The sequence below is a fragment of the Paenibacillus hemerocallicola genome, assembly GCF_006265175.1.
Lineage (GTDB): Bacteria > Bacillota > Bacilli > Paenibacillales > NBRC-103111 > Paenibacillus_AB > Paenibacillus_AB hemerocallicola.
The window spans coordinates 1-57,671 of sequence record NZ_VDCQ01000056.1 but is presented as its reverse complement, the minus strand read 5'-3'; the positions used below and the strand labels follow the sequence as shown (position 1 = coordinate 57,671).

Below are 57,671 nucleotides of genomic sequence, written 5' to 3'. Positions count from 1 at the left end.
ACTCAGGATGAAATCGGACAATTCATCGGCCTTCGGCGCGAGACGGTCAATCGGCTGCTGCGGGCGCAATCCGCCTCGGAATGAAACGGCCGTTACGGCCTTTGCCCGGATAGTACTTCCGGTTTTTGTTCCGATACGGGCTCCAGACTTCCGGCCGGACCGAAAAATTCATAATGGATATCGGCGTCCGGGATTTCCATGGCTTTAAGCGCACCGTTGATTGCCCTCATAAAAGGAACGGGGCCGCAGAAATAATAACCGGCGTCTTTGTCCGACACGATCGATTCCAGCCAAGCATGATCGACGTAGCCGTGTTTATGGAAAGCATTGTCCACGTTATCCTCTTCCTCCGGCTCGTTATAGCACCAGTACACTTGTACATGCTCATGCTTGCGGACAATCTCCTCGACATGATCCTTCATCGCATGCAGCCTGCCGTTCCGGGCGGCATGAATGAACGTTACCCGGCGCGCGGGCTGCGTCTCTACGAGCGTATTCAGCATGCTGACCATCGGCGTCAGTCCGACTCCTCCGCTGATCAAGACGACAGGCCGCTCATCGTTCCGTTCCAAAACAAACTCCCCTGCGGGCGCCGATAGCAGCAGCGTGTCGCCCTCCCGGACACGTTCGTGCAAATAGACGGATACTTTGCCTGCCGCCCGATCCTCCGTTCCGTCCTCCCGCTTGACGGATATCCGGTAATACGGCTTGCCGGGGGCATCGGAAAGACTGTATTGGCGAATATGGGTGTTGCCCTCTCCCGGAATGTCCATTTTCAAGCTGACATATTGCCCCGGCTCGAACGCCGCAATCGCCTCTCCGTCCTCCGCCTCCAGGTAGAAGGAAGTAATCGCGTCGCTCTCCTTCACCTTCCGATCGACCCGGAATTTCCTGAATCCGGCCCAGCCGCCCGCTTGACGTTCGGCTTGCTCGTACAGCCCGCGCTCTACGCCGATGAAGGCATCCGCAATGAGTCCATACGCCTCCGCCCAGGCTTCCAGGATCTCGTCCGTAGCCGCGCTGCCGAGCACGTCCTGGATCGCGCCAAGCAGATGGTGCCCGACGATCGGATAATGCTCCGCTTGGACCCCGAGACTGCGATGCTTATGAGCGATCTGCTTCACAACGGGCAAAATGGCTTCCAGCTTGTCTATATATTTCGCCGCGGCGTATACGGCATTGGCCAGCGCGGCCTGCTGTCTCCCTTGCTTTTGATTGGCGTGATTGAACACGTTCAGCAGCTCCGGATGGTTGGCGAACAGCATTTGGTAGAAGCGCGTCGTAATTTCCGTTCCGTGCTTTTCCAGCACGGGCACCGTCGACTTGATGATCCGGATCGTTTTTTCGCTTAGCATAATCGTTTCCCCGCTTTCGCAATAGTTGGCATGAACCAAGTATACGCAAGACGAAGCCATCGCCCTTGTGATTGCGATCACACCAAAATGCAACGATTTGTGACTCGCGGCCGTCAAGGTTTTCGTATGGGATTTGTAAGGCGCATCGCGACGCGGGCGATCGCCCGCCTCCTCGGGTGTTTTATCACTTCATGATGGAAATTCGTGATAAAATAGAGGGAATCCGTCCGTCAACCGGACTATCTGCCGCAGGAGGACTCCATGCTTTCCTTCGTTCGCTCGGTCATGAATTCGTTTGTGCAATACAAGCTGCGAACCGCACTGCTGTTGGCCGCCCTTCTTGTCGAACTGGCTTATGAGACCTTCATGCCGCTCAGCTTCAAATTTATTGTCGATTTCGCCATCGTCCCGCACCGGTACGGACTACTCCTGCTTATTCTCGGCCTGATGGTGACGGGCGCCCTCGCTTCGGTCGTGATCGGCATATACCGCGACCGCATGTTCGCCGGACTCGGCTCCCGCATCGTTACGGACTACTACCGGCGAATGTTCGGAAAGCTGCAAAGCCTGTCCGCCGATTATTACCACCGGGTGAACGGCGGAGACATCGTGTCGCGGTTCAATAACGATCTCATTTCCATCGATGCCTTTATTATGCTGATCCCTTACGCGATTTTGTCCGTGCTCGGACTTCTGTTGAACGTGGCTGTGCTCTTCGTTCTCCAGTGGCAGTTGGCTCTGCTCGCCGTAATCGGGCTGCCGCTTTGCCTCATCGGCCCGAAGCTGTTCGGGCAAAAGGCGTACGATGCGAGCTACAAGCTGAAGGAGGAGCAGGCGGACATCGCCGTCGCCGTCCAGGAAAACGTCAGCGCCCAGCCGGTCATTAAGGCGTTCGGGCTGCAGCCCTTGTTCATCCGGCGGTTCGACGACCGCATGGACCGTTACAGAAGCTTGTCCACCCGCTCCAGCTTTACGAACTTCCTGATCGACCGCACGACCAACATGGGTACGATGATCCTCAACCTGACGACTATATGCACCGGATCCATACTGGCATTCTTCGGGTTTCTCTCGATCGGCTCGCTGCTCGCCTTCAGCGCCATTCTGATCAGCCTGAGCTATCTGGTAGCGGCGATCACCTGGCTTGCGCCCCAGTTCATTCAAGCGACCACGGGGATGCAGCGGATTCGCGAGCTTTTGGATGAACGGCCGTCCGTTGCGGATGATGCGCAGGCCGCCCCACTGCCGCCCTTCGAACGTACGATTGAATTCCGCGACGTGTCGTTCGGCTACAGTGTCGGGCAGCGCAGTCTGAACGCGATTAGCCTTACGATTCCGAAGGGAACGTATGCCGCTTTCGTCGGAGCCAGCGGTTCCGGCAAAAGCACGATTATCAATTTGCTTATGCGGTTCTATGATCCGCAGCACGGCGCCGTTCTGTACGACGGAACCGACATCCGCCAAACGACGCTGCAGTCGCTCCGTTCCCGGATCGGGATCGTTTTCCAGGAAAGCTTTCTGTTCCGCTCCTCCATTCGGGAGAACATCCGTCTCGGCAAGCCTGAAGCCACCGACGACGAAGTGATGGAAGCGGCTCGCTCGGCGGAAATTCACGACTTCATTATGAGCTTGCCGGACGGCTATGACACCGATGTCGGCGAACGGGGCGGACGCCTGTCCGGCGGACAACGGCAGCGTGTGGCGATCGCCCGGGCGATCGTACGCAATCCGGCCATCCTGATTCTGGATGAAGCGACGTCGGCGCTCGATCCTGCCACGGAAGCGGCCATCAACAAGACGCTGCAGCGATTAACCGCCACGAGGACCGTTATATCGGTGACTCACCGTCTCGCTTCGGCCGAACACGCCGACTGTATCTATGTGCTGCACCAAGGGGAAATTGCTGAGCAAGGCTCGCACCGACAATTATTGCAGCGCCCGGATGGACGCTACAAACAGTCGTGGCAGAAGCAGACCGGGTTCGATTTCAGCGATGACGGGTACCACGTGGAGGTTCGGGCGGAGCGGCTTAAGCTGTTTCCGATTTTCTCGGACATGGACGATGCCTTCTTGCATAACATTTCCCGTTTTTTTGCGACGGAATCGTATGCCAACGATCGGACGATTATTCACGAAGGAGATCCGGGGGACAAGTTTTACGTCATTGTACGGGGAAAGGTCGAGGTGATGAAGAAGGACGGGCTCGGCGATAGCAAGCGGGTCGCCGTATTATCCGACGGAGACTTCTTCGGGGAAGTCGCGTTGCTCCGCAACATTCCCCGTACGGCTACGATCCACACGTTGACGCCGGTCGTATTTATTACGCTGCAGCGCGAGTTTTTCCGGGACTTGATCGAGCAAGCCCCTCATCTGGCCGCGCTTCTCGAGTCCCGTTCCAAATAAATGACACGAATGGAATCGATCAGCTTGCCCAGCGTCGCCGCGATCTCCACCTTATCCTTGAACTCCTCGCGGATCAGGTGGGCGAGCGGCTGCTCTACTTCGTTGTAGTGCCGGAAAGCTTCCAGCGCCTGAGCATCCCATACATCCGCATAGTGAAGCAAATCGCCCGGCATGACCCGGGTCCGGTCGGTTCCTTCCTCCGGAAAGCATTCGAACGGCTCATCCACATTCAATGATCCGTAGTCGTCAGTCAACTGCTCCCCGGGGTATATATCGCGAACGGCGATTTCCACCTCGTAGGCGGTCCCGATGCAGTTGGCGTGGAAGCTGTGGTTGACGAACCGCCCGTTGTCCCAGCACAGAATGAACATCCCGTACTGATTGCGGTAAGAATACTTTTTCACCAGCTTCTTCCGGTCCTCATCCAGCCCCTCCACGACCTCCGGCTCCAGAATTTGATCCAGGTCGTCCAATGCCCATGTTAAAGTCCCTTTGGGGATGAACCGCGTAGCAAATACGCCGAAACCGATTTGCTCGTTAATGAAGCGCAGCTCCGTGTGCGGATGCATCATCGTCGTTATACTCCTCGTCATCCAAGATGACATTCAGTTTCCCTATATATTATCGATCCGACGATCAATTCCTTCCTGTTTTTTCTGTGCTAACGCAAAAAAAACGCGACAAGCCCCGCCTTCGCATACTAGTCCCCAAATCTGATCCGGATCGAAGCCAGAGAAGCCCTTCGCGCCCGCCTTTTCAAGCGGCAGCGAAAGGCTTCCCTTATCCCGGCTTCATTGTTTGCCGATGATGCTCATGATGACGCGCTCCAAATCCTGCGGCTCATTGGCATGGTTGTATATGCCGAGGAAAGCGCCGGTCGCTTCCGGGACGCTGGCGATCAAGTGATTGGCGGCGGATTGCTCCGGTCCGGTCGGCCTATTTTTCGTAAATTGACACGCCATATGGTAGCGGGAGAGCAGCTTCCGCTCCAGCTCGCCTGCATATTCGCTCGCCATCGACTCCCAATGCGAATCCCAGGAGGGGCGCCCGGCCAATACTTTCGTCAGCACGCGGGCGCCGTACAGCGCATCATGCTGACCTTGCCCCACCGCCGGGTCCTTGAAGGCAAGCGCGTCTCCCGTCAGAGCCCAGCCGCGCCCCATCTCTTCATGCCAATCGTTGTCATACCCTTGCAGCCCTCTGATCGGGCCAACTAGCTTCGCCTCCTCCAGCCGTTCCGGGAAAGACGTTGCGGCGAAGCCTTTGCCGATAAGCTCCCGAAAGCTGGCTTCGGCGTCCCGGTTGAACCGGCTGATCCAATCGTTCCATTCGAGCGGGAACATGAGGCCGACCACATGCAAATTGTCGCTGGTCGGAAATACGATGGCCAAATATTCGCCGATTTTGTAAAATTCCGTGCAGCTCTCGCCCTCCTGCCGGAAGCCTTCGAAATATCCGACATAGGAGGCGAAATCGGTCGGCACCGCCATCTTGCGCGCGCTTCCCGCCCATTCGCGGACCTTGGAGCGTCTGCCGTCCGCGCCGACGACTAGCTTGGCGCGGTAAGCCGCCGCTTCGTCGTTGCTTCCGACGCCCCCGATACCGACCACCGTATCTCCCTCCCGCAGCAAGCCCGTTGCACGAAAGCCTTCCCGCGCGGTTACGTTGGGGTGAGCGGCGGCATGCTCGAACAAAGCTTGATCTAAATACGTGCGGCGAATGCACAGGCAATCGGTCTCGCCGGCCGTCTCCGGAAACCGGCCGTCGATCACGGCGTCCTCCATCCGGATGAACGCCCTCCTGTACGTCGGAGTGCCCGTGGCTAGCAGCCGGTCCAGCACCCCCATCTCCCTCAGCATCGCTACCGAATTGTTAAAGAAATTGTGGGTAGACAGCACATCGCTCGGAAAATGAGCCCGGTCGACCAGCAGCACGCTATACCCCGCCTTGCCCAGCTCGTACGCGAGCGACGATCCGGCAATGCGCGCCCCGACTACAATGACGTCAAATTCGTTCTTCATTCCTTCCCCTCCTGCACCGAATGCACTGATTATACCCGCTATCGGTCGGATACACGTCTATCGAACGATATAGGAGAGGATATATATTTGTCGTTCGCCTCGGCATTTAACTGCTTGTAGAATCGTCCAGCAGCCCCAGCTGTTCCGCTGCCCGGATCGCTTGGACCCGTCCGCTCGCATGAAGCTTGCCGTAGATGCGGTGCAGATGCAGCTTCGCGGTCCCCTCGGTCACAACCAGAGCGGCTGCGATGGCTTTATTGGTCAGCCCTTGGGCCATCAGCCGCAACACCTCCCGTTCTCTCGGGGTAAGGGCATCGGGCCCGAACGCTTCGCCGGGCGAGGCGGCAGACTTCTTCGGGATAACCGCCGCCACGTCGGCAGCGGAACAAATCGAACGGACGTAGTCGGGCGTGACTCCGGCGTACAAGGGCTCATTGGCTCCCGCGTTACGGTTCATGCCGACAATCCGTTCGACTATGAACGGGCTCTCGTCCAGAAACGAACGCAGATAACCTTCCCGTTCCCCCAGCAGCAAGGCGGCGTGCAGCCTAGCGTGGCTCTCGCCGGATTGGCGCTGCATCGAATAAATCTCCGCGCCGAGCAGCAGACCATGCAGCTCGCTCATGAGATTGCCGGATTGGCGTGATGCCCGGAGCAGCTTGTCCGTATACTCGCCGGCTGCTTCCAGCTCGCCCAGTGCAAGGAGCGTCCGAATATAAGTGAGCCACTCGTAGTCGGATGCGGCACCGATTTCGGAACGCGTCGCCGGCTCGCAATCGGACAAGGCCCCGTATCCGTTCATCGACTTCGCCTGCCAGTAGGCCGACCAGGAACGCGCCTCCTCGGCATTTCCGAGCGACATCTGTTGGCGGGCCCATTTCGCCGTCAGCTTGTCGAACCAACGGGTCGTATGCAGATGCCGACCCTCCAGACGCCATATCCCTTGCTCGACGAGCTCCGTTGCTTCCTCCTTGCGGCTATCCGCCCACAGCACGTCGGCCAGGCAAATGGTGGCCGGTACGTAAGCTCCAAGCACGCCGAAGGTCCAGCCGAGACGAACGGCTTGTTGTGCCGCGTCATGGGCGGCTTCCAGCTCATTCCGTTCATACAGCACCTCGCTCAAAGCGACCTGCTGAAAGGCTGTGAACGGAAATTCATGCAATCCGTTTTTCTCCAGAAAGTACCCGTACGAACGATGATACGCTTCCGCTTGTCCGATCCGGCCCTTGAACCCGAATTTCCCGCGTATAAAAGGAACCGTTCCCTCGTTCAGCTCGATGCCGTGACTGATCAAGACCGACACGTGCTCGGCCGGCAATTCGTCCCGTTCGCCCAGCTGCCTGATCAGTCGCAAGGCGTGTTCGAAGTCTCCCGACCATACGGCGCAGACATTGTCCACGATCTGTACCTCCTCGCGGAATCGGGTCAACAGGCCGTATTCGTCCGCGGCCTCCCAGCGATTGAGCGCCTCTTTCAGCCCGCTGATGCGGGGAAATGCCCGTTCGCCCAGACCGGCCATCAGCTCGGTCCATATGCGCAGCAAAATGAGCAGAGGACTGCCCGCCGTTTCTTCCGGCAGCCGGTCCAGCCAGTTTAGCAGCGTGGTTGTCTCCCTCCGTCTCAGCCAATTCGCCGCATGCGCTTCCAGCCAGTCTGCCGCTTGACCGAACGCCCCCGCCTCCAGCGCATGATGGATCGCTTCCGACATGTAGCCGTGGGCTTCGAACCATGCCGCCGCCCGCCCATGCAGCAGGGACACATCCGGAGCCCCGTCGTACGGGAGACGGCTTTGCAGAAAATCGGCGAACAAATGATGGTACCGATACCAGCACCGCTCTTGGTCAAGGGCGATCAGAAACAATCCGCTTCGCTCCAGCTCTGGCAAAATGGCCGGGGAGTCCGGCCCGTCTGTTACAGCGAGGCACAAGGAATCGTTCATCCGCTCCAATATCGAGGTACAGACCAGGAATCGTTTGACCTCGTCCGCCAGCTTGCCGAACGCTTCCTCCATCAAATAATCGACGACATGCCGGTGCCGCCCGGACAACGGTCGGCGAGTCCCCGTCCGGCTTCCCGATCGGGACAGGACGGACAGCTGCAGCATGGCCGCCCACCCTTCCGTACTGCGGGCGAGATCTTGAAGCAGCGAATCGTCGGGCTCCTTCCCGGTCCGTCTCATCCAGTACGACACGATTTCTTCTTCCGTAAACCGCAGCTCCGACATGTCCAGCTCATGCAAGCTTCCCTTGGCCCGCATCGCGCCTAACGGGAACGGAATGTCTTTCCGGCTCAGCACACATACGTGCACATGGGCGGGCAGCCCGTCGATCCACATGGACAGATCGGAATGGATCTCTTCCGATTCGATCACGTGATAATCATCCAATACGAGCACGATCGGTTCCCCGGAATCGCCCGTTCGAGCAATGAGCCAAGCCGCCGCCCGTTCGGCGGTAAACGGATAAGGGGATATCCGCCTACCATTCTCCACTACCTCATCCGACACGGGAAGAGACGATTGAAGCGCTTCCGCCACATAGGTCCAGAACCGGAGCCGGTCATTCTCTCCTTTATCGAGCGATACCCAGCCGAAGCGGACTTGCGCACTCCTCAGCCAGCTGCCCACCAGCGTTGTTTTGCCGTATCCGGCAGGGGCTATGACCGAGGTCAGCTTGCAGCACAGCGCTTGTGACATACTCTCGTACAGCCGCTCCCGCGCGACAAGGTAGAAAGGATTCTCGGGTACGTGCAGCTTCGTTGCGAGCAGAACCGGCTGTTCCGACGGCCTGCCCGGCACACCTTCCCCTTCCTTTTCCTGCCCTTTCATGATTCGCCCCCTCTTTTCTTAAATCCGGATCATAAAAACACTATGTATCCTTATTCTACGGAATTATCGCTTCTTCCTTGTGTGGAGACTGGGGAATCCGTCGCATGGTAAACTACCCCGACCCCCATTTTTTTGTATAATGGGGTAAAACCGATAACAACCTGTTCGCGGACAGCACACAATGACAGGATAATCCGATTAGTCGAGGATACGATGATGAACAAAGGGATGTGATGAGGTTGGACGGGCTGTTGCGGATGAAGGATGCTCTCGATCTTATGGAGCAGAAAATGGAGGAACGGACAAATAGTGCCTTCTTGTAACACTAAGAGTGTCAGCAGTTGTTGAGAACGGGACGAGGAGAGGAGCATGAGCATGGGAAACGCATTTAAGGATAAAGTAGTATTGGTCACAGGCGCATCCAGAGGCATCGGACGCGCTATAGCGGAGCAATTTGCCCGCAGCGGGGCCAAAGTCGCAGTCAATTACAACAGCAACGAAAACGCCGCGCAGCAAGTCGTAACCGGCATCCGGCAGGAAGGCGGGGAGGCTGTAGTCGTACGGGCCGACATCAGCCGCGTCGGAGAAATCCGCAGCATGTTCGACATCACCCTTCAAACTTACGGCCGTCTGGATATTTTAGTGAACAACGCCGGAGTGATGATCACGAAACCGGTCGAAAGCTTTACCGAGGAAGACTATGACCGGCTCTTCGACAGCAACGTGAAAGGCACCTTCTTCGCCTGCCAGCAAGCGGCCATTCGCATGTCGCCGGGCGGCCGCATCATCAACTTCTCCACCTCCGTCGCAGGCGCCATGTTTCCCCAGTACAGCTTGTACGCGGGCACCAAAGGCGCGGTCGAGCAATTTACGCGGCAGCTTGCCAAGGAATTGGGCCCGAAGGGCATTACCATTAATGCCGTAGCACCCGGCCCGGTCAATACGGAATTGTTTACACAGGGGAAAAGCGAAGCCCAGATCGAGACGATCAAGCGCATGAACGCCTTCGACCGTTTGGGCGAAACGGAAGATATAACGGGCACCGTCCTGTTCTTGGCCGGCGAGGAAGCGAAGTGGATTACCGGACAGACGGTCCGGGTAAACGGCGGGTTCGTGTAATCACCGTTCATCCAGCAAATACAACTTCGCCGCGTAGGCTACCGCTTTCACCCGGTTATTCACTTGAAGCTTGTCGAATATATTTTTCACATGCACCTTCACCGTCTCCGGAGACGTGACCAGCCGGCCGGCGATTTCCTTGTTGGTAAGCCCGGACGCCATAAGCCGAAGCACTTCCTTTTCCCGTTCCGTCAACGGGGTCCGCGGTTCGGGAAGCTCCGGTGGCCGGATCCTGCCTCCCGCCGCTCCGGACGGGTCCGGAAAGTAGGCGGATAGCTGGTAGACGGTATACAGCTGAGCCCCGAGCATTTGCAGCACCCGCAGCCGGCCTTCGTCAAAAGCGCCGGTCGTATGGCGGTTCTCCATGTACAGCGCCCCGACGTATTGGTCTTGAATAAGCAGAGGCATACAAAGCGCGGATTCGACGCCATTCGCCGGGAAGTACGGATCTTGGGCGAACAAGCCGTCCCGCGAAGCGTCGTATACGATATACGGAGAACGCCTAAGCATCGAGTACGTTACCAGATGGATGCATAGGGTATCGCAATCGGCAAGAGGAATGGCCCGATGGTTCGCAATCTGCCCGGCATCCGCCTCGACAATAAGCTCGACGGACAACCCGGAGCCAAGTGCCGAAATATAGCAGCCGCGGTCCGCACCCGCCGATTCGAGTATGATGCTCATTAATTTGAGAACGAGCCGGTCTATGCCCGCCTCTGTAGAGAACGCCTGGGAAGCGCGCATCACCGCAGCCAAATCGAGCATTTGCGAATAGTCATAGCCCCATTCGCCGCTCGCCGTGTCGCGAGATTCAGCAGTATCGATTATAGCCGTAGTGTCATCAAGCGGTTCTGTCCGAACAGCCGGGTCCGCCAAGCCAAGCTCGAACGATTCTACGGAGCCATCTTCCTCCCATGCAGCCAGACAGCGCTCCAAGTCCGATCTTAAGCCGCGAGCGGATTGATACCGTTTGTCCACCTGCTTCTGAAGCAGCTTCATCACGATATCGGCGACAATCGCCGGCACATCCGGACGTGTATCCGTTACATCCGCCGGCGCTTTGGCGACATGGGCATGTGCCCAGCCGAGCGGGTCATTCGCTTCGAAAGGAAGCCTCCCGGCCAATATTTCGAAAAATGTCACGCCAAGCGAATACAAGTCCGTCCGACCGTCCAACAGCTTGTTCGTGCGCCCGTTTCGCTCGGGCGCCATATAGGGCGGGCTTCCTTCGATCAGCGGCATATTGCGCGCCTGCAGCCCGCTCTCCTCGGACAAAATCGCGTGTCCCATACCGGTAATGTAGATTTGGAGCGTACCCGGCACGACGACGACGGTATCCGGGCGCAGGTTCATATGGAGCACCTGCCTCTCGTGCAGCTGCTCCAATACGCTCGCGATATGTATGCCCAGTTGCAGAAATTCTTTCACGGGCAACGGCCCCGATGCGCAATAATGCCTGAGCGTTAGCCCGTTCACCCACTCGCTGGCCAGAATCAATCCGTTGCCGCGTCTAAGAAGCGCCAACGGCGCGAGTATTCCCTCTATTTGCAAATGGCTGGCGATCTCGAATTCGTTGATCAGCTTGGCATTCTCGATCATGGCACGATGCCCTTCCTTGACGATTTTCAGGAGGACATCGGTGTTGCGATCTTCAGAGGAAGCGAAGCATATGACCATATTGGGGTCTTCAAAAATGACCTGATGAATTTGATGCCCGGGTACCGTGTACATATTCGGCCTCCCTCCCATTCCCATTATACTAGAAATACCCCGATTCGTCCGGGTATAGCGCAGCCGCCTATTCATAAGCGCCACCGTATTGAAAAATGACGCAGCAGCAGCGGGCGTAAGCGGGAAAGGAGCATTGCATTTCCTGCTATAACGCAAAAAAAGCCGTTCGACTCCGAGAGTCAAAAGGCTTTTCCATTTCGTACCGGTAGACTTCACAGCCCGTTCGATCCGCGTCTGCGTAGCACGCCGAGCCGATCCCGTCGGTCGCGTTCCGGTGCAGACGGACGCCACCGGTCCTCTTCTTCGTCGCAGTCGTCAACATCATCGAGATAGGCGTCCGTCGCCACATCGCGTTCCACTCCGGCTTGTATCGCCATTTCCGTTCCCTCGCTCTCCTATCGATATATAAGATCATTCTGTCCAGCCCGGGTGACATTCAACCTCGCCGTCCCTTCAGGGACTTTTTTGCAGCCCCGTCACACGCCGGACTGATCGGGCTTCGGCCTGCCTGCCGCAATCAGCACTTTGTTGCCTACCAAGAAAAATCCTTGGATAAACAGCAGCACGCCGGTCCCTATCAGCAGCCACTCGATTCGGATTATATCCGATATCGGTCCGAATACAAGCATGCCGAGCGGCATCATCGAGCTCGATATCATGCCCAACACCCCGAACACTCTGCCCAAGTAATCGGGCTCCACCTTCTCTTGCAGCAGTACGGTAGAAGGAGTATTGAAGACCGGCATGGCGACGCCCACCAGTCCCATAAAGACGAGGTAAATCCAGAACACGGGAATGACGCCGAGCGCGAATGTACAAGCCCCGATCATCAGGCAGGATAGCGTCATCGTATGAATCTTGTTGGCAAAGCCGCCCCAAGAGGCCATGAAAATTCCGCCGGCCATCATTCCTATCGAGAACGTGATCTCGATCGCCGTCAGGCGCCATACCTCGTCACCGAAGCTTCTGGCGACCTGCAGCGGCGTAAGAAAGGCGACGGGAGCGGCCAGGACGAAGAAAAAGGCGCAGAATAGAAAAAACTGCTTCACATAATCATGATTTTTGATATAAACGAAGCCTTGGCGCATGTCGCTGAAATAACTGGTCGTTTGCTTCTCCAATGCTTTCGCATGAACGGGAACCCGCAAAAATAGAAGCAAGGTCACGACCGCTATCGCCGCCGTAATCACGTCGATAAAGAAGATCGTTTCGATCGTGGCAACCGTAAGCAGGGCTCCGCTGGCCATAGGGGACACCAGCATGATGAACGCCTGAATGCTTCCGTTGGTGCCGTTCACCTTCGTCAGCTTGTCCTCCGGCACCAGCTGAGGAATAAAAGCCCCCACAGCCGGAGTTTGAATGCCGGTCCCGAGAGCGCGGATCGCCGACATCAAGAAAAGCAGCCATAGGGCATCGTACCCGGCCATAAACAGAATGGCCATAATTAAGGTGGATATCGCGATCAAGCTATCCGATAACACGATGAGCAGTTTCCGGTTATACCGATCGGCCCATACTCCGGCAAACGGAGACAGGAAAAAGGTAGGAAGAAAACCGCAAACGATGGAGATCGTCATCATGACGCCCGATTGGGTCGTCAGCGTAATGTACCACATGATCGCATACTGGACCAGCGACGATCCGAACAGCGATATCGTCTGGCCGACCAAGAAGAGCGTTATGTTTTTTTTCCAATTAGCATTCATGGTTGGAGCATTCTCCATTCGGTATTAGGATTCCCAGCCGACGACATTACGAAGCCATCCCCTTGCGCCGGCGTCATCCGATAAGTGCGCTTCGGAAGGCCGGCAGCCTCCGGCTCTCATCAGTTCTTCCACTTTGCGTCGTTTTTATTCGCGGGAATTCGTAATGACGCGATTGCGAGAAGGTAGCGGACTTTCCCTTATTCCACATTTTGAACAACGGACTTATCCGGCAGGATGTGCTCTTCTCCCCAATCGCTCATCCTATCGAGGAAGGCGATCATGGACCTTCCCCGGGCTGTCAGCGAGTATTCTACCTTCGGCGGGGTCTCCGGATACACATTCCTATCGACGATGCCGTCAGCCTCGAGCTCCCGAAGCTGCTCGGTCAGCATTTTTTTCGTAATGGACGGAATGTGGCGCTGCAGCTCGCCATACCGCACGGGCTCCGTACTGATGTACAGTTTCCGGTAGATCGGAATTTTCCATTTGCCGCTCAGGAGCGCAAATACGAGCTCCACGGGGCAGTCGTTCGGCTGGACGGGCATCCGCAACGCCTCCATTTTCTACCTGTATTATACACTATCTCCCTTCTCGATGCCGGACACTTAAAAGTGCCTAATTGTTTGCGGGATCGATAGCGCCTATACTCACCAGTAAAGGGAGGGATTGCATTGAATATCGGAATCATCGGAGCCGGCAATGTCGGAACCGTTCTGGGAAAAGGGCTGGCTATGGCAGGTCATCGCGTTTTAATGAGCAGCCGCGATCCGCAAAATGCGAAGCATCGGTTTTGGAAGCAAGAGGTCGGCGGAAATGGGGACATGGCTTCATTTGACGAAGCCGCCCGGTTCGGCGAAATTGTCATTTTGGCACTTCCTTGGTCTTGCTTGAAGGACGTGCTCGATACAATCGGCCCTGTTCGCCTGAGTAACAAAACGGTCATCGATGTAAGCAATGCCGTGCGGTTTGACAACGGTCCCCGTTTACAATACGACCATACTTCGGCAGGAGAATGGGTCCAGAGCTGGTTGCCGGAGAGTCATATCGTCAAAGCACTCAATACGGTCAGCGACAAGCGCATGGTTCAACCGTATTTCAAGGAAGGCATACCCGCCATGTTTATTTCCGGTAACGCCGATCATGCCAAGCAGCAGGTCAAAACGATCCTTGGAGATTTGGGCTGGTCGGACATTATCGACTTGGGGGACATTCGACAAAGCCGTCTGCAGGAAGCCGTCATGCTTGCATGCGTCATAAGCGAAATCCGGCTGCAATTGCCCGGCGCGGCATTTGCATTGCTAAAGCAGTAACGATCGACAAGCGGAGGAATGCTTAAGGTCGAACCCGGATCACAACAAAAAAATCCCCTTTATCGGAAGGGGGTAGGTACTGCATATTCGGGAATCGTCACGGTGTCTTTCCTTCTTCCCTGTAGTCCTCGACAATGACCTCGATCTCCCCTGTCTCGGGATTCATCACAAAGCCATGAACGGGAATCGCCTTTGGAAACAGCGGATGCCGGCGAATCATTTTCACGCTGTGCATCACACCGTCCTCCGCGCGGTCGAATCCCCGCAAAAACTTTTCCATCCGAATCCCGGCATTCTCCAGCGTCTCGATGGCCAGCGGGTCGATGCCATGCTCGGCGAATTTATTGACCATGCCCTTCACATCGATCTCCGTCATGCCGCAGCCCAAGTGGCCGATCACGAGCACTTCGCGCGCCCCCAGCTCGTACACCGCCACCAAAATGCTGCGCATGGCGCTGCCGAACGGCTGGGTCAAAATAGCTCCGGCATTTTTAATGAACTTCGCATCCCCGTTTTTAAAGCCTAACGCCTTCGGGAGCAGTTCACTGAGTCGCGTATCCATGCAGGTCAATATCGCTATTTTTTTGTCGGGGTACTTGTCCGTCAAATAATCTTCATAGCGCTTCTCTTCCACAAATTTCTTATTGAACTGTACCAAGTTCGGGACGATTGACATCCAGTGTCCTCCTCGCGTGTTGTATACACTCTAATCTAACATTAAGTCGCAATTCAAATCCATATTTGTTTTCAAGAGTACGGAAAACACTTACTAAATTTGAGAAACCATAAAAAAATGAGTAAACTAGAAGTATCGAATGGAGGCGAATCCACATGGCCGATACGGCAATGAATATGGAAATAGGAATCAGTACCTTTTTGGAGGCTACGCCGGACCCGGTTACCGGACAGGTCATCAGCCATGCCGAGCGGCTGCGCCATGCGGTCGAGGAGATCGTGCTGGCCGATCAAGTCGGTCTGGATGTGTATGGAATCGGGGAGCATCATCGGGCCGATTATGCAGGAACTGCGCCCGCCGTCGTACTGGCGGCAGCGGCGGCTATGACGAAGAACATACGGCTTACGAGTGCCGTTACCGTGCTGTCCTCGGACGACCCGGTTCGCGTGTATCAAGCGTTCTCCACCCTTGACGGTATCTCTAACGGTCGGGCGGAAATTATGGCGGGCCGGGGTTCGTTCATTGAATCGTTCCCGCTGTTCGGATACAGTCTGGACGATTATGACGCGTTGTTCGAGGAAAAGCTGGAGCTGCTGCTCGCGATCAGAGCCTCGGAGAAGGTCACTTGGCGCGGCGGCCATCGTCCCGCCATCGACAACCTTGGCGTCTATCCCCGGTCCGTTCAGAGCCCGTTGCCGGTATGGATCGCAAGCGGCGGAAATCCGGAGTCGGCGGTTCGGGCAGGAACGCTGGGTCTTCCGATCGCCTTCGCCATCATCGGCGGCATGCCGGAGAGATTTGCTCCGTTAGTCGACCTTTACAAAGAAGCTGCCTCACGCGCCGGACATAACCCCGACCAATTGCAGATTGCCACGCATTCGCACGGATTCGTCGGAGACACAGCCGATCAGGCCGCCGATTTATTTTTCCCGTCCACGCAAGCCCAGATGAATGTCATCGGGCGTGAGCGGGGATGGCCTCCGTACACCCGCGCGGCTTTTGACGCCGCCCGCAGTCTGCGGGGCGCTCTCTATGTCGGCGATCCCGAGTTTGTCGCGGAGAAGATCGTTCTACTGCGCCGGAACTTGGGTGTCACCCGTTTCTTCCTGCACATCAATGTCGGTACGATGCCGCACCGGGAAGTCTTGCATGCCATAGAGCTGCTCGGCACCAAGGTTGCCCCGATCGTGCGCAAGGAGCTGGCTAGGCAGTAGTATTTACCACCCCCTTTCTTGCGGGGGTGGTTTTTTTCTGGCCGAAATCGTCACATGACCAGAGTAGCGATATCGGATGTCATCCGTTCAATAGGTTTAACGGCTTGTGCAGACAACTCGTACACAAACGACGGTCGAGACTGCTCGGAGAAATGCTTGAGAATTAATTCCTCGCCGTGCAGCTCGTCAAGACGCGTCGAAAGCATGCGAGGCGTGACCGAATGCAGGACGCGACGGATTTCCTGAAATCGCTCATAATGAAAATGAAGCGCAACGAGCACAGGCATATTCCACGCCTTGGCGGACAAGGCTCCATGCCCAATCTTCGCTTCGGAGCTCCGAATCGCTTTAGCCGCTTCCCGGTAAAGCTTCCCTTTCTCCGTTAACGTGTACTCCGGCAAGAGAGGATGGCGACGCTCGTACGGGGTTAGATGACGAACGAGATCGACCTCGCTTAGCTGCTTCAGATTATCGCTGAGCCGGGCAGGCGTAATCTCCAACTGCTTCTGCAACGGAGTGAATCTCCCCCCGCTGCTTTCCAGCTCAAGCAAAATCGGAATCGTCCATCGCCCGGACAGCTGCTGTGAAATTTCAAGCACCGTCCGCTTCTTGTTCAAAGCTCGGTCAACTGCTGGGAAAGCATGAGAGAATGCCCATCCGGATCCGAGAAAGTCGCCAATTTAACGAAATCCGTAATCGTTTCGATTTCACCGGCAAAGGCTACGCCTTGCTGTTGAAGCTTATGTACGGTAGTATCGATATTCTCCACATCGAAGACCGTAGAAGACGTGGAAGGAACAACCGTTTCCGCCTCCGAAAACCCGATCACACAGTTCTCCGTATTCGTCTTGACCATAGCCATCCCCCACTCGGGATTATGATAAAGCAATTCAAAGCCAAGCTTTTCGGTATAAAACGCCAGCGAACGATCGAGATTTTGGACGCTATACCACACAGTGAAACCGGGAATAAACATGCAGCCACCTCCTCTTGATACCGAAATTATACTAAGTATATTTTCGATAGTCAAATTGGGTGTTGTTTGTCTGTTATCTTATGTTGGCCTCATTAATCAAATCTCTTTCTTTAAAGCTGACATAGTCATGATCCGCCCCAAGAATCAAATGATCCAGCAGATGGATGCCGACGATCTTCCCCGTTTTCATCAACTGCTGAGTGACTTCAACGTCTTCGGGGCTCGGTTCCGGATCGCCACTCGGATGGCTATGAGCACATATGATAGATGCCGAGTTTGCCCATATAGCGGTTTTAAAAACTTCCCTCGGATGAACAAGCAAGCTGCTCAGCGTTCCTATAGCTAGAATTTGTATAGCCGTAGGTTTATTCTTAACATCCAGACATAGTAGTACAAGCATCTCGCGATCCGTCTCTGATTCAATAAATTGACGAAATAGTCGATGAGCATCGTCCGGAGATTCTATTTTCGGATAGGAAAAGAAACTTCTTTCCCGCACCAATTTCAAATGAACTACATCTATCCGATTCATCTTACGATCTCTTTTCCTCCCCACGCTACCTCCTGAATTACTTCGTCCTCTGACTATAGTCATCATAATATCACAAATCAACCACACGTGACTATAGTCCGTAGACCATTTGTCACAATCGTGGAAATAATAAAGCTCAAGGAGTGATGACCTTGAGCATAGAGATCGTTTTTGGGCAACAATTACGCAAAATCCGCGAAGAGCGAAAGCTTAGCCAAGAGGAGCTTGCTTTTCTGGCCAAGCTCGACCGAACTTATATCAGCTTACTCGAACGCGGCAAGCGGCGCCCTACGCTGAATACGATTTTTGCGTTGGCTGGGCAGTTGAATATTTCTCCGTCTGAATTGGTGCGGTTGGTTGAGGAAAAGGTCGAAAAATGATCCGTTTTCCCGTTTCCATTCCCCCTTTTCCGCGATGTAACCATTGACCGACAGTCGTCAAAGTTGCCCTCTGTCGACTAAACCACCTCGCATGATCGTTGAACGCTTGCCGCCTTTTCCGGAGCTCGCGAGACCCCGTATCGATCAAATAGCGGAACTGGCGTGTGCTATTGCCCCGAAAAGCAGTGCCGACAGCCAATTAACGGAAAACGATTCCTCTATTCCGCTGTTTACTACCCTTTTTCACCCCGAGTGATCGAAATAGCGGAAGCCTGCGTCGTTATTTTCAGGAGTGTAATGAAAGTCGAGACCATAACGGACTCCAGTGCCGTTATACACAGACAATGTCTTGTCACGCCCACCAACGTCCAACTTGTATGCGGGTTATGCTTACATAGAAAAAAAGAAAGCAATAAATTGCCAAATCGGCAATTTACGCTTCCTTTACCATCCGGTTTTTTGGTTCCGGATTTGCTTGTTTTTTACCCGCTAAGCCAAGCGCCCGCTCTGTTGAAGTATGAATTTCTTGGATAAGTTCCGGGTTTTTCAATAATGACACGCCATAAGAAGGTATCATTTCTTTTAATTTCGGCTCCCACGCCTTTATATGTTGCGGGAAGCATTTTTTTATGACTTCGAGCATGACGGATACGGCGGTAGAAGCACCCGGGGAAGCGCCGAGCAATGCAGCTATCGAGCCATCGGCGGCACTAATAACTTCCGTACCGAATTGAAGCGTTCCTTTGCCGGCAGCAGTATCTTTAATAATTTGTACACGCTGACCCGCTACCAGCAACTCCCAATCATCGCTTTTGGCATTCGGGACAAATTCCCGTAAAGCTTCCATGCGCTTTTCTTTCGATAACATAACTTGCTTGATCAGGTATGTTGTCAATGGAACGTTTTTTACGCCTGCGGCCATCATCGTTACGAGATTATGCGATTTGACGGAAGTCAACAAATCAAGCATCGAACCGAATTTTAAAAACTTTGGCGAGAAGCCGGCAAACGGTCCGAAGAACAATGATTCTTTCTTGTCGATAACCCTGGTGTCAAGATGCGGAACGGACATTGGAGGAGCGCCGATCGCAGCTTTGCCGTATACTTTTGCACGATGCTGCGCTACAACATCCGGTTTCCGACACACCATAAATAGTCCGCTTACCGGAAATCCTCCGATACCTTTTCCTTCAGGAATACCGGATTTTTGCAGCAAATGGAGACTTCCTCCCCCGCCTCCGATAAAGACGAATTTTGCAGTATGGCGTTCTACGGTACCGCTGTCGACATTCCGCACTTTCAATTCCCACGAGCCGTCGCTAGTACGTGTAATATCATCAACATTATGTTTGAATTTGATATCGACGTTTTTACTCTTTAAATGATCAAACAATAAACGCGTTAAAGCGCCAAAGTTAACATCCGTACCGGATTCGATTCTTGTTGCCGCTATAGGTTTATCCACTGTCCGGTCTTTCATCATGAGGGGAATCCATTCCTTCAGTTTTCCCGGGTCATCGGAAAATTCCATCCCTTGGAACAAGGGATTGCCGGACAACGCTTCAAAACGCTTCTTTAAAAACGTTACGTCTTGTTCCCCTTGCACAAAGCTCATATGAGGCACCGGCATGATAAAGTCCTGCGGATTGCGTATCAGACTGCTGTTTACGAGATAAGACCAAAACTGCTTGGAATCTTGGAACTCTTCATTAACTTTTACAGCTTTGCTAATATCTATGGATCGGTCCGGTTTTTCGACGGTGTAGTTAAGCTCGCACAGCGATGAATGCCCCGTTCCCGCATTATTCCATTCGTTAGAGCTTTCCTCTCCTGCGATTGCGCGCCTTTCCAACACTGTAATTTCCCAGTCCGGCACTAATTCCTTCAGCAGTGACCCCAAAGTAGCGCTCATGATTCCAGCACCAATCAGGATAACGTCTGTTTTAGTTTGTCTGTTACTCATGTTTACCGTCCTTATACCCTAAGTTTGCAGAAAGGATGTAGGAGATTCTGCTCAGGCGCCATTGCAAATCAGGGCGCGACCTAGTCATACATCTTTTCTGGATCAATATAACCTATTCATAGTGTATCACTATTGTATATAGATTAAAATATTAATTTACTGTTATAGGATAGGCTTTCGACGTCATATTCACCAAATATCCCCGTTCTAATCGTATATATGAACCCGGAAGCATGACCATTTACCAGGAGGCGATCACCGGTACTGTTCATATAGCCCTTGAATGAGCGGCGAGGGCTGCAGGCCGAGTTCTCGAAGCAGCAATTGCGTATAGCGCTCATAATAGTGATGAAGGGACTGACGGTCCCCCATGGCCCCTACGATATTCAGGAGCAGGAGATTGGACTCTTCTTCAAATTCATTGCGGGATACCATTTTTCTCGCGATGTGCGCTGCTTCTCGATATTGCTGCTGAGCCAGCAGCCAGCTTGCGAGACGCTTGGCCAAGGCATCGTACAATATCGCCAATCGTTCACGCTCCACATCAGCCCACACAAACGATTTATCATCGAACAGCTCGCCTGCAAACTGTTTCTCCAAAGTAATTGCCGCTGCTTCATTTGCCGTATTGATTTCGGTTAATTCCTCCACGCCTTGCTCAAATTGTATGAAATCGACTTCTGCTTGATCCAAGTCTACACGATACTGTTCCTGCGCCGATATGACCATCTCTTTGAACCCATGCAGGGACAAAGCTTTTCTAAGCTGATAAACCGCCGTATTGAGGTATGCCTCCGCATTTTTAAGGGGCATGTCCGGGAAAATATCTTCCAATACTCGGATTTTGGCTACACTTCGGCCTCGATTAACAAGCAAATAGGCGAATAACTCCATACTTTTTTTTGAAATCCATTTCACTGCGCCCATTTGCTTGCTGCTGGCCTCGAAGCAACCGAGTCCCCGAACCGTCAGCCGATCAGGCGTGTGGTCGCCAACATCAGAAGAAGAGGGGCTGCGTCTGCCTGCCGCTCTATTGATAGTTTGGGCCAGGCGCTTTCTGGAAATCGGCTTGACCATATAGTCCAATGGATAAACATCGTAAGCGTGAATCGCATATTCTGCATGGGAGGTTGTAAACACGATGTCGAGATCAGCACGAACCGAACGCAAGCCGCGGGCCAGCTCTAAACCATCGTCCGCAGCAATCTTGATGTCCAGGAATGCGAGATCCACGTCGCTGACCCGAACGAAGTCCAGCACCTCCGCCGCATTCCGGAAGCTTCCGACAAGATCCACGTCTTCCATATTCGACAGCATTCGCTTCATAGCCACCAGCATGGCAGGCTCATCGTCAACGATGAGTACTTTCATCATTCTGTTCCGCCTCTCATGGTGAAGTGAAATACGCTTCCATGCCCTGCTTTGCTTTCCACCCACATACGCCCGCCGCTTAGTTGTACGAACTGCCGGCTTACGAGCAGCCCCAGTCCCATCCCCTTCTCTCCCAAGGTGCCGACCAGCGAGTTGAGCTGCTTCTCGGCAAATAGCTGACGAACCTGCTCCTCTTCCATGCCCACCCCGTCATCGCGGACGGAAACGATCACCATGTCTCCTAGTAACTCAGCATCCACCTGGACTGCTCCGCCCAGTCCGGTAAATTTGATGGCGTTGGATAACAAATTACGGATAATTAAACCGAGCGCTTCCCGGTCGGCATACACATAAGTGCCTGAGGCAATCGTATTTGTCACGCTTATCCGTTTGGCCTCGCTTTTAATATGCAGCACATGACAACATTCCTCCACAACCTCGGACAACTCCACTGACTGTGGACGAAGAGCCAGGTCTTTCCGCTGGCTGCGAAACCACTCCAACAAATTATTAGCCATTCCGAGTGTATTTCGAATCTGGTCACCCAGCGTCTCAATGATTTCCCGATGATCGGGATCGAAGCTGTCTCTGTCTTCTTCCAGCAATTCAACTAGTTGAAACTGCAACGCCAGTGGACTGCGAATATCGTGCGACACGATCGTAAACAGCTGATCCTTCAACTGGTTGAGCTGTGCAATCTGCTCCAGATGCCGCTGCTTCTCCGTAATATCGACGATAAGAGAAATGCTCCCCTGTCCCTGCTTACGCAGGATATGTAACGGATATACGTTCACACTGTAAATTTTTCTTTCTCCATCCAGCCAAGTGTCGATCTCTACACGGCCTTGTTGCATAGACTTGCACAACTTATGCCATTCCGGCCAAGGCACCAATAGTTCCGCCATATTCCGACCGTATATAGCTGCATACCCCATCTCTGAAAACCATTGGGAAGCCCGTTTATTGCTGTCGATGATCTTACCCGAAGCATTCGCAATCACAATACTTTCCTGAAGCGTATCGAGCACAATATTCCTGGCAATCGGAACGGTAGAGAAAAACTTTATCCGCAGTGTAATTACCAGCATCAATGTACCTGTAAATCCACAGTAAACCGACAATGGAAGCAGCCAGGACGACCATTCGGGATTCATGAGTTTGACAATCTCCAGAACAAGCGGAAATGAACTCAGAAACAGAACCCACATCCCTGGCTTACGAAAATCGTTACGGATGCTCCGTATATACTGAAATAGAAAATAAAGACATACAGCCAAAATGCTGTAACAAGCGACCGAGAAAGCGACTGAATAGATGGTCCTCGTCGTAATTAAATGTCCGTTATAGAGCTCTATCACGCGATAGATCACATGGAGCACGGGATCGAACCACGACAGTAGCGACCAGAGCGCAAATATCGCGAACAGCATGATCTTCCATCGAGGCTTTAATAATTTATCGCGACCGATCAACTGATAAACAAATAGGAGAAAGAAAGGTACGATTAAATTAAGTGCGGTACTCTGAATATTGCGAAAAATCAGCTTCTCCGTCAATAAAGAGCTGCTTTTCTCCAAAATGATACTGCTCGAGTAAATAATCCGGCATACGATCAAGCCGATGAGATAACTTACTCCGCGTTCTTTTCTAAACCCGTATACAAAGAATAAAATGGTGCCCATCATGATCAATGAAGCAATCATAAGGATAAGTTCCACAGAGGAATTCATGAGGCAGATCCCTTTAGATTTGGCGTAGGAAGATGACTGGCTTTATTATCGTTTCTCTCAATATAGTATACGAATCCATGGGGGGCAAGGCGAGGCATCTCAGCTTCGACAAAAAAAGACTGACCCGTAATGCCATTGAGAATGACATACCGGGCCAGCCTGAATCGATATTCTATGGTGCTACTGAAGCACTTTCCAAAGCCGCAAAAGTGCGACGGCAGCTTCGGCTCTTGTTGCAAGTCCATCCGGCACAAATTGATTGCCTTCCCGGCCCTCTAGAAGCCCAAGTCCGAGAGCGGTATGAGTCTTTCCGTACCGGGTTCTGCCAGGGTCCCCCAAATATTTCCTGTCGCAAGGTATTATGGTGAAGCTCCCTCGATATGAATAGTAACAGAGCGGACCGCTTTATCTGCTCCGTACTACAACTTTCCTCTATTCAGGATGCGGTCTTATGTACAGTTTTTGTAAATGTATCTCGTTTATAATCAGATTGATTTTTATTTATTGGGAGGTAGATGATGAACGCGTCAATCAAAAAGTATGCTGCCGAATTCATTGGAACATTGGTGCTTGTTCTGTTCGGCTGCGGCAGTGCCGCTACGGCGGGAGGAGAACTCGGATATTTGGGAATCGCCTTGGCATTCGGACTGTCTATTGTGGCGATGGCTTATGTCATCGGTCCGATTTCGGGGTGTCATATCAACCCGGCGGTTTCACTCGCCATGCTCATTAGCCGTAAGCTAACGGTTACCGACTTCGTCGGGTACGTTGCTTCGCAAATCGCCGGTGCTATTGCGGGCTCGGCCATTCTGTATGCCATCGTCGTCTCCGCGGGCATGCCCATGACGGGTCTCGGTCAGAATGGTTTCGGCCCCGGTTATGGGATCGGGATCCCATTGCTGATGGCGGTCATTGTCGAAATCATTTTAACCTTCGTTTTTATTTATACGATCCTGGGCGTGACCTCTACTGCAAGCAATGGAAACGTAACCGGCCTGGTCATCGGACTGACTCTCGCTTTCGTACATATTCTTGGCATCGCCTTAACGGGAACGTCCGTCAATCCTGCAAGGAGCCTGGGACCGGCACTACTGCTTGGCGGGCAAGCCTTATCCCAAGTATGGGTGTTTCTTATCGCCCCTCTTGCCGGCTCGGCGCTGGCCGTTGCTGTATACCGGTGGCTGAACAGCCATAAGGGAGAGAAAGCGTAGAACTGTAAAATTATTAACAATAAACGGGCGCCTTTTGACGCTTCAATTAAAGACGACTTTGTGCTTGCTTATCGTTTCTTAAAGCAATTCATTAGAGCACTTGAATCCGCCAAAGAAGCGATCGTCGTATGGATTGACAACCGCTTCTTCGATGTTACTTACTTATAGTTGTATTCATAGCTTGATGACCCCAAAGATCCGTGCTACGATAAATATGAACATGTTTTTTTCTAAAGACCGCTTCTTCGCCAAGGAGCGGTCTAATTTTTCATCAAGCTTCCGACATACATAAGTTGGTCAGGCTCTAAATCATCAACAGCCCCATCCATGATACGCCTAACGCTATCCAATGTCCCCTGAAGCGTCAACCATTCTCCGGGCTTTTTCGTATAGGGCTCGGCGGTATAAAACGGTTGAGTAAGAAATGCCTCCAGACGTTCTCCGCGATAGTAGGTTTGCACATCCGTTTCCGGTATTTTTTCTACTCCTTGCTTATCGACCAGAAAGCGCAGTTCCCGATAACGACGAAGCAGCTTTTTGGCCCGCTGCTGAATCATAAGATGCGTTGCCTCCAATTGGGCTCCCTCCAAAACCGTCGATGTGGACGCCAGTGGATCCACTGCAGGAAAAAATTTGCGAGAAGCCAAATCCACATCAAAGCGAAGAAGCGTATCGAGCGGACCATAGGGAACTTCTTCATCCGGCGCGTTGAAGCGGGTGTCAACAAGGGCAACGGTCAAGGGACGGACTCCAGCTTCTTGAAGCCGCTCGCGAAGCGCCAATAATTCGCCGGAAATGACAATTTCCCGATCGGCGCCCAAGATAACATCACATTCCGTGCCCAGCAAAGATATTTGTTCGGATACCTCGTCAAGAGATTTGCATATAAAATCGGCTTGAGGCAACACATCTTCCATGCCTTTCTTAATGTTGTACTTGTCCCCGGCATCATATTGGGGTTCCCAGAGAATGGTCTTGTACCCGCGCTGTTTTACCCGATGAAAGAGCTCTGCCAGCATAACAAGCTGCCCCACCCCATGCCGGGCCACCAGACCAACGGTACCTCCCCGGACGACAGGCGCCAACAAGTCTAAAACTTTTATTCCCGTTTCAATCATGCTTGCCCCACTCCCTCGAATAATCAATTCGTCGATACTGCAATTCGCCAGAGACGCAAGAATCGCGAGCGTTCGGACTTCAGCCCTACCTACAGGAATTTTTCCTGTGCACAGATTTGAAACTGTAGCCGGCCTTAAACCTGCGGCGCGTGCTGCCGTTGTAAGATTCGGGACACGACGTCGCAAAAGCGAGACATTGAGATGTAATTCATCATTCATCTTTCTCACCTCCCTTACTTTATATAGTAATTAAAATTACTCCGCGATGCAATACACAAAGTGGAAAATTTTGAATTTTTCTAAATCTAACTGCTTGTAAACAATGCAGCGGAACGGTTCGGTCCCGAAGCATCTTTCGACGTTGTCGCCAACAAGGCGGCTGCCATCGAGATCGGAATGACGCTTATTGCGGCCACGACCGGGGCGAACGGCAACATGAACAGTACATAGATCAACCAACATACGGGCGCATACAAAAACCCTATTCCTGCGCCGACAACGGCCGTTGCGATCCATCTTCCGATCCGGTACCGATCCAGCAGGGCGACAACCAGAATCCCCAGCGTGGCAAAGGAAAACAAATAGCTTATATCTTGGAACAGAGCGGCGCTACCGACAATCAGCAGCAAAAGAAGCGGCACGAGACCGGCAATCGCTTGGCGCAGCGACAGCTTGCGGACCAGGAGGCTTCCTGCGGCGAGAACGCAGGCGCCCAAAGCCAAGATGACGCTCAGAAACACCGTGTCATTATTCGTGGACTCATCCAATTGCATCAATCGCGTTAACCCGAATACGATTCCCCAGCTGAACAAGGCTGCTCCGACCACCCCGCCGAGCAACCAGCCCGCTTCTACGAAAATCATGCGAAGCCGAACCTTGTCCGTTCGAATCTGCACGATCATCCACCAGACAGCGAACAAAGCGGCCGCTGCCGACAGGGCATAAGACGCGGCGCGGCTCATCACGGCCAAATGGCCTGGGAACAACGGGAAATAAAGGCTATCCTGTCGTCTGCTGTCCTGAAAGGGCTCGCTCGCGGCATGATTCGCCATTTCCATGACCGTCTGCAGAAAATGGTACGCCGTGCCGCGATCCAAATTTTCAAAACTGTCCGATAGTCTGTGGTAATGCTCGACCCCCTCCGCCGCCGCGAAATTCAGTCCGGTATAACCCGCCTTCAAATAATGGGTCAAGTCCGTCCCGTTCGGCATTCTGCGGTACAGCGCGGTCGTGAACGAGTACGCCAGCGGACGCGAGCTTGCCGACTGGAAGTAGCGTACCGCATCCAGGTTGTCGTCGGAAGTCTCGAACATCAGCAGCCCGCCGCGATTGCCGCGCGCTTCGAAGTTAACGACCAGATCGATGGTATCCAGCAGCTCAGGATGCGATTGAACGAAAGCCTTCGCTCCCAGCGCCCCTAGCTCCTCGCCATCCGTGAACAGAAAATAAAGGTCCGATCGTAAATTCGCTTTGTCCGCTTGCTCGCGCATGGCTTCCAGCATGGCGCTTACGGAGATCATGTCGTCGGCCGCGCCCGGGGTCGTCGGTTTGGTGTCATAATGGGCCGACAACAGGATGCCTCGATCGGTTCCTGGAGCATCCAGCTTTACCAGTATGTTTTGCAGGACCACTTCATCGTTCTCGTCAAAATGAGCCCTGCGGCGAATGGTATCCTTGAAGGCGTCCGCGGGTGGCGGTTCGCCAACATGATTGTTGTTGAACTTCGGCGCGCCATTACGTTCCAGAATGTCAGCTTCCACGTCCGCGACTGTGTAGCGTACTTTCTCGATCGTCGCTTCCAAGCCCATAGCGCGGATTTGCGCCAATAAATAGGCCCGTACCGATGCCAGCTCCTCCGAGCCGGATGGGTGCGGTGCGAGGGTCATGGCCTTCAGATTGGCCATCATTTGGTGATATGCCGGATAATCAGCATCGGATTCGGACGGCGGTGACGGCGGCTTCAGAGGTTGAATGCCCAGCCAGATCCCGGTCGCCAGTACGATGATGATAAGGCTCATTGCAGCGATTCTATGCATTTCTTGTCCTCCCACTCTATAGATATACCATTACGATAAGGGAGAGTGGGTTAATTCACGGTTAAGGAAAGCAGCCTGCCGCAAGGACGCAGGCCGCTTTAAGGGATGCTGCGGGCGTTCGGCAGCTGGATGCTGAATGCGGTCGCAACGCCAGTCTCGCTCTGAACTTGGATCTCGCCTCCATGCTTGGCGATGACTGCCTTCGAGATGGACAGCCCCAGTCCGCTGCCCCCGAGCTCTCTGGAGCGTGACTTGTCCACGCAGTAAAACGGCTCGAAGATCTTGTCCAAGTGATCCTCCGGGATCCCGATGCCCGTATCGGCGATAGTAATCTGCGTAGTATCCGAATGGTGGACGGCCGTGATTCGGATGCTTCCATTCGGCTTGTTATATTTGATGGCGTTATGAAGAAGGTTGGAGAAGGCCCGATGCAAAAGATTTCGCTCCCCATAGAGCGACACATCCTCGAGACGGGCTTCGATGCGAATGTTTTTGCTTAGAAGTTCCCCGCCTAGCTCGCTCAGGATCGTCTGAAACAGTTCCTTGGCTGCGAATGTTCCGCATGCGGCCCGATTCATGTCTGCGTTCATTTTAAGCAAATCTTGGATCAAGGTGCTGAGGCGCTCCGCATTTTTCCGCGTATCGTCCAGCGCTTCCTCATATTCTTCAAGCGTAGGAGGATCGCCTAGCTGCACTACCTCGATCCGGGCCATCATGGCGGCAAGCGGCGTTCGGAGTTCATGCGCGGCATTGGCCGAGAAGTGTTTATGGGCCAAGAATGCTTTTTCCAGCTTGTGAATCATGCGGTTGAATGACAAGGACAGCCTCGCGACCTCGTCCTTGGACGGGGGGACTTGAACCTGCCTGTACAGATTATGTTCGTCGATCTTCTCGATCTCCGTGCTTAAGTCCGTGACAGGCTTTAACGCTTTTCCCGCTACCAGGTAAGTGATCCCGGTACCGATCGCGATAATCAACATCGCACACAGGAAGCCGATGGAAGCGAAGTCGATCTGCTGCTCCGTCGAGACGGGCACAGGCGGCACGGGCACAGGAACGGGCGGAATGGGGACGGGAAGGAGCTCTCCCCCCCTTCCCGCTTCGATGCCGAATTCGGGAACAGGCTGCGGAAGCACATAGACGACGCGAGCGGCATAAATCGAGGCCGCCATGAGCGAGATGCAGGCGATCGTGAGAATTAGCGCCATCAGCAGGGTCAATCTCAAACGCAGAGAGAGGGAACTAATCCGCATCAAGCTGCACCTCCGTCAAGTAATACCCGAGCCCTCTTCTGTTTTTGATCACTTCTTGTTCGCCCAGATGCTCGGCCAACTTCTTCTTGAGCGAATTGATATGAACCTTGAGCGAGTTCGAGAAACCGTCGGCGCTGCTATCCCACAGGTGCTCTATCATTTCTTCCGCACTGACGACCTTATTCGTGTTGAGCATCAGGTACTCCAGAACGCCGTATTCCTTCTTCGTTACTTCTATTCTGCGTTCCTGAACGTACGCTACCTTCAACGCGGTATCGATCCGGATCTCGCCATGGGACAGCCGCGTATCCGTTTGGATGAATCTTCGGCGAAGCAGTGCTCGAAGTCGGGCCTCCAACTCCCGAAAGTGGAAGGGCTTCGCCATATAATCGTTTGCGCCGGCGTCAAGACCGAAGATTTTGTCCTCGACCTCGTAGCGCGCCGACAGAATCAGCACCTTGATGTCCGGGTCATCCTTGCGGATCTCTCTCAGAACATCGATCCCATCGATCCTTGGCAGGTTCCAATCCAGCACGACCGCGTCGTATTCGTGGATCTCGGTCATCCGCAACGCTTCTTCGCCGTCCGACGCCGCATCGACCGCATAGCCGAATTTTCGCAGCCCCATGCCGATCGACCGTTGCATCGACAAATCATCCTCGACCACCAATATTTTCAAGTTCATCACCACCATCCTTCCATTAGCTTCAATGATAGGACAAGCTCTGTTAAGCGATGGTTAAGATTCCAGCACCACCGCTCTGACCTATACGGGACAGCTTTCCGTGATCCGCAAGCGTTTAGTACAGTTCAGCTTTAACGTATCTATCCGTGGGAAATATGAGCCTAGGAGCCATCGGAGAATTGGAACGAAGCATGCATGGAGAATGTACTATACGATTAAAACAAAGAGCCAAACAGGGTGAACATAACGGTAAACCGCCATTAGGGTTCGGGCCATCGCCTCAAAAGAAATATCTCTCGTGCCCGTTTACAGTAAAAGCATTGAAACCTTCTAAACGAAGCAAGGTCTCTTTCATTTTCAAGCCTCCCCGAAATCCCGTGAGCGTCTTGTTTCTACCGAGTACACGATGGCAGGGGACAACAATGGGAATGGGATTTGCGCCATTTGCCGTTCCAACAGCACGAACTGCATTGGAATTTCCAATCGTCCGCGCGATATCCGAATAGCTCCGCACTTCTCCATAGGGGATGTTAACAAGTGCCCGCCATACGGAGATTTGAAAATCAGTACCTCGAAAATCAATAGCAAACGTGAATTCTTTTCGATCCCCGTCCAGATACTCCTTTAATTGCCGGCTATATTCGCTCATAGGATCGATGCCTTGGATGAATTCAGCATTCGGAATCCGTTTCTTGATCTCTCTCTGCAAGTATTCAAACGATTCATGCGGAAATGTAACTTGGCATAAGCCGATTGCTGTAGCAGCTAAATAGATCGGTTTGTTATAGAAAGCCGAATGAATAAAAGGATTCCAGTACACTTCCGTTCGTTGTGGTTTCAAGCCTAACGCCCTCCTTAATAGAAACGTTCATAATATGCAAATCGCACGGCAAGAGATGCTGGAACTTTGTGATGCGTATAGCCCCCCAAGAAGGGGGACCTTTTCAGTAGTCATTCAAAGCGGCGGCGTTTGTACCCCCATTTGCATCCAACCTTCCCTGGATGGACCATACACCGCGGGTATCGGCAATCCAGCTTGGCGCATAAGAACTGTAACCTGTCCTCGGTGATGAACAATGTGTTTGATCAATCCCATAAAAATTGTAGCATTAGACTCCATTCTTCCGAATGCTTTTTTTATTTGCTTTAAAGTCTCATCTGTCCACTGCTCTTTCAGAGCGATCGTCACATTGGAACTTACAGTTTTAAAAGTTTCAGCGATTTCTTCCGCAGATGGCACTTCGCCGGAATCGGGCACTTTGTCTATCAACAGTCCAAATTCAGTTAAGTACTCAGGGATATTCGTTACAAAATGCCACGCAATTCTTCCCAACGTGCGCCCTTCAGCATATACTTGCTGCCGCAGCGCTTCATCGGTCAAACTGTCCAAAATTTTCTGGGTTAATACGGCTTCGTTTTCCCATTCCGTGATAAAATTCTCAACTGTACTATACATCATTTCATCTCCCTGCTATTAAATTATCAACGCCGGTTATGCCGCTTATCGTTTTAGCTTAACCTTTGTTACAACCAATCATAATCGTTAATAGTGACAGAAAACGACATAATTGCGTATTTATATATTAATCATTTTTCATTAGAGCGTATCATAAGTAAATCACCAATCCCTGATGGACTGGTGATTTTTGTATATCTATTGAAATGCTAGCTGGAATGCTTGAACTAGCTCTTGGCTTCATCACTTTTATCTGATTGGCCCGCTGCGAAACGGTCGATCGCCGCGAGCTCCAGATGGTCGGTGATGAGCCGGTTGTAATGCGCAACCAGCACGATTCCATGCTCGTCGATTATAAATTCGGCCGGAATCCGCTGGAAGTTCGAGCCTTCCTCGGGAGTAAGCCCGAAACCGGCGTTCACCGCCTGAGCGATAAACTCTTTGGTGTGGGCGTTGGTCAAGGTGGCCTGCACCTTCTCTTCGGATGTCTCGACGCCGTACAAATCATATAGGGTGGCCGTAGGATCGGCAACCAGCGGGAACGGGGCGTTTTGAGCGCCTACATAAGTGTTCATGTTGGCTATGGGGGATTCGAACACGGCGATGACGTCCATGCCTTGACGCCGCCACTGCGGGTACCGACCGATAAACTGGTGTACGCGCAAATTGCACAGAGCGCAGGCAGAGAAACGGAAAAAGGAGAGCAGTACTTTACGGCCTCGATAGCTTTGTAACGCTACAGGGTTGCCGAGGATGTCCGTCGTTGTGAATGTTGGGGCGGTCATGCTCGGTTGAAGTGGGGAAATCATAATGAATGCCTCCTAAATATACAGGTTGATGAATTACAGCTTCATCTTACCAGGAGGTGTGTACCGCTTCCGTGACCTAGTCACTTAGCTGGGATGCCAATTCGTCTCGGCGAATAATTCGTACCCAGCCCCGTCCCGTCTCGATCCACCCTTGGTGTCGGAAGCGCCGCAGCGCACGACTTACGACTTCACGGGCTGAACCGATCTCCGCGGCCAACTCCTGATGCGTGACGTTAAGCAGCGGCTTCTGCTCAGAAGAGGTACGCAGCAGCGCTTTCGACAACCTTGCATTCAAAGATTCCAACCGACGCTCCTCGGACTGCTCGCTTATGCGAAGCAATCCGTCCAGCAAACCGCCGAACACGGCGCCCCGAATATCAGCGTGCGTCTGCAGCCAGCCGAGGAAACTGTGTTTCGCAACAAACAACGCCTCGACTTCCGACTCGGCCGTGATCGTCCCCGGGTAATCGCGGCCGCTGAGACCGCTAAGCACGAGAAGAGCACATACCTGCCCTGCCGTGAGTGTGCTTATGACGAATTCGCTGCCATCCTCTCCGATACGGCTGATGCGTGCGGTACCGCTCAACAAAAACATGCCGTAAGACGCTGCATCCTCCCGCTGAAAAATAAAAGATTTGACAGGGAACGTCCGCACGGTCGGTTGCGCCTCGGCCCATTCTTCGGGGGTAATGGCACTCAAACAAGGGAATGCAGCCAGCAGCTGCGAATTCGGAAATTTCGGTGTCATACTTCCTCTCTTTCATGCTTGTTCTACTCATGCATCACGTAGGAGCACTGAGGGGGAATTTTGGAGATTATAGTTACCTCGATTTATTCGACAATTCAGAGGTGGTTCCTTCATACTCTCTTGCTAACTCAGTAACGGCTTCATCCTTTAGTAAACCAGTGCTTTTTAAAAGATCGTTCGGTTCATTCTCCGCTTAACCATGCGAGAAATGGCTTGATCGAGCTTGCCGATCGCGCCCATTCATTGGTATCGAACCAACATCTCGGAGAGCCTCCTCCGGATCGCATTCTTCAATTCCGCCGGCTCCTCCAAGTCGGCCTCGTCCCCTAGTCCGATGAAGAACTCTGTGTAGAAAGGAATGTCCCCTCGAGACACGTCCTTATCGATCACGCCACTTCCGTCTTCGCGCACGTTCAGCATAGGAGCAAGCCACAGCTCGGCTTCGCAACGCTGGACGCCAGCACGGCTCAGCTTTGCGCGAAGGCGAACAGGCTCCATCGGCTCTGCAGCCTCCCGCCGGCTGAGGCTGATGTCACCTAGATCGAGCGGCTCCGTGCCGGACGTGTCATGCGTCGCTTCGCGAATCCGATCACACCTAAATACACGGAATCCTTGGCGCAGAAAGCAGTAGGCCGTACAATACCAGAAACCGTTGTTCGCGTAAAGGCAGACAGGTTGAATCCGGCGGCTACTCGCCTCCTCCTCCTTCGACTCGTATTCGACGGCGAGCACCTTCTGATGTACGGCTGCGTCGAGAAGAATGGCCAAGCAGGGGGCTTCGCCACGCCTTGTCGGCGTAATGAAGTCGACCCGGTTCTTCATGCCGTCGATCCGGTCCCGGACGTCACCGGGCATATGGAGGTAGAATTTGCTCAGCGCTGAGGCGGATTCCGCTTCGAACGGCAGCGAGGCGTAATGACGCAGGGCGTGTACCGCAAAGAACATGGCCACGGCCTCTTCCTCGGTGAATGCGATCGGAGGCAGCACCCTTTCCCTTATCACCTGATAGCCCCCATGCGGACCTACTTCCGAGTAGAGCGGCACCCCCAGTTCGCTTAGTTCCTGCAAATCCCGTAAAATCGTTCGCTTGGAGACGCCGAATTCGTCGGCAAGCTCCTGAACTTTGAACCGCCGCTTCCGGTTGACGGTCATCATCAATTCCATCAGTCTTTTGGACTTGGGCATCCTGATCAGCCTCTTTTGAATGAATATATAGGTTTATGACAGATTTTGTCACTATTATATCTTACGATAGAAACTGTAAGCAACACTAACCCACTGGGAGTGATCGACCATGCGTAAATATACCGCTCTGTTCTTCCTCATCATGTTCATGATTGGAACGGATACGTTCCTCATCTCGCCCTTGCTCCCGACGCTGCAGACGCAATTCAGCGTGTCGACGGGAATCGCAGGATGGATGCTTGGCGCCTACACGCTCGGCTCGGCCATCTTCGCCTTGATCGCCGGGCCACTGTCCGATGGCTGGAACCGAAGAACCGTTATGCTGAGCGGCTTGCTCGGATTCTCCGTCTCGACATTCCTGTGCGGCTTCGCGGATAGCTTCTGGACGATGTGCCTGTTTTGCTTCCTTGCCGGTGTCAGTGCGGCGTTCACGGCCCCCCAAGTGTGGGCTTCCATTCCCGCCATCATGCCGGCGTCCAGAGTATCGAAGACGATGGGCATCGCCTTCGCCGGGCTCGCCGCTTCCCAGGCGCTTGGCGTGCCGATCGGCAGTTGGCTCGCGGCCGCTCATTGGTCCGTCCCGTTCTGGACGATTGGAATCGCATCGCTGCTGCTTGCCGCCGTCGCCTTCTACTCGCTGCCCGACTTGAAGCCTAGTGTGCTCAACGGCGAGCGGACGGCGATCCTTCGCCGGTATGTCCCGCTGATGACGAGCGGCAAAGCAAGGAGCGGCTTCCTCGCTTACCTGCTCCTTCACTTAGGGAGCGGTACCGCATTCGCTTTCGTTGGCAAGTGGATGGCTGATCGCTTCGAGCTTCCCATCGGGCAGATCGGCACCGTGATGATGTTCCTCGGATTCGGCAGTCTGCTGGGGAGCATGATCAGCTCTTATGCAACTCGAAAGCTAGGCCATGCGAAGGCGGTCGTAGCAGGAATGTCGATGCTCATAGTACTATACACGGCTATGCCTCATCTGACGAACCTCCCTCTCGTTACGATCGTCTATCTGATCATTTTCACGACGCTCGGGATTATCTTTCCTATTGTTATGGGGGCACTCACTTCGCTGAACGCCTCCATCCGGGGAACGATCTCCAGTCTGGCCAACTCGACGATGAACGGCGCGAACACGCTCGGCGCCTGGCTAGCCGGGCTACTCTATGTCCAGCTCGGCGGATATTCGTCGATCGGCATCTTCTCCACGGTATGTCTAGCGCTCTCGCTCGGAACGTTTCTGTTCGGTGGCGTCTTGGGGAGGAAAGCGGATCGTACAGGTCAAGAATCGGCGACAGCATCCTAAAAGGGAAAGACCAAATAGCAGTCCCGGAGCGACCATATGCCGCCGTAGGACTGCTATTGCTTTGCCACGCAGTACCGATGCTCCCCACGAACCCGTAGTAGTTCCTTCACATACAGGGCAACCATGTCCAATCTAGGATACTTGGGAAGTGACCATAAGGACAAACAAGACCGATCCGTCATGTCATTGAGAATGACGTGCCGGACCGACTTGAATCAACACCATATCGTATGCATTGTCGATTTCTAATCCTTTGATTCACTTGGCATTTCGCCAAGAACATGCTGCAGCCGCAATAGTGTCACAGCCGCTTCCGCCCTTGTTGCTGGCTCAAATGAGCTAAATTGATTACCTTCACGTCCATTCAATCCACCGTGACGATGCACCCATTGATCGTCAGCATGAACAGCAACTCCGGCACTGCCGTGATTTCATTGCTTTTTCCTGCGTTTGCTTCTGACTGGCTGCCTGACTTTGCAATTTGATGCGTAGCTTCGCCGTGCAAGAGGGGCTTTAACGGTTCTTGGTCAGGGCATCCGCCAAAATATCGACTTGTTTCATCGCGAAGATAGGATCGTTAAACAGAAATTGATCGAAGTCGATCCGGTATACGCGGTTGTTTTTGACGGCATCGAGATTTTTCCATAGCCCGCTAGCCATGAGCTTGTCGACCGAGCCTTGAGCGCCGGGAGCCGCGGCCACAATGAGATGATCGCCAACGTATTCCGGAATGGCTTCTTCCGCTATAGACAGATAGGAGGATTCGTCGTCAATCCCTTGAATGACATCTTTGAGCACTTTCGCTTGCGGCTTTAATCCCCAATACGAGTACAAAATATTGCCCCCCATATTGCGATCCCGATAAATCATCCGAGACTTCTCGCTCCGTACATTCAGAATGGTGAAGGTCTCGTTAGGGTCGAACCGTTGCTGTACACGCTCTTTCGTTTGAGCAATCTTCGCCTGATATTGCGTAATCCATTGTTCGGCTTTGTCCTGCTTGCCGAGCAAATCCCCGATCAACCGGATATCTTTCACCGGATCCTGATTCGCCTCGAGTACGACGGTAGGCGCGATTTTATTGAAGCCTTCGTACCCTCCGCTCGGCTCAAGATAGGCTTCGATTAATATAATCAAATCCGGTTCCAGATCGGCAATCCGCTCAAGATTGAGGGGAGCGCCCAAATCGACGACGCCGGTCGTATCCATGGCTTTCTGGGAGTATTGCAGAATGTAAGTCGCAGCACCAAGCGGGCGTACGTCCAATGCCAGCATATGTCCGAGGTGGTAGGCGGTAACAATGCGTTTCGGGTTCGCCGGAATTGCTGTTTCGCCGAATTTATGCTTGTACAGCCTCGTCGCGGAGGACGGCTCTGCCTCTTTGCTTGCAGCGGCGGAATTGGCGGCGCCGGCTGTGGAGGACGCCGTGCTGCCCTTGCTCTCCGAGCCTACATTGCCGCTGCCTGCCTGGCAGGCGCTGATCAGCAGTGACAGGCATAGCATGACCAAGGCGGTCATTGAAGATTTTGGATGGTTGTTCGAAAGCAATGGTATCTCTCCTTCTTGTTGATGATAATCATTTTCATTTACATTATGATTATAGGAGAGTGGCATAGACGGAACAATGGAGGATACTGACGTATTTAATGGATTACGATGCAGAGCACTATGTTCGGACTCACGCTTGCGGGATTGAAGCGGCGAGATCCCGAACTGTTTTTTGAACAATCGGCTAAAGTAATACACATCCGAATAACCGACGGACTGGGCAATTTCCCGCAGATTCAACTGAGTGGTCAGCAGGTATTGTCGGGCTTGCTCCAGGCGTATTCCGATTATGTAATCGTTCGGGCTTTTGCCGATCTCCGCTTTGAACAGTCTGTACATATAGCTGCTGCTGCAGCCGAGCAGTTCGGCCAATTGATCCATGGATACGGCTTCGGCGTAATGCTCATGGATGTAACGCAGTGCGTACGCCACAAGATCCGAGGGGCTGCCCCGATCTTTGGAATTTTGCAATTGACCGAACAACACATAGATCAGTTCAAACAGCATCGATTTCATGCGAATCTGGGCCAATACGCCGGACTGCTGCCATTCCTCGTACATTCGGCGGACTTGACCGTGCACGAGTCCCGGCTCCGGGAGGATCACATGGTAGAACAGGCGGAATGGTTGTGCCTTCATGACCATTCCGTTAGCGACACCGCTTGCCGCGGAAGCGGGCAGAACGGCCTTATAGTAAACGAGGTAATAAGAAAATTCATGCTTGGCAGGCATGATGTCCACATTCATCCCCTTGCCTGCGTGCAGGAGATGATGCCGCTTGAGATAACATTTGTGTTCATCGATTCGCACGTAAGCGCTGCCACTAACTACAAGTAGAAACATATTCGCGGGGAGCTGATAAGAGAGCAGATCCTGCCCCTCCCACAACACTATATGGCGAATATCCAATATACTGGCAGCCGCCTGATTCCACAACAGCATCTGCTCGTCCCAATTCAATGCCCGCACCTCACGATTGCCATTTGCAGAATTGGGGTTATTATAATCGATAATCATTCTCAGTTCAAGGCTCGAACCAGAGCTGACGATTCGGTGCCGCGGCACTTCGAAAAGTCGGCCTTTTTATTGATTTACCTTGTAGAGTTGACCGGCACGTTATCATAATCCCCAAATCTCATCTCGTCAAGAGATAATGTGCGAATGAGCGACATTGCGAGGGACCCCCCTTATGTTTTCGAAATAGGAATGAATTTCCGAGTATGAAGAGCGATATCGCTTTTTCCAATTCATCCGGTTTCACGTAAAATTTTCTTCAGGTCGATGGGGAGATAAGGGATATACACACAAAGGACAGAACGCAATGAATTCAAGGTCATTACGAAAGACAGAAAAGGAGGAGCTGCATGAACAGCGTGGACAAAATCAGATTTATACTCCTTTACGGTGAAGCGCCCGAGGCACAATGCTACGGGTACATGGAGTTGAATCGGGATGGCAATATGATCGCGCTCTACAATAGGTATGGCGAGGAAATAGACATGTATGGTGGACATGAATTTGTCAGGGTACGGACGCTTGGCAAATTCGATGACGAAGACCGCGATAACTTTTATTCCTTGTTAGAAGGTGATGGTATAGGATAATCTGCACGATAGGCTGGCGATTCGGTGTCAAGGCACTATGAAAAGTCGGCTTTGTCGATCGTTTAACCTTGCAGAGTTGACCGGCCTTCAGATCGATCGGGGGGATATTGGATATACAAGCAACGGGCGGAACGCAATGAATATTAGGGAGGTAGAAGATGAACAAACGGGTTCAAGAGGCAAATGGAATGAGGAGAGGGCCGATGTTAACCGCGCTACTCATCGGTGCATTTGTAGCGTTTCTTAACGAAAATTTGCTTGCCAATGCGCTTCCTGGATTGATGCGGGAATTCAACGTTGCTGCCGCGACCATACAGTGGTTATCGACGGGCTATATGCTCGTTATCGGCGTACTGGTGCCGGTGACCGCATTACTGCAGCAATGGTTCACGACTCGCCAGATGTTTTTGTCTGCGATGGCGTTATTTTTGGCCGGTACCTGCTTGTGTGCAGTATCCCCGGGATTCGGAATCTTGCTGATGGGCAGGGTTGTTCAGGCTTGCGGGACAGGATTATTGATCCCGTTGATGATGAATACGATTCTCGCCCTTTATCCTCCAGAACGCCGGGGTGCCGCCATGGGTCTCATGGGGCTGGTCATCATGGTCGCCCCTGTCATCGGGCCTGCTTTGTCGGGGTTGATCATCGATACCTTTCACTGGCGATGGCTGTTCTACATGGTGATTCCTGTCGCGCTGTTTTCGATTATTTATGCAATCTTGTACTTGAAGAATGTAACAGAACTGACCAAGCCAAGGGTTGATCTTTTATCCATTGCGATGTCAACCGTCGGTTTCGGTTGCGTCACCTACGGCTTCAGCCAGACCAATGTCTGGGCTGAGCCTGAGGGTTACGGGTCGATTGCCATAGGGAGCCTCTTCTTGCTCTTGCTTGTATGGCGGCAGCTCACGATCAAAGAGCCGTTGATCGATCTTTCCGTATTCCGGCATCCCACTTTTTCTCTGGTTGCGGTATTGGTTGTAATCCTGATGATGGTTCTATTTGCCACAACGACATTGCTACCGATCTATTTGCAGGATGTGATGCAGTTGACAGCATTCGCGACAGGTTTACTCCTGATGCCAGGTTGCATTTTGAACGGGATGATGATGCCCGTGTCGGGGAAATTACTCGATATATTCGGGCCGCGATTCGTAATTGTGCCCGGACTGTTCTTGATCGCCATATCGTTGTGGCTGTTTGCCGGCATCGACAGTGATACAACGCGAGGTTCCGTTCTATTCAATCATGTCCTCTTATTCTTAGGCATATCGTTTGTCGTCATGCCGGCTCAGACGGTTGGATTGAATCAACTTCCGCGTCGCCTGGTCCCCCATGGAACAACCATATACAATACGCTCCAACAGATTGCAGGGGGAATTGGCATCGCTTTGTTCGTCGGCATCATGTCGTCTGGAGCCAATCGTTATCTTCACCATTCGCTCGATCCCACTGCGTTGCATGAGAAAACACAAAGCATGGTTGCCGGTTTGCAGACGGTTTTTTGGATTGAATTTATTCTCGCCATACTTGTTTTGGTACTAGGTTGGTTTATAAAAAAGTTACCTGTACATAGTTGATTTCCCTCAATGTATGTGTGACAAATATTCAAATGCTGTTGTCCCGTATACGCTTTTAAAATGTTTGTTTAAATGGGGCAAATCAACAAAACCGCAGGCAGCTACTGCTGTATAAATATCTTTATTTTTTTCGATTAAACTCTTGGCTCGTTCGATTTTACAGTTAAGAAAATATTGGTAGGGTGAGATTCCAGTATGTGCTTTGAATAATCTGATAAACTGAAACTTCGATAAATGAAGCTCGCTACTGATCTCATCAAGTTTAAGAACATGCTCCAGGTTGGCATGGAGGATTTCCTTTGCTTTGCGAATCAGCGCGTTTTCCTTCTTATTATCAGTCGAAAGCTTTGTTTGAACGAGGCTATCTGTGAGGGCTACAAATAATTCACTACACAAAGCCTCGTCTTTTCCGCTCAATATTGCATCAGAAAGGCTTACTATTCGTTGTTCAAGCCGAACATCATACACAATCGGGGTAGAGAACCGCGGGAAATCCTTTTTTTCTATTACCCCCAAAAGGAATTGGGGCTCGATATAAAGCATGACATAATCCAGACCTGTCCTATCATGTGCCATTCCATCGTGGGCCTGTTCCGGATTAAAAAGCATAACACCATTCTGATGGGATAATTGTAAGCTGCCCTCCAAGTTATACTCTTGAATCCCACGTAACGTCACTCCAATTGCATACTCCTGATGAGCATGCTTTTTATACGTAAAATCCGTCATACTTGCCGACAACGCGGTAATACCGGCCGATTTTTTATAAATAAATTTGTTCATTCCATTCACCTCTTGGTAAGCTTGCCTACATCCAAATCATGATTGCAGCATAAGCGAGAGATAATGCCATTAACACATTAACAGTCTTGTTATGCTTCTGTATAAACGTCTTGAAGATCGCACCGAAAAGTACCCATGTCAAAAATGCCAGGAATCCAATTACTGTGATAACTATAATACTTATTGTCATCGCAGTGCTTGAGCTATAGTTGGGCATAATAAAAGTTGGAATTACAGTCAACGTAAATAGCACTACTTTTGGATTAAGAAATTGCATAAGGAAACCTGACAAAAAGGTGCCCGTTTGGTTTACAGCTGGATTTGATGCATCCATTTTGTAAATGAGATATGAAAGATAGAGCATATAACAACTTCCGATGATCTGCATCACAATTATTATTTTTGGTATGAACGCCATGAGAATCGTATTCAACATAGCTGAAATAATCAGTAATAAGCCAAAACCAATCGTTGATCCATACGTATATTTCATCGCCTTTTCCGCCCCAAGATTATGCGCGGTGGACAATATGACGATATTCGTAGGTCCAGGTGTAAACGTAGCAATCATACAGTAAATCAAAAAAGATGTAATATCCATGAGAACCCCTCTTTCTGGCTATTCTCATATACTACATCTTAGATTAAAGTCCCTATAGTATATTATTGCAGATAATGAGCGTCATTCGCCATATGGAACTGTGTGGGAAATATAGTATTGTGTCTACCCAAAGAACTGCATTTGGAAAACTTGTGATGTATTTAACTATCCTGCCCGTTCAAAGAAGACGACCAATCTCATATTCACTGAAGATACCAGTGGGGATAAAAAAAAGATGACTCCTGTGCAATACAGAAATCATCTGTTAAGGGTCACCTAATTATATTTTCAATGTATCCTTGACTAAGTGTACAATTTAGCGACTGTAGCAGGCACCTCCCCCTTTGATCCCCTATTTCATGAAAAACCTGCGACTACCTATCATCCGTCAATAAAACCAACGCTTTGCATAAACCGCTTCAAAATCGTCGCGGCCTGTGCCCGAGTGGCCCATTCGGCTGGTGCAAACCGGCTCGGATCAATCCCGTTCATAATGCCGGATGCGACCATCTCTCCCACCGCTCGGAGTGCCCACGATGATATCGTCTGCATATCCGCAAACGTCTGCAGTTGAACGCTGTCTGCTTCGCTTTGCGTACCTTGCAAGGTACGGACAAGCGTCTGCGCTCTCGCGATCATCACCGCCATCTGTTCACGGGTTATCGGCTCATTCGGCGCAAATTCGGTTGCGCTTATTCCATTGACCAGCCCCGCCTTCGACGCTGCTTCTATCGCCAATGCGTACCACGCATCCGACGCAACGTCATCGAAACCGCGATAAGCCTGATCTTTCTCCACCGACATGCCCAGTGACCGTACAAGCAAAGAAGCAAATTCAGCCCGCGTAATGCTCACATCCGGCGCAAAGTGCTCACTCGATACACCGTTGACGATCAGCTTGGACGCGAGCAGCTCCACATCTTGCTGCGACCAATGCCCTTTCAAATCGGCAAACGAACGCTTCGTCGTGCTGACCATACTATAGATTCTGTAGTTCGGTGATTGCATCTCGACTTCCACTTGCCCATCCTCGCGCATGATCCGCTTGTTCGGAACAGGGACTACGCTTCCTGTCGCAGGATCGAAGTAGACGGCGAGAACGTGTCCCGGCTCGGTGTCGGCATCGTGAATGATCGCTCGTACGAGGTACGTGCCGCCCATATCCCGAATCGATATAATCTGACCGTTCGCTTCGATATAAACTTGAAAGTTTATCGGCGTGCCGACGACCTGGAATCCGACATCGACGCCTGCTTGCTGCAATTGCTTCACGATATCGCCGCTTACTTGCTCCATAGCGGTTACAATTTTCAGATCCGCTACCGCGACACCCAGAAGTCTAGCTAAGCCGACCAGATTAAACCCGCCTGCCTGCAGCTCCATCCGAGCACGTTGCCCCGCTACTTCCACAACTGCTCCAGGCGCTGCATTCGAAATGGTTTCCATCGCTCCCCCGGATAACTCGATCTGTATGTCGCTTGCTGTGTCCGCAACACGAATGATCAGTTGTGGACGCGCTGCACGCGATAGCAAGTTCGCTGCTTCCGTTACGGCACTGTCGGGAATTAGAGCTTTCTGAACAGTCGTTCCGTCCGGCTCCAGCTGGGTAACGAGCAGCGACGAATCGATATACAGGATGACGCCGTGCAACGGATCTTCTTCAATACGATACGTCGGCTTCACCGGTACAGGAGATGCCGCATCAGGCAAAGGAACGTTCGGTGGCGAGGATGAGTTCCCACCAACACCACCACTACTCTCCGGTGTCGTATCTCCTATTGTTATCGACAAGGTTTGCGTCGCTCCTCTACTGAACGTGAACGTCAAGCTTGTCGTACCATAGGGCTGCGCTTCGACATACGATTTGGCGATCGACACCGTATTGCCACTGACCGTGTAGTCGATTCCTGCCGTCAACGGCGCTCCACTGTTCGTAAGACTGACCAGCGTATCGTTATGAAGTGTCAACGTCGTTATGACATCGGCATGATCATAAGCCCCGGTATAACGATCAAAGCTTGCTGTCGTCGGGGTAATACTCGGTGTCGTATCACTCACCGCTACCGCCAACGTTTGCGTTGCTCCTCCGCTGAACGTGATCGTCAAGCTTGTCGTGCCAACCTGCTGCGCGGCGAGGTACGATTTCGCCAGCGTTACCGTGCTGCCGCTTAACGTGTAGTCGATTCCTTCCGTCAACGGCGCTCCACTGCTGCTCGTAAGGCTGACTAGCGTGTCGCTATGCAGCGTCAGCGTCGTCGTTACATTCACATGACCCAATGAACCCGTATAGCGGTCAAAGTTTCCTGTCGTCGGCGTAATAATCGGCGTCGTATCACTCACCGCTACCGCCAACGTTTGCGTCGCTCCTCCGCTGAATGCGAACGTCAAGCTTGTCGTGCCGACCGGCTGCGCGGCGAGGTAGGAGGTCGCGATCGTTACCGTGCTGCCATTGAACGTGTAGTCCATTCCTTCCGTCAACGGCACTCCACCGTTTGTGATGCTGACCAGCGTATCGTTATGCAGCGTCACCGCCGTCGTTGCATCCGCATGGCCCAATGAACCCGCATAGCGGTCAAAGCTTGCTGTCATCGGCGTAATAATCGGCGTCGTATCACTCACCGCTGCCTCCAACGTTTGCGTCGCTCCTCCGCTGAATGTGAACGTCATGCTTGTCGTGCCGACCGGTTGTGCGGCAAGGTAGGATCTTGCGAGCGTTGCCGTGCTGCCGCTGATCGTGTAGTCGATTCCTGCCGTCAACGGCACTCCATTGTTCGTGATGCCGACCAGCGTGTCGCTATGCAGTGACAGCCCCGTCGATACATCGACATGACCCAGGGAGCCCGCATAGCGGTCAAAGCTGGCTGTTGTCGGACTGATGCTCGGTGTTGAGTCATCTACCGCCACGGCTAATGTTTGTGTCGCTCCTCCGCTGAACGCGTACGTCAAGCTGATCGTACCGACCGGCTGCGCGGCAAGGTACGATTTCGCCAGCGTTACCGTGCTGCCGCTGATCGTGTAGTCGATTCCTGCCGTCAACGGCGCTCCACTGTTCGTGATGTTGACCAGCGTATCATTGTGCAGCGTCAGCGCCGTCGTTACATAAACATGCTGAGCAACTCCCGCATAACGGTCAAAGCTTGCTGTCGTCGGCGTAATAATCGGCGTCGTATCGCTCACCGACACTTCCAATATTTGCGTTGCTCCTCCGCTGAATGTGAACGTCATGCTTGTCGCGCCAACCGGCTGCGAGGCGAGATAGGATCTCGCGATCGTTGCCGCGCTGCCATAAAACGTGTAGTCGATTCCGCCCGTCAAGGGAACTACACCGTTTGTGATGCCGACCAACGTATCGCTATGCAGCGTCACCGCCGCCGTTACATCCACATGACCCAATGAACCCGCATAACGGTCAAAGCTTGCTGTCGTCGGCGTAATAATCGGCGTCGTATCCGCTACCGCCACCTCCAACATTTGCGTCGCCCCTCCGCTGAATGTGAACATCAAGCTTGTCGTACCGACCGGCTGCGATGCAAAGTACCATTGCGCGAGCGTTACCGTGGTGCCACTGAACGTGTAGTCCGTTCCTGACGTCAACGGCGCTCCACTGTTCGTAATGCCGACCAGCGTATCGCCATGCAGCGTCAGCTCCGTTGTAACATCGACATGATGCAGGGAGCCGGCATAGCGATCAAAGCTTGCTGTCGTCGGTGTCATGCTCGGTGTCGAGTCATCTACCGCCACCGCTAATGTTTGCGTAGCCCCTCCACTGAACGTGAACGTTAAGTTTGTCGTACCGGTCGACTGTCCGGCGAGGTACGCTTTCCGAATCGTAGCCGTATTGCCGCTGACCGTATAATCCGTTCCGGCTGTCAGTACCGCTGCATCGTTTTTAATGCTCGTTAACGGATGACCATTCAGTGTCATCGTGGTCGTCACATCGACATAGCCAGCGGCTCCCGTATATTTGTCAAACCTCGCTGTCATCGGGCTGATGCTCGGCGTCGTATCGCTCACCGACACCTGCAACGTTCTCGTCACTCCTCCACTAAATGTGAACGACAACGTTGTCGTGCCGTTCGATCGTGCGGCGAGGTACTCTTTCCGAATCGTAACCGTATTGCCGCTGACCGTATAATCCGTTTCCGCCGTCAGAACTGCTGCACCGTTTTGGATACTCGTTAGCGTATCACTATTCAACGTCATCGTCGTTGTCACATCGGCATACCCAGACGCTCCCGTATATTTGTCAAAGCTCGCTGTTATCGGGCTGATGCTCGGCGTCGTATCATTCACCGACACCTGCAACGTTTTCGTCGCTCCTCCACTGAACGTGAACGTCAACGTTGTCGTGCCGTTCGATCGTGCGGCGAGGTACTCTTTCCGAATCGCAACGGTGTTGCCGCTGACCGTATAATCCGTTCCCGATGCCAGTGTCGCCGCTCCGTTCTTGATGCTCGTTAAAGCAAAGCCGTTCAACGTCATCGTGGTCGTCACATCGGCATAGCCAGAGGCTCCCGTATATTTGTCAAAGCTCGCTATCATCGGGCTGATGCTCGGCGTCGTATCACTCACCGACACCTGCAACGTTTTCGTCGCTCCTCCACTAAACGTGAACGTCAACGTTGTCGCACCCGTCGATCGTCCGGCGAGGTACTCTTTCCGAATCGCAACGGTGTTGCCGCTGACCGTATAGTCCGATCCCGGCGATAATGTCGCTACACCGTTCTTAATGCTCGTCAACGTATTTCCTTTTAACGTCAGAGTCGTCGTCACATCGACATAGCCAGTCGCTCCGGTATATTTGTCAAAGCTTGCTGCCGTTGGACTGATCTCACTGTTTATATTCGCTACCGTATAAACGCTGACCGTTTCGTTTCCAGCCGAGTCCTTTACATAAACGGTATAGGCTCCGCTATTCGACACTTGAAAGCTTCCACCCGAGACATTCGTTCCTGCGCTTGCAAAAGCCGAAACGTTCTGAGTCCCCGCCATCCACTTCGTACTCGCAATCGAATTGCCGCTCCCGTTCGCCTGTACCGCTACATTTAATGTGATCGGACCTGCGGTATTGGCGGTCGTAGACGGTGTAATCTGGATATCCGGCGCCGCCGGCATCGAGACAGAATGCGTCTGAGACCCCGTAACCTTCGTCGCATAAATGTCATTCCCCGAATAGGAGGCTGTTAACGAACGGCTTCCTGCCGCCAGATTGGATACGTTCAGCTGCGCTTCTCCGCTTCCATTCAGGGAAGCGGTACCCAGCACCGTAGCGCCATCCTTAAACTCGACAGTCCCGGTAGGCGTCAGGTAGTCCCCCGTAACCGTCGCTTTCAATGCGACCTGCTGAAGATACGTGGATGAACTCGGCGAACTCGTCAACGTAATCCCCGGCTGCAAATAAAACCGGGCGGGCGTTGTCTGCAAGCCTGGCAAGTCAAATGCAAACTGCTTTCCCCAAGCCCAAGTCCGACCATTCGTATCGATTGCAAAAGAGACGCCTTGACCGGCATTCACCTCTTGAAATTGAACCGGATTCCCATTATGCATCACAGACAGCTTATGCGGCACGTACTGATTGTTCGTTGTACCGTCGCCTAATTGCCTGCTGCCGTTATACCCCCACGTCCATATCATATTGTTCGTATCGATCGCGAGCACGTACTTGTTTCCTGCATGTACTTGCTTAAATTTCACCGGAGCTCCGCTATCGGACACGGTAATACGGGTCGGAACGGAAACCGCGGCCCCTGTCTGGTCACCGTTGCCCAACTCCCCTTGATAGCTATGTATCACTTCCCCCCAAGTCCATAACTCCCCGTTCTCATCGAGGGCAACTGAAAAACTCCCCGAAAATCCATACGTACTCCCCGTTGAAATGGCCTTGAATCGAACGTTGCTTGCATGCTCGGTTACCGACAAGGAGTGAAGTACCGGCACTTGCCCCGAATAAAACGTCCAGATCTGCTTATTTGCATCGAGTGCAACCCCCTGTACTTCACTCATGCTAATGTCTTCGAACCGAATCAAAGCAGCATTGTCTTCATACGCCTGTTTCGTTGGAACATAAACATTCTCCATAAGATCATTGGCGTACTTCCCCCATCTCCATATATATCCATTGCTATCTAAAGCCCCTACTGAATTGCGTGCTACCGCCACTTTCGTGAAGGTGACAGGCAGCCCGCTTTCCTGTACGTTCAGCTTTGTCCAGGACAATAACTTCGTCGTACCGGCGCCGACTCCTAACTGACCGCTGTCATTAGTCCCTGTTACCCATATGTGCCCGGAATCGTCCAGTGCATACGCGCTGTTACCACCGACTCGCACACTCTTAAACCGCACCTCTGATCCGTTGTCGGTTACTGAAATACGCTTCGGTGAAGTAGACCAGGCGTTATCCGTTCCATCTCCATATTTACCTTCACTTTGACCCCAAACCCATATTCGGCCCGCTTGATCCAACGCAAATGTTGTGTAAATGTACGAATCAACCTCGGTGAATAATAACGGACTTGCAGCGTCGACCTGCCTTGGCTGCACCAACGGACCCAGCAGCATACCCATCGCGATCAAGCATACCAAAAACCATTTTTTCATCATCAACATCCCTCACTAAGGCGTAATCATGCAACTTTGCATAAAAAAACGGACTCTCCCAACTATAACAGAGCCCTCTGAAAGAATTATGAAAGATTTGCTGTTGAACCGCCACGCCCGCTATGCCGCTCCTTTGTGCCTGGCACGGATCGATCTGATTATGTAGCGGCTTAACTGAGCAGTCGAATGGACGATAACGAAAAAACGATCTAGTGCTGCCCGAACGCGTATCGCTCTCATTCGATCAACGTAACGGACAGGAGCGCTGTTATTGGTGGGAAAACTGGTCTATAAGAGCCTCGTGTCATGTGATAATGTCTATATCATATATACAGAAGGCCGTAGGAACTCGAATTACCTTTTGTGAGGTGTTTTGTTGCACTTACAACCCTCCTGTGACACATCATTCTAAGAATGCCCCGCCAGAAACAGGTCTACGGTTTTCCATATTTTCATTACATCAAAAACACGTCACGGAAGGAACATTCTGTGACGTGTTTGTGGATGAACTTGTCTGCAGCCTAATTCTGGTAAGGCCCCTCCCAAATGACCTCGTGGGTGGGCCCAAATCGGTGTCTCCAAAGAGTTTTTGCGTTTATTTGTTCTGGGATCTGTTCATGCGGAATTTTTAGATGCATCGTTTCAGGAGACCATACGCCGAAGCATTGCCGTCAACGCCCCAATATCAACGGTTAGATCAGTGTACACGTGTCCAACCAAGCCGATGTTCTCGTCTTTGGAGAGTCGTTTGCCTTTGCCGATCAAATACGAATAGCGAAGTCCATAATAACTGCTTATGTGCCAAAAGCAAGGGTACATATACTCGGGGGGGAAAATGTCAACAACCTGTGTTCCAGTCCGGCAAAACATAATATTTGTGAGACTGGCGCCGTGTGGTGCGACGACCATATTGGCTGAATGAAAAAGGCGCACCTGATCGGCAACCGTCATCTCCTCTAGCTTCACTTCCCGGAATCCGTACGTCGCCATAACGTGGAGCACTTCGCTTTCGTTCAAAACTCTCCGATGCTTCGCTTCCCTCCTGCTAATATAGATGCGCTCATGGCCGCCGTAAGGACTCGGCTTGACGATTTTGAATAATTCGCTACGCACGAAATTGGTCGCCCACCTTGGCATCGGGTTACAGCTAAACGGGAGCAATGAAATCACCTGAAGCGAAGGAACGATTAAACGCGCCGCTCTAAGATGAAGTCCATCGTAAGAACGAATGATCTTTTCTTTCGGAATACCTAACAGCCCGAGCGTCTCTTCCTGAATTTTTGAAGGACCGTCATTCGAAATAATATATTTGTCTACCGATAGACCGGATTTTCGGATCAAATCGATTCGGCCCAAAACATCAATCATCCAATGGAAGTAATTGCGGCTCCATATAAATGTAAGTACCGCTACCGTTTCGGATGTGCGAGTCGCGGTAGGCAACGATTTTCGTTTAAAAATCGGATGGACCCAGCCCGGGATGTAGAAATTCATCGAAACGTCCCATACCAGTTTGTTATCCGGGGTAATAATGGCCCCCGAATGTTCCTCGCCACCGAAGTACCTGCCTTCCGGCAGGACGGCTACATAACCATCCGGAGTGGTTACGCGCCGCTGCTGAAAAACGGGATGGAGCTCGTCGTCGACGGTCCCCGGACTAACCAGGTGGTATGGTTGCGTTTGATGGATAATTTTATGCAAGTGATGGCACTCAAGCCGTGCAGACTCAGACGCGACGATCCAATCCCGAAGCGTCGTATATGTGCCTGCGGGAGTCGCTTCAATCATCTATACTCCCCCCTTTAGCCGAATCCAGTATCCTATTAATAAATGTTGCAAAATCTGAAAAGCGACTGATGTTTATCCCGAGGTAAAAGCCTTTTTTGAAATTGTAGTGGAACACGACGCGAATCTTAAGCTGTCATGCCCGTTCAACAAAGACGATCGTTCTCATATTCATTGACTCTCCTATAGAATGTTCTATGCTTCCTTTTCAATTTCTTCATAGCAGCTGCAGCCGTAATTGCGCCGAGCTTCCATTCTGTTCGGTTCCCGGATGGTCGTTCGTCCGAGCAGCAGCAAGGCCGCCAAAAAACCATTAACACTCCCGTCTTATTTATAAGGTATGGGAATCACGAACCACGAAATTTATGTTAAAAATTAACCAAGAGTGCCGTCACATACATAACCAAAATCCCTAATGAAATTCCGCTGAAGTTGGGCCAGGATACGGCAGCGTATCCCTTTTCCGACGACTCCTTCCAAATCATTTTTGAAATGACGTAGATAACTTGTAAAATAGCTCCTGCTCCAATACCAAAGAACAGCGCCGCAAAAGTCGGGTTGAAGATAAATCCCCCTGTCCATGTACCCAAAATAGCTGGTGCGCCGGCAATAGCGGCAAGTGAAGCGAACGTTTTCCAAGTTGGACGATCTTTCAGCAATGGGGCCGCTATCCCCACGCCTTCCGTAATATTATGCAGGGTGAAGCCGATTACCAGAAACGTACCGAGTGCTGACTCCCCTATTGCAAATGCGGCTCCGATTGCTAATCCTTCGCCGAAATTGTGTAACCCAATACCCATCGCGAGTTTATACGACACTCTTTTACCATTTTCGGATTTATTTTTCATTCTCCGTTCGTTCATTTGATCAACTGCGATCAAAAACAGAAAACTAAGAAATGCGCCGAACCAAACAAGCCCCGATCCTTGAAAGACGCCCGGCGCTTCCGTCGCCATTTCAAACCCTTCTTCAAACGTGTCAACGAAAAGGAAAAACAAAAGTCCGACAGTAAACGCAAGAATAGCATGCATACCTTTAGTCTTAAAACGCCGCATGAACGGGTACCACAATAATCCTAGCCCCACCGGAATAATACCTACATAAAAACCGATCAATGCATACTGTGCGAATCGGTTTACATCGGGAACCGGCGTTTGTGCTGCAGCTTCTACCGCCCCGGTAAATATCAATCCGTTTGATGTAATGAACTTGATCTCATGCGGATCGCCGGCCACCCACGGATATGGAATTTGCACCATTGCCTGACCAAAACGCTGTAAGGTCGGACTCGGGACGTAAGAAGCATTCCAAAATGATCCATCAACAACGACTTGGGCAATTGTCACTTCTTCCGGCCCCGAATTTAATACCTTCACTTCAAAACCGTCATTCGTCAGTTTAATCTTCTCCACATTCAATACTTCGATTGGCGCCGCCGGCTCGTTCTCCACTCCGGTTCCCATTATGGCTATTCCTGTGACCAAAGCAATAAGAAGAACGAACGGCAATATGCCGAGAAGCAGCATCTTTCCTTTTCCACTTGAAAGTTTATGATTCATGGGATTCATTTCCAGGTTGCTCATAATCACTTGACCTCCTTTCTTATTCGGCTACAAAGAATCCCATCCAACCCAATTCGGCAAACTCGCTTTGGTGGGCATGGAACATATATCGGCCAGGTGTAGGAAACACGATTTCCAGAACGCCCCGTTCGCCCTGGCATTGCATGATCGTGTCCGTAAAGTTGGGACGAGCATCCGGATCGGCGCCGGTTGCGTAATAATTAAAGTAATTTGCATGCAGATGAAATGAATTGATGAGGTCAAATTCAGTGAGATTGCTCAAATAAATGCGAACTAACTCACCTACCTTTACTTGTATCGGCTCCTGAAGATACGCGAATGCATAACCGTTAACGGTGTACACTTCGTTTTCGCCGTCCAAATCCAAATCAAACCCGTTCATGACCATGCTGAATTCTTTGGCGGCCGGTCTCGGTTTTACCGGGTCGATAATAAAGTTGCCGTACAACCCCTTGTGGATGTGTCTCGCCAGCGGTGCGATATGACAGTGGTATACTTGCATGCCAGCAGGCTTCGCTTCAAACTCATAAGTAAACGATTCACCAGAAAGTATAGCCTCCAGTCCGTCCATGTTCGTCGGGTGAATGCCGTGAAAATGAATGGAATGCGGGTGGTTGGATTGATTGAAAAATTTTACGCGAATGATATCCCCTTCCGTGCATCGCAACGTTGGGCCTGGGATCGTCCCGTTATACGTCCATCCCGGGAATTTAATTCCTTTAGCAATCTCGACTTCATTTTCACGAGCTTTGATCTCGTACTCTCTGATCGTTTTACCATCAGCTCTTTTGCTGACTTTCCCGTAGTCGAACTGTGTCAACGCTTCCCGAGCCGATTTCAACCCTTCTGTCACTTCCGTCCCGGGGTCGTATCCGTGCTTCATACCCGAATGCAGGTCCTGCTTCAGGGCATTATGAACATCATGTTTATCCATCGCTTGCGCCGACTTTTGAAACCATGAACCGGGATTTAAAAACGCCCCTCCCACTAATGCGAAAGTACTTGCCGCCCCCCACTTCAACATGTTCCTTCTTGAACGATTAATCTTCACTCTTACAGCCTCCTTTTTTTGTACAAGTCAAAAAATATTTGCCAAGGGCAAATTTATGTACAAAAAAAATAATTGTTTGTCTACGGACATAAAGTTTCCCAAGCGCAACATTTGTATTCATCATAATCGCTCCATCTGATTCTGTAAACAGATTTTTTGGAGAACTTGTCCTGAGTTCTAGTTATACCTTAAACATATATCTCTAGCACCTTCTTTCACCACACTGACAGGGCTCTAGAACCTCTTCAATACCCCAATTTTTTCGCCGTCATTTATGATACGGTTCAGCTTAACGGAGTTATCGGCGAAAAATGTGTTGCGGCATAGTTGCCAACCTTTCAACACCCGATCCAAGGGCTTTATTCAAGTCTTGGTTCTCGTAAGATAAACCTGACAGTACGAGAGGAGTTACCGAATTTATCGGAACGTTATCAAATTTTGCACCTATACGGCAAAGGTCAAACTGACGACACCGTGAGGGCGCCGGGTTACGTACAGGTAGAGTACATTCAAGACGAACTGCCGGACGTTTTGACGATGACCGACCTGGTTGTTTTCACGGGCGGGAGCAAACTCGATTTTCGAATTTTTGCATCTCCGCAAGCCGATGCTACTCATTCCGCTTACAAAGGCACAAAGCCGCGGCGACCAAATTCTAACCGCAGAATCGTTCCGCAAAGCCGGCTACAGCGACGTACTTCGGAGGAGAATCTGACGGCGGAAGAGCTTGTTTCTCGGATCGACCGACTGTACGACGATCGACAAGCATACATCAGGCAAATGGAGACAGGAGCACCGCATACGGACGCGATCGCGAATGTCATAAATCTGATCAAGCGAGCGGCAAAGCAACATTAAGCGCACCGCCATAAATCAGAGAGTCGAGAATTAATTTCCCGTTGATTCATTGTTGATTGTGGAGTCGACAGGCTTACATGTTGACTTTATTAACAAGGGGCTGGGTTCGCGCACCAAAATGATGGAGCGTACCCGAGTCTCTTTTTTTCACGGACATGAGAGCGAGCGATCGGTTCGATCCGGCCCGTACATGCTTTCACTGCTCGTTTGTTGACCTCGTGCTGACTTCGGGCGTGTAAAATAAGCCTCCCAGGCCCTCGGGCTATATGGCGGCTTGTTTGTTGTGAAGATACTGTTATGCGTCCTTCGGTCCTTCTTCGTCTCCTCTCGCAATCGGATTCTCGCTATACGATATCTAATAGCTCCAGCTGTAGAATTCTCCTCTGAAGCCATATCGTTTTTTCCAAAATCAGTGAACCTGCTCCTTATTTGTGACAATATTTAGATGAGTGGCCATTCAGAAAGGAGAAAATATTTGAATATCGATGAGCTAATCGAACTCGTAAAGCTGCATGGCAAATCGATTTACGGTTTCTGCTACAAGCTGACGAGGAACAAAGAGGAAACTGACGATCTATATCAGGAGACTTTTCTGAGAGCAGTGGAGCTGCGATTCAAGATGAATGCGTCCCACAATCCGAAAGCCTATCTCCTATCCATCGCCGTCCGGGTATACAAGAATCATTATCGCAAGCTGTCCCGTAGGCAAAGAATCGCTCCTATAGAGGAGCTTGACGAAGATTCGACTCCGTCCCGTTTGTTTCCATTCGAAGCATCACCGGAGGATGCTGTTCTAATGTTAGAGAGGCGTGCCCTGATTCAGCAAGCCGTTCACCAGCTGGACGACAAGCTGAAGCTCCCTCTTTATATGCATTATACGGCAGACATGACCGTAGAAGAGATTGCCAACGCGCTAAGCATTCCTACGGGAACGGTGAAGAGCAGAATGCATAATGCCCGTCAGGCGATTAAAAAAGCATTGGAGGTTGAATCCCTATGAAGGACGCGGATTGGGAGCGATTACTCAGACAATCTCTGGCGCCTACGGTCGAGCCTGAGGAACAATTGAATCAAAGCATCATTCATCAAATAGAGAAGCATCGCCAAACGAAACCGAAATACAAGAAAAGATTGTCGACGGCCCTGCTTGCTGCTGCCTTATTGCTAGTCCTTTCGGTATCTGCCTATGCAGCGACAAAGCTTTTAAACGCCAACCAAGTCGCCGTGCAATTCGGAGATCGATTATTGGCGAATGCATTCGCAAGCGCGGACGCACTTCGAATTGATCAATCGCAGAATTCCGGGGACTACCATTTTACGCTGCATGGCCTCGTATCGGGATCTGGTCTTAGCGAATTTCCTAATGCATCGGAGCAAATCTTCCCCGACAGAACTTATGCGGTTGTTTCGATATCTAGACAGGATGGCAAGCCAATGCCGGATGTTGCCGACCCCGAATATGGCAAGGATCCATTCTTCATCTCGCCGTTGATCAAAGGCTTAGAGCCTTGGAAATTCAACATCGTCACAATGAACGGCTCCTACAGCGAGGATGTTATTGATGGCGTTATGTATAGACTGATCGCATGCGACCAAATAGAGATTTTTGCAGATAAGGGAGTATACCTTGCAATCAGCAGCGGGAGCCCGTTTTATAACAACAAAGCCTTTGCGTATGACGCGGCGACTGGCGAGATGCACGCCAACGCAGACTATCCCGGCGCCGCAGTACTGTTCGATCTCCTGCTCGATCCTGCCAAAGCGGACCCTGTCAAGGCAGAGGCTTATATGGAGGAGCAAACTAAGGAAAAAGAAAGCGACGCTGATGCAGAGCAACCGCAATGGGTAACCTCGATGGAAGAGCTGCGGGCCAAAGTGCGCAGCGGCGAGTCGATTGAGGAGACGATACGAGAATCCATCCAAGAAGTGGACTACGACGATTCGGGGAATATCCAATACATCTACGAGGGCTGGAAGTATACAACACCTCCCGAACAAATATTTAAGGAGGGGCAGGTCGGATTCTCGGATCACTTCTCCATAATTGTAGAAAACGATGGCTACAAAGCGCTACTATTCTACAGAGACGAGAACGGCGTGATTACGGGTAGGCTCGTTGTATTGGATTCATCCGTAAATCTTGAAGCAAAATAATTGCGGCCAATCGACCATCGCCGGCAAGGCTAATGCCTCCGGCGATGTTTATTTGGGACGATATTGCGCTCCTTTTGGGGCACCACCTGCCTCTAGGGATGGTAATGAACTCTGGATAAGCGTTAAGGGATATCCTGAAAAATCCATCATGTTCAAGCACGTCACTGGTTTTCTGGTGCTCTTTTTGACCTCATTCTTTACCATGGAGAGAATCCCAAGGCACGACTTGGCATTGCTCTACCTGATGATTTCACGACTTATGAGAACTTAGTCCCTCGTATAAAATGGCTGAAAGAATCCATGCCATTTCAAATCTACTGGGTAAATGAATCCGGGTCTGTCCGAGTGGAATAGGCGTGATACAAGACTTTAATAACTAAAGTAGAGGTGATCTCTTATACCAAATATGAACTGGGCTGTACTTAACTCATTACAGCTTGGGAGGTATGCTGAATATTTCGCTAAGATGGAGTTCGCATCATATGGACTCGAGGTGTTTTCCTCAGAGGTCGACGATCGAGGAATAGACTTCATAGTAAAGGACAAATTGGGGCGATTCTCAGAAATTCAGGTCAAGTCATTAAGGGGGACCGGATACGTTTTTGCTCAGAAAAGCAAGTTCAATATCAGCAATCCTAACCTGTACATGGCCCTCCTGATTTTCAAAGAAGGCCAAATGCCTGATTTCCTCTTGTTACCATCTGAAGCTTGGAAAGTCCCTAATGAGGTTTTTGTAGACCGAAACTATAACAAGCCTGGGCAAACAAGCAAACCTGAATACGGGATTAACATTTCAAACAAAAACTATGACATCTTGGAGATTTTCAAATTTGAAGAGTCGATAAAAGAATTTATGCCGGTCCCGTCAGAATCCGAAGGCGCTTGAGAGGCCCGCTTCTCCAGCACTTCAGAAAGATGTTGTATTACCTGTTATACGGCAATTAAAAAACACGACTTGCTACTTGTCCCTGATATTCCATAGCGTCTAACACCCGTATTCGATGAACCTCACTTAATTCCGATAAATGCATCCATTTATATTCAGAATGCTCAGAGCTAAGTATTATTTCGGAGCCCTTTGGAATGGAACAACGAAATATTCCAACTTGTGCATTGAGTCTACTATGATAATAAAATCCCGTTAATACTACATCTTGAACTTCAATTCCAAGTTCTTCACGACATTCACGAAGTAACGCTTGATGAATGGTTTCACCGGGATCAACACCACCACCAGGTAAACTCCATCCTTTATCCCCGTATGTCTTCTTTAATAAAAGTACATGACCTTCGGTATTAAATATAATTGCATGTGCGCCGAACCTATATGTATCATTAAAAGCCAATCATATCCATCTCCATTTGGTTTGACTTGAGCACATTATTTCATAAAATTGGAAGACCGACAATAAAAAAATGACTGATAGGAACCTCGTTTATTAAACATAACTACCGTTACTTGAACGGGAACAGAGGAGCAGCTGCCGCGGCGATCTGCTCCCTGATTTTTGCGCTATCGTCTCCCGCTAACGTAACAACATCTTTTCACTAAAGATAACTTGCTGAAACCTTAACTTTATAATCCTTGGCTAAGTCCTAATATCTGATCATTTACATTTACATTACTTAATCCCCCGTGATAACAAACCACGGATGCAATGTCAAGGTCTACATATTTTCTCAAAGAGAGACGAGCTGCATTCATATCCAGTGTGGTCGGGACATGAATTCCCCCGAGAATCCCGTCTATACTGTACATCGAATCCCCGGCAATGAGAGTCTTACTTTGCCTTAAATAAAGGCTGATATGACCGGGAGTATGCCCAGGAGTATGGATGACGCGAATCCTGCCGCAAAACGGCAGTTCCTGACCGTCTATCAAGGTTTCATCCACTTTGCCCTTCGGAGGATTCTCAAGGTGACCGTCTTTTATAAGAGGTATCTCCCCCTGAATATACGGCTTATCCAGCTCGTGTGCATATACTTTAATATCAGTGCCACACTCCTTCAAAATCCCAGGAAGACTGCCTATATGATCCACATCCTGATGCGTCAAAATCACAACTTTTAGTTTGTCGAACGACACTCCTACCTTTTCCATGGCGACGCGTAAATCTTCAATTTGCCCTGAGAATCCTGTGTCTATTAAAACGGCCATTTCTTGATCCCACAAAAGAGTTGGGTGAATAATATTCCCATGAAAATCTAGATGAAGCATTTCTACTCCCTTAGATACTTCCATAATTTCGGGCCTCCATAAAATAAATATTGTACGTAAAGTAATATTATTAAGAAGATTTAGCTGTGTCAACATCTTCACGATAAATCATCGCTCGACATATCTTTTGGTACGCATTGAGTAGAGTAAAGAGCTGGGGATGCCAGCCCCTCCTCATCAAACCGTACGTGCGG

Annotated in this window: 48 protein-coding genes (1 of these 48 running past the window's edge); 14 read left to right on the top strand and 34 right to left on the bottom strand. The window is 51.4% G+C overall.

The genetic code is table 11. The annotated features are described in order from the left end of the window. A protein-coding gene (locus tag FE784_RS29855) for a Crp/Fnr family transcriptional regulator (protein ID WP_139605914.1) crosses the window boundary here: on the top strand, positions 1-84 show its final stretch. It extends 423 nt beyond the left edge of the window; 84 of the gene's 507 nt are visible here — the last part of the coding sequence; its start codon lies off the left edge, out of view; its stop codon occupies positions 82-84. 8 nt (positions 85-92) lie between these two features. Here FE784_RS29855 and hmpA read toward each other — a convergent pair whose 3' ends face one another. Then, a complete protein-coding gene (gene hmpA, locus FE784_RS29850; RefSeq protein WP_139605913.1) occupies positions 93-1,355 on the bottom strand; it encodes an NO-inducible flavohemoprotein in 1,263 nt (420 codons plus the stop codon). Positions 1,356-1,616: 261 nt separating this feature from the next. On the opposite strand from hmpA, the gene FE784_RS29845 reads away from it, so the two are divergent. Beyond that, the gene (locus FE784_RS29845) at positions 1,617-3,758 is read left to right on the top strand and encodes an ATP-binding cassette domain-containing protein (protein WP_139605912.1); all 2,142 of its coding nucleotides are present in this window, start codon (positions 1,617-1,619) and stop codon (positions 3,756-3,758) included. Here FE784_RS29845 and FE784_RS29840 read toward each other — a convergent pair. The 3 genes from FE784_RS29840 to FE784_RS29830 form a co-directional block, all read right to left on the bottom strand. After that, a complete protein-coding gene (locus tag FE784_RS29840; protein WP_139605911.1) occupies positions 3,722-4,330 on the bottom strand; it encodes an SET domain-containing protein in 609 nt (202 codons plus the stop codon). The genes FE784_RS29845 and FE784_RS29840 overlap by 37 nt on opposite strands. 219 nt (positions 4,331-4,549) lie before the next feature. Next, positions 4,550-5,779, bottom strand: a complete 1,230-nt coding sequence (locus tag FE784_RS29835) for an NAD(P)/FAD-dependent oxidoreductase (protein WP_139605910.1) — start codon at positions 5,777-5,779, stop codon at positions 4,550-4,552. A 106-nt stretch (positions 5,780-5,885) separates the two neighbouring features. Further along, positions 5,886-8,606, bottom strand: a complete 2,721-nt coding sequence (locus FE784_RS29830) for a winged helix-turn-helix domain-containing protein (protein WP_139605909.1) — start codon at positions 8,604-8,606, stop codon at positions 5,886-5,888. A gap of 375 nt (positions 8,607-8,981) precedes the next feature. On the opposite strand from FE784_RS29830, the gene FE784_RS29825 reads away from it, so the two are divergent. Then, positions 8,982-9,725 carry an SDR family oxidoreductase gene (locus FE784_RS29825; protein ID WP_139605908.1) on the top strand — a complete coding sequence of 248 codons (744 nt, stop codon included), beginning with the start codon at positions 8,982-8,984 and terminating at the stop codon, positions 9,723-9,725. Here the strand turns inward: FE784_RS29825 and FE784_RS29820 are convergent, their stop codons facing one another. From FE784_RS29820 to FE784_RS29810, 4 genes are all read right to left on the bottom strand, one after another. Then, complete coding sequence (locus FE784_RS29820; RefSeq protein WP_176706635.1) at positions 9,726-11,456, bottom strand: protein kinase domain-containing protein; 1,731 nt, start codon at positions 11,454-11,456, stop codon at positions 9,726-9,728. Between the two features lie 212 nt (positions 11,457-11,668). After that, the gene (locus FE784_RS41210; protein ID WP_176706634.1) at positions 11,669-11,833 is read right to left on the bottom strand and encodes a hypothetical protein; all 165 of its coding nucleotides are present in this window, start codon (positions 11,831-11,833) and stop codon (positions 11,669-11,671) included. A gap of 99 nt (positions 11,834-11,932) precedes the next feature. Next, a complete protein-coding gene (locus FE784_RS29815) occupies positions 11,933-13,162 on the bottom strand; it encodes an MFS transporter (RefSeq protein ID WP_139605906.1) in 1,230 nt (409 codons plus the stop codon). A gap of 197 nt (positions 13,163-13,359) precedes the next feature. Beyond that, positions 13,360-13,707, bottom strand: coding sequence for a winged helix-turn-helix transcriptional regulator (locus tag FE784_RS29810; RefSeq protein ID WP_139605905.1), 348 nt, complete (start codon positions 13,705-13,707; stop codon positions 13,360-13,362). Positions 13,708-13,833: 126 nt separating this feature from the next. Here FE784_RS29810 and FE784_RS29805 point away from each other — a divergent pair, with 126 nt between their 5' ends. Continuing rightward, a complete protein-coding gene (locus tag FE784_RS29805) occupies positions 13,834-14,472 on the top strand; it encodes an NADPH-dependent F420 reductase (RefSeq protein WP_176706633.1) in 639 nt (212 codons plus the stop codon). Positions 14,473-14,569: 97 nt separating this feature from the next. Here FE784_RS29805 and FE784_RS29800 read toward each other — a convergent pair whose 3' ends face one another. After that, the gene (locus FE784_RS29800; RefSeq protein ID WP_139605903.1) at positions 14,570-15,148 is read right to left on the bottom strand and encodes a beta-class carbonic anhydrase; all 579 of its coding nucleotides are present in this window, start codon (positions 15,146-15,148) and stop codon (positions 14,570-14,572) included. A 155-nt stretch (positions 15,149-15,303) separates the two neighbouring features. Between FE784_RS29800 and FE784_RS29795 the strand changes: the two genes are divergently transcribed. Then, a complete protein-coding gene (locus tag FE784_RS29795) occupies positions 15,304-16,362 on the top strand; it encodes an LLM class flavin-dependent oxidoreductase (protein ID WP_176706632.1) in 1,059 nt (352 codons plus the stop codon). Positions 16,363-16,412: 50 nt separating this feature from the next. Here the strand turns inward: FE784_RS29795 and FE784_RS29790 are convergent, their stop codons facing one another. The 3 genes from FE784_RS29790 to FE784_RS29780 all read right to left on the bottom strand — a co-directional run bounded on the left by FE784_RS29790 (position 16,413) and on the right by FE784_RS29780 (position 17,870). Then, on the bottom strand, positions 16,413-16,979 hold the full coding sequence (locus FE784_RS29790) for a winged helix-turn-helix transcriptional regulator (protein WP_139605902.1): 567 nt from the start codon (positions 16,977-16,979) through the stop codon (positions 16,413-16,415). Further along, entirely contained in the window at positions 16,976-17,338 is a 363-nt protein-coding gene (locus FE784_RS29785) for a VOC family protein (RefSeq protein ID WP_139605901.1), read from the bottom strand. The genes FE784_RS29790 and FE784_RS29785 overlap by 4 nt, the downstream gene beginning before the upstream one ends. 73 nt (positions 17,339-17,411) lie before the next feature. Beyond that, positions 17,412-17,870 (bottom strand): JAB domain-containing protein, encoded by a 459-nt coding sequence (locus FE784_RS29780; RefSeq protein ID WP_218103835.1) that lies wholly within the window; start codon positions 17,868-17,870, stop codon positions 17,412-17,414. 152 nt (positions 17,871-18,022) lie between these two features. On the opposite strand from FE784_RS29780, the gene FE784_RS29775 reads away from it, so the two are divergent. Then, a complete protein-coding gene (locus tag FE784_RS29775; RefSeq protein WP_139605900.1) occupies positions 18,023-18,250 on the top strand; it encodes a helix-turn-helix domain-containing protein in 228 nt (75 codons plus the stop codon). A gap of 433 nt (positions 18,251-18,683) precedes the next feature. Here the strand turns inward: FE784_RS29775 and mqo are convergent, their stop codons facing one another. The 4 genes from mqo to FE784_RS42985 all read right to left on the bottom strand — a co-directional run bounded on the left by mqo (position 18,684) and on the right by FE784_RS42985 (position 23,653). Continuing rightward, complete coding sequence (gene mqo, locus FE784_RS29770) at positions 18,684-20,213, bottom strand: malate dehydrogenase (quinone) (RefSeq protein ID WP_139605899.1); 1,530 nt, start codon at positions 20,211-20,213, stop codon at positions 18,684-18,686. A gap of 255 nt (positions 20,214-20,468) precedes the next feature. Next, on the bottom strand, positions 20,469-21,587 hold the full coding sequence (locus FE784_RS29765; protein WP_246132247.1) for a response regulator: 1,119 nt from the start codon (positions 21,585-21,587) through the stop codon (positions 20,469-20,471). Then, the gene (locus FE784_RS29760; protein WP_139605898.1) at positions 21,584-23,314 is read right to left on the bottom strand and encodes a sensor histidine kinase; all 1,731 of its coding nucleotides are present in this window, start codon (positions 23,312-23,314) and stop codon (positions 21,584-21,586) included. The genes FE784_RS29765 and FE784_RS29760 overlap by 4 nt, the downstream gene beginning before the upstream one ends. 180 nt (positions 23,315-23,494) lie before the next feature. Then, positions 23,495-23,653 (bottom strand): S-layer homology domain-containing protein, encoded by a 159-nt coding sequence (locus FE784_RS42985; RefSeq protein WP_176706631.1) that lies wholly within the window; start codon positions 23,651-23,653, stop codon positions 23,495-23,497. Between the two features lie 179 nt (positions 23,654-23,832). Between FE784_RS42985 and FE784_RS29750 the strand changes: the two genes are divergently transcribed. Next, entirely contained in the window at positions 23,833-24,525 is a 693-nt protein-coding gene (locus FE784_RS29750; RefSeq protein WP_139605897.1) for an MIP/aquaporin family protein, read from the top strand. Between the two features lie 260 nt (positions 24,526-24,785). Here FE784_RS29750 and FE784_RS29745 read toward each other — a convergent pair whose 3' ends face one another. The 9 genes from FE784_RS29745 to FE784_RS29705 all read right to left on the bottom strand — a co-directional run bounded on the left by FE784_RS29745 (position 24,786) and on the right by FE784_RS29705 (position 33,815). After that, entirely contained in the window at positions 24,786-25,862 is a 1,077-nt protein-coding gene (locus FE784_RS29745; protein ID WP_139605896.1) for a P-loop NTPase family protein, read from the bottom strand. Between the two features lie 86 nt (positions 25,863-25,948). Beyond that, positions 25,949-27,679 carry a M20/M25/M40 family metallo-hydrolase gene (locus FE784_RS29740; RefSeq protein ID WP_139605895.1) on the bottom strand — a complete coding sequence of 577 codons (1,731 nt, stop codon included), beginning with the start codon at positions 27,677-27,679 and terminating at the stop codon, positions 25,949-25,951. Between the two features lie 98 nt (positions 27,680-27,777). After that, entirely contained in the window at positions 27,778-28,932 is a 1,155-nt protein-coding gene (locus FE784_RS29735) for a sensor histidine kinase (RefSeq protein WP_139605894.1), read from the bottom strand. After that, complete coding sequence (locus FE784_RS29730) at positions 28,922-29,611, bottom strand: response regulator transcription factor (RefSeq protein ID WP_139605934.1); 690 nt, start codon at positions 29,609-29,611, stop codon at positions 28,922-28,924. The genes FE784_RS29735 and FE784_RS29730 overlap by 11 nt, the downstream gene beginning before the upstream one ends. Before the next feature lie 286 nt (positions 29,612-29,897). Beyond that, positions 29,898-30,458 (bottom strand): methylated-DNA--[protein]-cysteine S-methyltransferase, encoded by a 561-nt coding sequence (locus tag FE784_RS29725; RefSeq protein ID WP_246132246.1) that lies wholly within the window; start codon positions 30,456-30,458, stop codon positions 29,898-29,900. A gap of 114 nt (positions 30,459-30,572) precedes the next feature. Then, entirely contained in the window at positions 30,573-31,073 is a 501-nt protein-coding gene (locus tag FE784_RS29720; protein ID WP_139605932.1) for a DinB family protein, read from the bottom strand. 227 nt (positions 31,074-31,300) lie between these two features. Further along, complete coding sequence (locus tag FE784_RS29715; protein ID WP_139605893.1) at positions 31,301-31,882, bottom strand: peroxiredoxin-like family protein; 582 nt, start codon at positions 31,880-31,882, stop codon at positions 31,301-31,303. 76 nt (positions 31,883-31,958) lie between these two features. Beyond that, a complete protein-coding gene (locus tag FE784_RS29710; protein WP_139605892.1) occupies positions 31,959-32,630 on the bottom strand; it encodes a Crp/Fnr family transcriptional regulator in 672 nt (223 codons plus the stop codon). A gap of 240 nt (positions 32,631-32,870) precedes the next feature. Then, complete coding sequence (locus tag FE784_RS29705) at positions 32,871-33,815, bottom strand: helix-turn-helix transcriptional regulator (protein ID WP_139605891.1); 945 nt, start codon at positions 33,813-33,815, stop codon at positions 32,871-32,873. 109 nt (positions 33,816-33,924) lie between these two features. Between FE784_RS29705 and FE784_RS29700 the strand changes: the two genes are divergently transcribed. Then, positions 33,925-35,115, top strand: coding sequence for an MFS transporter (locus FE784_RS29700; protein ID WP_139605890.1), 1,191 nt, complete (start codon positions 33,925-33,927; stop codon positions 35,113-35,115). A gap of 513 nt (positions 35,116-35,628) precedes the next feature. Here FE784_RS29700 and FE784_RS29690 read toward each other — a convergent pair. Next, positions 35,629-37,623 (bottom strand): AraC family transcriptional regulator, encoded by a 1,995-nt coding sequence (locus FE784_RS29690; RefSeq protein ID WP_176706630.1) that lies wholly within the window; start codon positions 37,621-37,623, stop codon positions 35,629-35,631. A gap of 404 nt (positions 37,624-38,027) precedes the next feature. Between FE784_RS29690 and FE784_RS29685 the strand changes: the two genes are divergently transcribed. After that, the gene (locus FE784_RS29685) at positions 38,028-38,267 is read left to right on the top strand and encodes a hypothetical protein (RefSeq protein WP_139605888.1); all 240 of its coding nucleotides are present in this window, start codon (positions 38,028-38,030) and stop codon (positions 38,265-38,267) included. A 158-nt stretch (positions 38,268-38,425) separates the two neighbouring features. Then, a complete protein-coding gene (locus tag FE784_RS29680; protein WP_139605887.1) occupies positions 38,426-39,847 on the top strand; it encodes an MDR family MFS transporter in 1,422 nt (473 codons plus the stop codon). A gap of 6 nt (positions 39,848-39,853) precedes the next feature. Here FE784_RS29680 and FE784_RS29675 read toward each other — a convergent pair whose 3' ends face one another. The 6 genes from FE784_RS29675 to FE784_RS29650 all read right to left on the bottom strand — a co-directional run bounded on the left by FE784_RS29675 (position 39,854) and on the right by FE784_RS29650 (position 52,220). Next, a complete protein-coding gene (locus FE784_RS29675; protein ID WP_139605886.1) occupies positions 39,854-40,630 on the bottom strand; it encodes an AraC family transcriptional regulator in 777 nt (258 codons plus the stop codon). Between the two features lie 25 nt (positions 40,631-40,655). Further along, the gene (locus FE784_RS29670; RefSeq protein WP_139605885.1) at positions 40,656-41,231 is read right to left on the bottom strand and encodes a LysE family translocator; all 576 of its coding nucleotides are present in this window, start codon (positions 41,229-41,231) and stop codon (positions 40,656-40,658) included. A 381-nt stretch (positions 41,232-41,612) separates the two neighbouring features. Next, positions 41,613-47,234 carry a X2-like carbohydrate binding domain-containing protein gene (locus FE784_RS29665; protein WP_176706629.1) on the bottom strand — a complete coding sequence of 1,874 codons (5,622 nt, stop codon included), beginning with the start codon at positions 47,232-47,234 and terminating at the stop codon, positions 41,613-41,615. A 1,236-nt stretch (positions 47,235-48,470) separates the two neighbouring features. Then, positions 48,471-49,616 carry a glycosyltransferase family 61 protein gene (locus tag FE784_RS41650; RefSeq protein ID WP_139605883.1) on the bottom strand — a complete coding sequence of 382 codons (1,146 nt, stop codon included), beginning with the start codon at positions 49,614-49,616 and terminating at the stop codon, positions 48,471-48,473. A gap of 365 nt (positions 49,617-49,981) precedes the next feature. Continuing rightward, positions 49,982-51,196, bottom strand: a complete 1,215-nt coding sequence (locus tag FE784_RS29655) for a ZIP family metal transporter (RefSeq protein WP_246132245.1) — start codon at positions 51,194-51,196, stop codon at positions 49,982-49,984. Positions 51,197-51,215: 19 nt separating this feature from the next. Further along, entirely contained in the window at positions 51,216-52,220 is a 1,005-nt protein-coding gene (locus FE784_RS29650; protein WP_139605930.1) for a multicopper oxidase domain-containing protein, read from the bottom strand. A 577-nt stretch (positions 52,221-52,797) separates the two neighbouring features. Between FE784_RS29650 and FE784_RS42980 the strand changes: the two genes are divergently transcribed. From FE784_RS42980 to FE784_RS29630, 4 genes are all read left to right on the top strand, one after another. After that, a complete protein-coding gene (locus tag FE784_RS42980) occupies positions 52,798-52,962 on the top strand; it encodes a glycosyltransferase (protein WP_139605882.1) in 165 nt (54 codons plus the stop codon). Between the two features lie 618 nt (positions 52,963-53,580). Beyond that, positions 53,581-54,105 carry an RNA polymerase sigma factor gene (locus tag FE784_RS29640; protein ID WP_139605881.1) on the top strand — a complete coding sequence of 175 codons (525 nt, stop codon included), beginning with the start codon at positions 53,581-53,583 and terminating at the stop codon, positions 54,103-54,105. Further along, complete coding sequence (locus FE784_RS29635) at positions 54,102-55,259, top strand: hypothetical protein (RefSeq protein ID WP_139605880.1); 1,158 nt, start codon at positions 54,102-54,104, stop codon at positions 55,257-55,259. Before FE784_RS29640 ends, FE784_RS29635 begins: the two co-directional genes overlap by 4 nt. A gap of 406 nt (positions 55,260-55,665) precedes the next feature. Further along, positions 55,666-56,145 carry a DUF4365 domain-containing protein gene (locus FE784_RS29630; protein WP_176706627.1) on the top strand — a complete coding sequence of 160 codons (480 nt, stop codon included), beginning with the start codon at positions 55,666-55,668 and terminating at the stop codon, positions 56,143-56,145. Positions 56,146-56,200: 55 nt separating this feature from the next. Here FE784_RS29630 and FE784_RS29625 read toward each other — a convergent pair whose 3' ends face one another. Together FE784_RS29625 and FE784_RS29620 are read right to left on the bottom strand one after the other, a co-directional pair. Continuing rightward, entirely contained in the window at positions 56,201-56,605 is a 405-nt protein-coding gene (locus tag FE784_RS29625) for an NUDIX hydrolase (protein ID WP_139605879.1), read from the bottom strand. A 230-nt stretch (positions 56,606-56,835) separates the two neighbouring features. Continuing rightward, positions 56,836-57,501, bottom strand: coding sequence for an MBL fold metallo-hydrolase (locus FE784_RS29620; protein ID WP_139605878.1), 666 nt, complete (start codon positions 57,499-57,501; stop codon positions 56,836-56,838). Positions 57,502-57,671 lie beyond the last annotated feature (170 nt).

Coding starts and splice junctions, on each gene's coding strand:
- FE784_RS29810 (WP_139605905.1), bottom strand. CDS start 13,707: ATGCCCGTCCAGCCGAACGACTGCCCCGTGGAGCTCGTATTTGCGCTC.
- FE784_RS29765 (WP_246132247.1), bottom strand. CDS start 21,587: ATGATGAAAGTACTCATCGTTGACGATGAGCCTGCCATGCTGGTGGCT.
- FE784_RS29750 (WP_139605897.1), top strand. CDS start 23,833: ATGAACGCGTCAATCAAAAAGTATGCTGCCGAATTCATTGGAACATTG.
- hmpA (WP_139605913.1), bottom strand. CDS start 1,355: ATGCTAAGCGAAAAAACGATCCGGATCATCAAGTCGACGGTGCCCGTG.
- FE784_RS29740 (WP_139605895.1), bottom strand. CDS start 27,679: ATGCATAGAATCGCTGCAATGAGCCTTATCATCATCGTACTGGCGACC.
- FE784_RS29720 (WP_139605932.1), bottom strand. CDS start 31,073: ATGTATAGTACAGTTGAGAATTTTATCACGGAATGGGAAAACGAAGCC.
- FE784_RS29655 (WP_246132245.1), bottom strand. CDS start 51,196: ATGAGCAACCTGGAAATGAATCCCATGAATCATAAACTTTCAAGTGGA.
- FE784_RS29700 (WP_139605890.1), top strand. CDS start 33,925: ATGCGTAAATATACCGCTCTGTTCTTCCTCATCATGTTCATGATTGGA.
- FE784_RS29785 (WP_139605901.1), bottom strand. CDS start 17,338: ATGTTTATTCCCGGTTTCACTGTGTGGTATAGCGTCCAAAATCTCGAT.
- FE784_RS29830 (WP_139605909.1), bottom strand. CDS start 8,606: ATGAAAGGGCAGGAAAAGGAAGGGGAAGGTGTGCCGGGCAGGCCGTCG.
- FE784_RS29760 (WP_139605898.1), bottom strand. CDS start 23,314: ATGAATTCCTCTGTGGAACTTATCCTTATGATTGCTTCATTGATCATG.
- FE784_RS29650 (WP_139605930.1), bottom strand. CDS start 52,220: ATGTTGAAGTGGGGGGCGGCAAGTACTTTCGCATTAGTGGGAGGGGCG.
- FE784_RS29820 (WP_176706635.1), bottom strand. CDS start 11,456: ATGTACACGGTACCCGGGCATCAAATTCATCAGGTCATTTTTGAAGAC.
- FE784_RS29710 (WP_139605892.1), bottom strand. CDS start 32,630: ATGACACCGAAATTTCCGAATTCGCAGCTGCTGGCTGCATTCCCTTGT.
- FE784_RS29745 (WP_139605896.1), bottom strand. CDS start 25,862: ATGAATGATGAATTACATCTCAATGTCTCGCTTTTGCGACGTCGTGTC.
- FE784_RS29675 (WP_139605886.1), bottom strand. CDS start 40,630: ATGAACAAATTTATTTATAAAAAATCGGCCGGTATTACCGCGTTGTCG.
- FE784_RS29735 (WP_139605894.1), bottom strand. CDS start 28,932: ATGCGGATTAGTTCCCTCTCTCTGCGTTTGAGATTGACCCTGCTGATG.
- FE784_RS29825 (WP_139605908.1), top strand. CDS start 8,982: ATGGGAAACGCATTTAAGGATAAAGTAGTATTGGTCACAGGCGCATCC.
- FE784_RS29835 (WP_139605910.1), bottom strand. CDS start 5,779: ATGAAGAACGAATTTGACGTCATTGTAGTCGGGGCGCGCATTGCCGGA.
- FE784_RS29800 (WP_139605903.1), bottom strand. CDS start 15,148: ATGTCAATCGTCCCGAACTTGGTACAGTTCAATAAGAAATTTGTGGAA.
- FE784_RS29840 (WP_139605911.1), bottom strand. CDS start 4,330: ATGATGCATCCGCACACGGAGCTGCGCTTCATTAACGAGCAAATCGGT.
- FE784_RS29670 (WP_139605885.1), bottom strand. CDS start 41,231: ATGGATATTACATCTTTTTTGATTTACTGTATGATTGCTACGTTTACA.
- FE784_RS29780 (WP_218103835.1), bottom strand. CDS start 17,870: ATGAATCGGATAGATGTAGTTCATTTGAAATTGGTGCGGGAAAGAAGT.
- FE784_RS41650 (WP_139605883.1), bottom strand. CDS start 49,616: ATGATTGAAGCGACTCCCGCAGGCACATATACGACGCTTCGGGATTGG.
- FE784_RS29680 (WP_139605887.1), top strand. CDS start 38,426: ATGAACAAACGGGTTCAAGAGGCAAATGGAATGAGGAGAGGGCCGATG.
- FE784_RS29685 (WP_139605888.1), top strand. CDS start 38,028: ATGAACAGCGTGGACAAAATCAGATTTATACTCCTTTACGGTGAAGCG.
- FE784_RS29635 (WP_139605880.1), top strand. CDS start 54,102: ATGAAGGACGCGGATTGGGAGCGATTACTCAGACAATCTCTGGCGCCT.
- FE784_RS29705 (WP_139605891.1), bottom strand. CDS start 33,815: ATGCCCAAGTCCAAAAGACTGATGGAATTGATGATGACCGTCAACCGG.
- FE784_RS41210 (WP_176706634.1), bottom strand. CDS start 11,833: ATGGCGATACAAGCCGGAGTGGAACGCGATGTGGCGACGGACGCCTAT.
- FE784_RS29845 (WP_139605912.1), top strand. CDS start 1,617: ATGCTTTCCTTCGTTCGCTCGGTCATGAATTCGTTTGTGCAATACAAG.
- FE784_RS29815 (WP_139605906.1), bottom strand. CDS start 13,162: ATGAATGCTAATTGGAAAAAAAACATAACGCTCTTCTTGGTCGGCCAG.
- FE784_RS29665 (WP_176706629.1), bottom strand. CDS start 47,234: ATGAGTGAAGTACAGGGGGTTGCACTCGATGCAAATAAGCAGATCTGG.
- mqo (WP_139605899.1), bottom strand. CDS start 20,213: ATGAGTAACAGACAAACTAAAACAGACGTTATCCTGATTGGTGCTGGA.
- FE784_RS29630 (WP_176706627.1), top strand. CDS start 55,666: ATGAACTGGGCTGTACTTAACTCATTACAGCTTGGGAGGTATGCTGAA.
- FE784_RS29620 (WP_139605878.1), bottom strand. CDS start 57,501: ATGGAAGTATCTAAGGGAGTAGAAATGCTTCATCTAGATTTTCATGGG.
- FE784_RS29715 (WP_139605893.1), bottom strand. CDS start 31,882: ATGATTTCCCCACTTCAACCGAGCATGACCGCCCCAACATTCACAACG.
- FE784_RS29795 (WP_176706632.1), top strand. CDS start 15,304: ATGGCCGATACGGCAATGAATATGGAAATAGGAATCAGTACCTTTTTG.